This is a genomic window from Streptomyces sp. VTCC 41912 (assembly GCF_045799175.1).
GTDB classification, from domain to species: domain Bacteria; phylum Actinomycetota; class Actinomycetes; order Streptomycetales; family Streptomycetaceae; genus Streptomyces; species Streptomyces albulus_C.
Genome location: NZ_JBJMAB010000044.1, coordinates 1 through 55,661, shown reverse-complemented (window position 1 = coordinate 55,661; position 55,661 = coordinate 1). Strand labels below are relative to the sequence as shown.

Sequence of the window (55,661 nt, the reverse complement as noted above, 5' to 3'; positions counted from 1 at the left end):
TCCCGCGGGCCGCGGAACTGGCCCGGGCCCCGCTCGCCGGACTCGCCCCGTCCCCGTCGCGGGCCACCGCACTGCGGGCCCTCGCCGCGGCGCTCGCCGCCCGGGACGTCGTCCTGGACGCCGGCACCGACCGCGACCGGGCCGAACGCGCCCTGCGCGCACTGCCGGGCATCGGCCCGTGGACCGCCGGTTACGTGCGGATGCGGGCCCTGGGCGACCCCGACGTCCTCCTCGGCACACCGCCTTTGGGCACCACTCCGGCACTCTGGAGCCCCTGGCGCTCCTACGCCACCCACTACCTCCACGCGACCGACCCCGCCGGCGCCCCGGCCCGGCACTCGACCCAGGAAGAACGGATCGACGCATGACCCTGTACGCCACCCTCGACAGCCCCCTGGGCGAACTCCTGCTGGTGGGCGAGCGATCGGCCACCGCGCCCGGCGGCACCGCACTGGCCTCGCTCTCGGTCCCGGACCAGAAGCGCGGGGCGGTCGTCCAGGAGGGCTGGACCCACGACCCGGCCGCGTTCGCCGAGATCGCGAGCCAGCTCCGCGCGTACTTCGACGGCGCGACGGCACCGTTCACCGTCGAGTGCGTCCCTGGCGGCACCGAGTTCCAACAGCGCGTCTGGACGGCGCTGGAGGCCGTCCCGCGCGGCACGACCACCACCTACGGCGCGATCGCCACCGCCATCGGTGCCCCGCGCGGCGCCGTCCGCGCCATCGGGACGGCCATCGGCGCCAACCCGCTCCTGGTGGTCCGCCCCTGCCACCGCGTCATCGGCGCCGACGGCTCGCTCACCGGATACGCGGGCGGCCTGGCGCGCAAGCGGCTGCTGCTGGACCTGGAAGGCGCGGCAGCGGACGCCGCCTGAGACGGCGCGGCCCGGGCGCTCCGGACGGGGGTCGGAGCACCCGGGCCCGACCGTCACAGCATCGACCCGCCGGTCACGTCGATGCGCTGGCCGGTGATCCAACGGGAGTCGTCGGAGGCGAGGAAGGCTACGACGTCGGCGATGTCGGTGGGCCTGCCCAGCCGGTTGAACACCGAGATGGCGGCAAGTGCCGCGTGCGCTTCGGGAGTTGCCCGCATGGCGGCGTTCATGTCGGTTTCTATGAAACCGGGTGCCACGGTGTTCACCGTGATGCCGCGGTCACCGACGTCCTTGGCGAGGGTGCGGGTGAGGGTGTCGATCGCGCCCTTGGAGACCCCGTAGGCGATCGTCGAGGGGAAGGCCGTGCTCGTCACCGCGGACGAGACGTTCACGATCCGCCCGCCGTCCCGCATGCGCCGCAGACCGTGCTGGATCAGGAAGAACGGGGCCTTGGTGTTGACCGCGATGGTCCGGTCGAACTCCTCCGGTGTCACGGCGTCGATGTGGCCGGGCAGGCTGATCGCGGCGTTGTTGACGAGGACGTCCAGGCCCGGTTCCGCGCCGGCCGCGGACAGTTCGGCGTCGAAGGCGGCGAACAGCGCCTCAGCGTCGCCCGGGACGCCCAATTCGGCGGCGATCGAGAACGCCCGCCCGCCGGCCTCCTGGATGCTCTCGACGGTCTCCTTGGCCGCGATGTCATTGGTCCCGTAGTGGACGGCGACCAGCGCTCCGTCCTGGGCGAGGCGCTGCGCGATGCCCCGGCCGATGCCGCGGCTGGATCCCGTTACCAGCGCGGTCTTTCCGTAGAGGTCACCCATGGTGGTTGTCGGCCTTCCGTAGTGCTGAGCGCGGTTCGTTGTCACCGTGATCGGTGGATGCGCGGGCACGTCGGGCCGTCCGGCGGGTCAACCGGCATGGTGCGGCCGCCCGGGTCCGGCCCGACGCTCGCCCGCACACGGCACGAGCCCCTGCGGCTCGTGAAATCGGATGTGAGCCGTGCGGACTCAGAGGGGGGACCGGCACATGTCCAGTGCGGTCAGGGTCGAGACGAAGACCGGTTCGCCGTGTTGGGAGCCGGTGACTTCCACCGTGGTGGTGCCGGGAATCGCGCACGGGGTCCGGCGCGCTTCGATCAGGCAGGGGATGCCGTGCTCCGCATAGCGACGGAACTCCGTGCCGAAGGCATACGGGACGAACGACTCGGGCGCGATCAGTGCGCGGGCGGCCTGCTGCGCCGCATCGAGGAGTGACAGCCCGGGGATGTGATCGTTCTCGGGGTTGACGACCGTGGCGTGTCCGGGCGCGATCCGCAGCAGCCACGTGCCGAACCGGTCGGTGGGGGAGAGCAGCACGTCGTGCTCGGTGACGCTTCCGGTCAACTCCGGGGCCACCGAAGGGCCGGCCGGGCCCGTGGCGCGGCGGGCAGCGAGGCGTTGGCCCCGGAGTCGGCGGTAGACCGCGGGTGTAGTGACGTTCACGCTGGAGTGACCGGTGGCGACGATGCGCCCCCCGGCGCGGAGCGTCATGTCGAATCGGCTGCTGGCCAGTACGCCTGCCCGCACGCGGGTCCTCCGGCAGAGGACGTCGATGGTCAGTCGGGTCGGTGCGTCCCCAAGGACATGGTGTTGCGGGTCCGTCGTGTAGACGAGGTCGTCGAGGATGAAGTGATGGCCGAGCGGTACGCCGAACTCGGCGTGCGACAGCAGCAGACCTGCCTGGCGGATGGTTTCGCCGGCGAGCATGACGTGGTGCCGGCCGTGGCTCGGGACGAAGTACGGGTGATCATGGGGCCACCGGGCATCGACGGTGAAATGGTTCTCGTCGACCCGCCGCCACGACGCGATGAGGATGTCCTCGGCGTGCGGGCGGTGCACGAACGCACCGGGCACGGCGAGGTTTCCGCCGCGCTCCGAGCAGACCGCAGCGGGTCGACTCCGCGCGGGCTGCGTGTGACGTCGGGTCGTAGGCCGATCTGTGGCGCTGACCTGCAACGTGTCGCTCATGACCGCCCCTAGGCATCAATACAGAGGACTTCCGGACAACGGTTAAGATACGTACCATCCGGTTTTCTTTTCAATGCCGATGTCGAGGTGCGGAGCAGCTGTGAATCTGGAGGAGACTTAGGGCGTAGCGAATTGCTGAGAGGCTCAGGCCTTTGAGGGACGGGAGGCGTTCTGTGGCACGTCAGGACCGCGCGATCAGGACTCGGCGAGTGATCTTGGAAGCCGCTGCGTCGGTCTTCGACGAGTTCGGCTTCGACCGCGCGACCATCGCGGAGATCCTCACGCGCGCGGGCGTGACCAAGGGTGCCCTGTATTTCCACTTCCCCTCCAAAGAGGATCTTGCCCTCGCGGTGCTTCACGAACAGGTGCTGGACATCGCCGTACGGCCGCAGGCGATCAAACTGCAGGAGTTCGTGGACGCCGGGCAGATCCTGGCCTACCGGCTCCGCCACGACGCGATCCAGCGTGGTGCCGCCCGTCTCGCCATCGAGCAGAGCTCGAGCCACCTTGACCGCAAGCAGTCGATGTCGGCGTGGTCGTCCTTCGTCGAAGGGCTCCTGAAGGAAGCCAAGGCGCGGGGCGAGGTGATGGGCAGCGTCAACGTACGGGACGCCGCCGAGTTGTTCGTCGGCGCCTTCGCCGGGCTTCAGATGATGTCGAAAGCGTTCACCGACCAGAACGACCTGAGTCAACGGCTCACCGTCTTCTTCGAGCACACCCTTCCCACCATCGCCGTGCCCGCCATACTCGCCAAGCTCCGAGTCGATCCGGAGCGGGGGAAGCAGCTCGACGCGGAACTCCAGCGCCACGCCGTTCTGGAGGACGAAGAGCACCTTGGCGAGGCGGGGTCGAACCTGTTGGACGTGGCGCCGTGACGCAAGCGGTGGCCCGTCGCCCCGCAGCAGATCCAAGGGCGGAAGTTCCGCCGCTGGGCCGGAAAGTCCCTTCTGTCCCGGCGTGACGTCGAGCGGAACGCTCCATCCTTGACCCGTTTCTGATCCCCCCGGCCGGATGAATGTCAGTGGCGTGCGCTTCACTGGATCCAGTGTCAGTGACGAGGCCGGGGGAGAGCCGATGGCTGGGGCGGTGAGCGGAGGCGGGCGCGGATCGAGGGACGCACGGGCCGGTACGGCTCTGGAGTCGCGGGGGACGACCGGCCCTGCCGCGTACGGCAGTTGGCGCAGACCGGGGCGATGTCCGAGGGGCGTGAGGGAGATCACTGCCCAGGGTGCGAGACGGCCCGCTGGCCTGGAATAGCCCCTTGCGTTGAAACGTTCGTCATGCACGTATCAGGGGGTGTATTCCCCTGCCCGCGTAGCGCGCACCGCAGCGCACGGCGCACCCTTTCGCTTGCTCCTGCCGCCCTGGAGGCCGCCCGCATGACCCAGACGACGACCGACCAGCTTCCCGTGAGGACGGCGGACTCCGCCGCCGGACCGCCGCCCGCCCCGCTCCCCGCGAGCGGGCACCGCAGAGCGCGCGCCGGCCTCGTCCCTGTCCTCGCCTTCGCCGGCATCGTCGTCGCGGTGATGCAGACGCTGCTGGTGCCGGTCATCAAGGACCTGCCGACGCTGCTCGGCACCGCCTCCAGCAACGCCACCTGGGTCATGACGGCCACCCTCCTCGCCGGGGCCGTCGCCACCCCCATCATGGGGCGCCTCGGTGACCTCTACGGCAAGCGCCGGATGCTGCTGGCGAGCCTGGCCGTCATGGTCATCGGCTCCCTGATCTGCGGATTCACCAGCCAGTTGCTCATCATGATCGTCGGCCGGGCGCTCCAGGGCTTCGCGATGGGCGCGATACCCCTCGGCATCGGGCTGATGCGTGACGAACTGCCTCGGGAGCGGCTCGGCTCGGCCATGGCCCTGATGAGCTCCTCGATCGGCGTCGGCGGTGGTCTGGCGCTGCCCGTGGCGGCGTTGATCGCCCAACACGCCGACTGGCACACGCTGTTCTTCGCCGCCGCCGGGCTCGGCGTGCTGTCGATGCTGCTCACCCTCTTCGCCGTTCCGGAGACCTCGGTGCGGGCGCCCGGACGCTTCGACATCGCCGGCGCCGTCGGCCTGTCCGCCGGACTCGTCGCCCTCCTGCTGCCGATCACCAAGGGCAGTGACTGGGGTTGGGCATCGACGCGCACCCTCGTCCTGTTCGGGGTCGCCCTGGTGATCCTCGTCCTGTGGGGCGTGATGGAGCTGCGGATCGCCGATCCGCTGGTCGACCTGCGCACCAGCGCCCGGCGCGAGGTGCTGCTCACCAACCTCGCGTCCATCACCGTCGGAGTGGCGTTCTACGCGATCTCGCTGGTGCTGCCGCAACTGCTCCAACTGCCCAAGTCGACCGGTTACGGCCTCGGTCAGTCGATGGTGGTCGCCGGGCTGTGCGTGGCACCGCTGGGGCTGACGATGATGGTCGTGGCGCCGGTGTACGCCCGGATCGCGGCCCGCCGCGGCCCCAAGGTCTCGCTGTTGCTCGGCATGCTGATCATCGGCATCGGCTACGGCGGCGGGATCGGCCTGATGCAGGCCCCCTGGCAGACCGTGATCATCGCGGTGGTGGTCGGCGCGGGCATCGGCCTGGCGTACTCCTCGCTGCCGGCGCTGATCATCGGGGCCGTCGACCCGTCCGAGACCGGCGCGGCCAACGGCCTGAACACCCTGATGCGTTCGATCGGCACCTCCGTGTCCAGCGCCGTGATCGGCATGGTGCTGGCCCACATGTCCGAGCCGCTGGGGCCGGTGGCGGTGCCGACGATGGCCGGGTTCCGGGTCTCGTTCCTGATCGCCACGGCCGCGGTCGTGCTCGGCGTGGTGGTGGCGGCCTTCCTGCCGTCCCAGCGGAAGGCGACCGGCACGCGGGTGGCGCAGAGCGCGGAGGGCGCGCCGGCCGCCGGCCAGGAGTCGACGGCGGTCCGGCCGACGGCTCCTTCCCCGGGTGCGGTCGCGTCCGAGGAGCCGAGCGCGGCCGGGGCGCCGGTCGCGGAGCAGACCGAAGCGGCCGGGGAGATCGGTGCGGGCTTCCGCGGGCGGGTCGTCGATTCCGCGGGTGGGCCGGTCGCGGGCGCCACGGTCACGTTGATCGACCGGCACGGGCAGCAGGCCGGGGTCACCACGGCCGCGGCCGACGGCAGCTATGCACTGGCCGCCCCGACCGCCGGCACGTACGTCCTCACCGGCGCCGCCCCGGGCCACACCCCGCAGGCCGCCTCGGCCACGCACCTCGGCGAGGGCACGGTCGCCGAGGTGCGACTGGCCCTGGTGCCCACCGGCAGCCGGCTCCGCGGCACCCTGCGGGGCGGTCCGGACGGCGCGGCGCTGACCGGCGCCGGCGTGGTGGTCACCGACGGCCGGGGCGACGTGGTGACCTGCACGTCGACCGACGCCGACGGGCACTGGGAGGTGGGCCAGCTGCCGGACGGTGACTACACGCTCGTCCTCAGCGCCGCGGGGCACCAGCCGGAGGCCCGTGCGGTGCAGTTGACCGGCGGTGACGGGGCGGACTCCCCGAACCGGCCGGGCAGCCAGGACGTGCGGTTGCGGCCGACCGCCACGGTGCGCGGTACCGTCCGCGGGCCCGACGGACGGCCGTTGGCGGATGCCGCCGTGACGCTGCTGGAGGACGGCACGGTCACCGGCCACACCGTCACCGGCGCGGACGGCGCCTACGCCTTCGCAGACCTGAAGGGCCGTCAGTACACGCTGTCGGCGGCCGGGTATCCGCCGCACGCGGAGCCCATATCCCTGACCGGCGGCGCCGACGAGCGACTGGACCTCGACTTGGCCCAACCGGGTGCCGCCGGCGGGCGCTGACGCCCCACCGCGACGCCCCCACCGCGACGACCCTCCCCGTCGGCCCCGCCCGCCGCGGCCGACGGGGCGTCGTCCCGGACCGGCGGCCGGGGGAGCCTGCCTGTCATGGGCGGGGAGTCGTCAACTCCGCTTTTTCATACGCCAGTTGAGAGGTTGAAGACCCCGCCCGGGAGGGGGTGAGGGCCGGCCCTCGGCGGTGAGGCTCCGCCCGGCGGGCGTCGCCCCGCGGCAACCGTCGGCCCGCGCGCGTAATCCCCAGGCGGGCCTCCGCGCCTACGCCCGGGCCGCTGCCCCGCCACCTTCGCGCTCGACCCCTCCGCGCCGCCTCCGCCCCGGCCCCCGGTGTCGGCCCGCGCCACTCCCGCGCGCCCGGCCGTCATCGGGCGGAGCGGAGGAGTGCCACCGCAGGGGGCCGGTCCGGAAACGCCGTCAGGTGCGGACGGCGCGGCGCCAAGGTAGCGCGGCCGGGTGACCGGTGGCCCGTGGCCGGAAAGCGCCGTCGCCGTGCAACCCCGGCGTCAAGGAGAGCGTCTCGTCCACACCCTATGGTGGGATTTCGGTCGAGTGCGGACCCCCGGTCCGCCCCGAGCGCGCAGCGACTCCCTCGGCACCGGCGCTCGGGGATCGGCCCTGCGCACTTACCAGGGGCATGGGACCGCGAGGTGGGGCGCCTGGGAATTCATGGGTTTTCTGAGGCCCGTGAGCAGGAAGGCTGAAACGGCCGAACCTCGTAGTGCCGCGCCCGCAACCGCGCGGATTTCTGCGAGCCTGGGCGGCGCACCGGAGTTCCACCTGGTCACACCGGGCGCCGGAGCAGCGTCGAGCCGGGCGTGCGGCCTCGTTAGCGGGGTGTTAGTGCCTCGTTAGCGGACCAGCAGTGCCCGGGAGCACGCTGGAAGAGCAACGGACGGACCGTACGCACCCACTGATACGAGGGTACCCACCAACCCCAGACGAGGGGGACTCATGTCGCTCACCTTCAAGACCCTCGGCCGCGGCCGCCGTGTCGCCGCCGGATCGCTGATCGCCGTCACCGCGCTGACGCTCTCCGCCTGCCAGAACGGCACGGACGGCGCGTCGAAGTCCTCCTCGGCCGCGGCGCCCGCCACGTCCAGCGCGAACGGTGCGCCGTCGGCCGGTGGCAGTGCGCAGTCCGCCGGCAACGGCGCCCGGCCCTCCGGCGTGGCCAAGCCCACCGCCGGCTCCCCCGGGGTCCCCAACGCGAGCAAGGCCAACCCCTCGGGCATGACCGACCCGGACCGCTGCACCGCCGCGAACATGTCGCTGCACATGGGCCGCACCGACATCGGCGCGGGCAACATCCGGGTGCCGCTGGTCTTCACCAACAAGGGCAAGAAGGCGTGCTCGCTGCGCGGCTTCCCGGGCGTCTCGCTGATCCAGCGCGACGGTTCGTCGGTCGGCACGCCGGCCTCCCGCGAGGGCGGCGCCGGCGGCAGCGTGCGGCTGCAGCCCGGACAGAGCGCGCACGCGGTGCTGCACACGGTCAACGAGGGCGTCTCGGACATCCCGTGCTGGAAGAACTCGCAGATCGTGTTCGTCTACCCGCCCGGCTCCAAGGAGTCCATGACCACCGGCAGCAGCGGGCTGCGGGTGTGCGGCGGCACCTTCACCGTCACCACGGTGGAGGCGGGAGTGCCGTCCTGACGGCAGTCCCTCCCTGGGCCCGAGGGCCGTTCCGGTGCTGGTGCGTCACCGGAACGGCCCTCGTCGGCTCTCCTCGTCTCCCCGGCGGTGTTACCAAGGTGAACGGAAGCCGTGCCGAGTGCTTCCGCTGCCCACCTCCCCGAGGAGGCACATCGCCATGGATGCCGCACCTGCCACCGCGACCGCCCCGTCCGCCCGGAAGGACGAGGAAGAGTCCCCGATCCACATCCTCTGGATCAACGCCGGTCTGAGCTGCGACGGTGACTCGGTCGCGCTGACCGCCGCGACCCAACCGAGCATCGAAGAGATCGCCCTGAGCGTGCTGCCGGGTCTGCCGAAGATCCAGGTGCACTGGCCACTGATCGACTTCGAGTGCGGGCCCACCCAGGGCGCGGACACCTTCATCGAGTGGTTCTTCAAGGGCGAGCGGGGTGAGATCGACCCGTTCGTGCTGGTCGTCGAGGGGTCCATCCCCAACGAAGCCATCAAGCCGGAGGGTTACTGGTGCGGCTTCGGCGACAACCCGGAGACCGGGCAGCCGATCACCACCAGTGAGTGGATCGACCGGCTGGCCCCCAAGGCGCTCGCCGTCGTCGCCATCGGCACCTGCGCCACCTACGGCGGCATCCACGCCATGGCCGGCAACCCGACCGGCGCCATGGGTGTGCCCGACTACCTGGGCTGGGACTGGAAGTCCAAGGCCGGCATCCCGATCGTGTGCGTGCCGGGCTGCCCGATCAAGCCGGACAACTTCTCCGAGACCCTGGTCTACCTGCTCTACCAGGCGGCCGGCGCGGCCCCGATGATCCCGCTGGACGACCAGCTGCGCCCCACCTGGCTCTTCGGCGAGACCGTCCACGAGGGCTGCGACCGGGCCGGTTACTACGAACAGGGCCAGTTCGCCACGACCTACGACTCGCCCAAGTGTCTGGTGAAGATCGGTTGCTGGGGTCCCGTGGTCAAATGCAATGTGCCCAAGCGGGGCTGGATGGACGGCATCGGCGGCTGCCCCAACGTCGGCGGGGTCTGCATCGCCTGCACCATGCCCGGCTTCCCCGACAAGTTCATGCCGTTCATGGACGAGCCGCCCGGCGCCAAGCTCTCCAGCACCGCCAGTTCCGCCTACGGCAACGTCGTCCGCCGACTGCGCGGCATCACCGCCCGGACCGTGGACCACGAACCCAAGTGGCGGCACCGCGGCGAGCAGCTGACCACCGGCTACCGCCGGCCCTGGTGACCCCACCCCTACCCGACGCTCCGTCAGATCCCCACACCGGCACGCGAAGAAGGGCATGGCAGAGAAATGGCACCGAAGACCAAGACGGCCGGTGACGGCAGCGGTCTGACGGAGATGTCCTGGGACCCGATCACCCGGATCGTGGGCAGCCTGGGCATCCACACCAAAATCGACTTCAAGCAGAAGCGCGTCGCCGAGTGCTACAGCACCTCGTCGGTCTTCCGCGGCTACAGCGTCTTCATGCGCGGCAAGGACCCGCGCGACGCGCACTTCATCACCAGCCGCATCTGCGGCATCTGCGGCGACAACCACGCGACCTGTTCCGTCTACGCGCAGAACATGGCCTACGGCGTCAAGCCCCCGCACCTCGGCGAGTGGATCATCAACCTCGGCGAGTCCGCGGAGTACATGTTCGACCACAACATCTTCCAGGAGAACCTGGTCGGGGTCGACTACTGCGAGAAGATGGTGCGGGAGACCAATCCGGGCGTCTGGGAGCTGGCCCAGCGCACCGAGGCCCCGCACGCCGGCGAGCACGGCTACCGCACCATCGCCGACATCATGACCTCCCTCAACCCCATCGAGGGCGAGTTCTACCGCGAGGCGCTCCAGGTCAGCCGCTACACCCGGGAGATGTTCTGCCTGATGGAGGGGCGCCACGTGCACCCCTCCACGCTCTACCCGGGCGGCGTGGGCACGGTGGCCAGCGTCCAGCTCTTCACCGACTACCTCAGCCGGCTGATGCGCTACGTCGAGTTCATGAAGCGCGTGGTGCCGCTCCACGACGACCTCTTCGACTTCTTCTACGAGGCGTTGCCCGGCTACGAGGAGGTCGGCCGGCGGCGGGTGCTGCTCGGCTGTTGGGGTGCGCTCAACGACCCCGAGCACTGCGACTTCACCTACCGCAACATGACGGACTGGGGCCGGCGGATGTTCGTCACCCCGGGCATCATCGTGGACGGCAAGCTCGTCACCAACGACCTCACCGAGATCAACCTCGGCATCCGCATCCTGCTCGGCAGCTCCTACTACCAGGACTGGGAGGGCCAGGAGCAGTTCGTCACCCACGACCCGCTCGGCAACCCCGTCGACCCGCGCCACCCCTGGAACCAGCACACCATCCCCGCCCCGCAGAAGCGGGACTTCAACGACAAGTACAGCTGGGTGATGTCGCCGCGCTGGTTCGACGGCAAGGAGCACCTGGCGCTGGACACCGGCGGCGGCCCGATCGCCCGCCTGTGGTCCACCGCGCTCTCCGGGCTCGTCGACACCCCGTACGTCAAGGCCACCGGCAACAGCGTCGTCATCGACCTGCCGCGCAGCATGACCCGGCCCGAGACCCGCTTCGAGTGGAAGATCCCGAAGTGGAGCAACGCGCTGGAGCGCAACCGGGCCCGCACCTACTTCCAGGCGTACGCGGCGGCCATGGCGCTGCACTTCGCCGAGCAGGGGCTGGAGGAGGTGCGCGCCGGGCGCACCCAGACGTGGGAGAAGTTCGAGGTGCCCGACGAGTCCATCGGGTGCGGCTTCACCGAGGCGGTGCGCGGCGTCCTGTCGCACCACATGGTGATCCGCGACGGGAAGATCGCCAACTACCACCCGTACCCGCCGACGCCGTGGAACGCCAGCACCCGCGACTCCTACGGCACCCCCGGCCCCTACGAGGACGCCGTCCAGAACACCCCGATCTTCGAGGAGAACTCCCCGGAGAACTTCAAGGGCATCGACATCATGCGGGCGGTGCGCAGCTTCGACCCGTGCCTGCCCTGCGGCGTGCACATGTACGTCGGCGGCCGGACCGTCGAGACCATGCACGTTCCCACCGGGCTGAGCGGGCTGGCCGGATGACCGCGCCCGTCGCCGCCCCGGACGCCGAACTGACCGGCCGTCGGGTCGAGGAACTGCTGGACCGGCTCGCCGGGCAGGGCGACGCCGCGACGGTGCAGACCGCCGAGGAACTCGTCCGGGTCCTGATGGACTTCTACGGCGCGGGGCTGACCCGCGTCATGCAGTTGGTCGAGCGGCGCACCGGTGACGCCGGCCCGCGGGCCGCGCTGTTGGGCGACGCCCTCGTCAGCAGCCTGTTGGTGCTGCACGACCTGCACCCCGAGGACGCCGCCACCCGGATCGACCGGGCGCTGTCCAGCGCCCGGAGCCAGGACGCGGTCACCGTCGAGGAGTTCGTCCCGGAGACCGGGGCGCTGCGGTTGGTGGAGAGCGCCTCCGGCGGCTGCGGGTGCGGCGGCGGGGCCGACCGGTCCGCGGTCGAGGGCGCGCTGTCGTGCTTCGTGCCGGAGGTGACCTCGGTCGGGTGGGAGACCCGGGCCACCGTGCCGGAGCCGCCCCTGCTCCAGATCTCCCGCCGTCCGCCGACCGCCGCCCCGGCGACGTGAGCGCCCCGCGGACCGCCGCCGCCCACCGGGGCCTGCGGCGCTTCCGGGCCCCCGCGCCCCCGCTGCCCGAACGCTGCGAACTGTGCGGCACCGAACTCGGCGGCCGGCACCGCCACCTCGTCGACACCCGCAACCGCGGACTGGCCTGCGCCTGCCCGCACTGCGCGCTGCTCTTCGAGCGGCCCGGGGCCGGCGGCGGGCAATTCCGCACCGTGCCGGACCGCTTCCTGTCCGACCCCGCGCACCGCCTCGACGAAGCCGTCTGGGACCGGCTGCGGATCCCCGTCGGCGTCGCCTTCCTGCTGGACAACACCGCCCTGGGCCGGGTGGTGGCGCTCTACCCCAGCCCGGCCGGCGCCACCGAGAGCGAACTCGACCCGACCGCCTGGCAGGCCGTCCGCGACGCCACCCGCCTCGCCGACCTGCTCGCACCCGACGTCGAGGCCCTGCTGCTGCACCGCGACGACGACCGCACCGACTGCCATCTGATCCCGGTCGACCTCGCCTACGAACTCACCGGCCGGCTGCGCCTGCTGTGGCGCGGCTTCGACGGCGGCGCCGAGGCCCGCGCCGCCCTGGCGGACTTCTTCGCCGACATCACCCACCGGGCCCGCGAACCGCGCGAGGAGGCCCGGCGGCCGTGACCGAGCTGTCCTTCGACTGCACCGGCGTCCGCGCCGACCGCTACGCCGCCGCCCCGACGCTCCTCTTCCGGCTGCGGATCACCGCCGCCGACGGGGCGCGGGTGCACGCCCTGGCACTGCGCTGCCAGTTGCGCATCGAACCGGCCCGCCGCGACTACGACGACGAGGAGACCGCCGCGCTCGCCGACCTCTTCGGCGCCCGGTCCCGGTGGGGCAACACCCTCAAGCCCCTCCAGTTCGCCCAGGTCTCCCAGGTGGTCCCCGGCTTCACCGGCGAGACCGAGGTGGACCTGCCGGTCCCGTGCAGCTACGACCTGGAGGTCGCCGCCGGCCGCTACGTGCACGCCCTGCGCGACGGCGAGGTACCGCTGCTGCTGCTCTTCTCCGGCACCGTCTTCTCCGGCCCGGGCGGCTTCCAGGTCTCCCCGGTGCCCTGGCACAAGGAAGCCGAGTGCCGGCTGCCGACCGCCGTGTGGCGGGAGATGACCGACACCCACTTCCCCGGCTGCGGCTGGCTGCGGCTGCCGCGGGAGAGCCTGGACGCGCTGTTGGCGTTCCGGTCCCGGCACGCCCTGCCGTCCTGGGAGGCCACCGTCGCGGCGCTGCTGGCCGCCGCGGAGGGCAGCGGGCCGGGAACCCGGGGCTTCCCCAGCGCCGTCGTCCGCCCCGCCACCGAAAGGACCGCACCGTGACCACCTCCGCGCCCACGGACACCCCGGCGGACCGGTTCGCCGCCGCCCGGCAGGTCGCGGACGCCGTGCTCTTCGAGGGCTACGTCCTCTACCCCTACCGGGCGTCCGCCGCCAAGAACCGGCTGCGCTGGCAGTTCGGCGTCCTCGTGCCGCCGGGCTGGGGCGCCGACCGGGCCGAACCCTCCCACCAGCGCACCGAATGCCTCGTCGAACCCCGCGCCGGCGCCCGGCTCGCCGTCGAGCTGCGGTTCCTGCGCGCCCAGCGCCGCACCGTCCAACGGCGGTGCCCCGACGGGGAGTTCGAGGACGTCGCGGAACTGGAGCTGCCCGACCGGGTGCTGGTCCCCTGGGACGAGGGCACCGAGGAACGCTGCCCGCTCGACGTGGCGGTCGCCGACCTCGTCGGGGACGGCGTCACCGTCCCGCTGGTCTGGCCCCCGGGCGAGGACACCGAGCCGGTGCACGACGCGGACGGCCGGGTCGTCGGCCGGCTGGTGCGCCGCCGCGCGGAGATCAGCGCGGTGCTGCGGCTGACCGCGCAGGAGATCGCCGGCCCGTACGCGGTGCTGAAGCTGACCGCGACGGTGCGCAACACCAGCGGCTGGGTCCCGGACCCGGCGGCGGACGACCGGGACGCGGCGCTGCCCCGCTCCCTCGTCGCCGCGCACCTGTTCCTCGGCGTGACGGCCGGTCGGTTCCACTCCCAGACCGACCCGCCCGAATGGGCCCGCGGCGCGGTCGCCGACTGCCGCAACGAACACACCTGGCCGGTGCTGGCCGGTCCGCCCGGGAGCGCCGAGGTGATGCTGTCCGCCCCGATCATCCTGGAGGACCACCCGGCGATCGCCCCCGAGAGCCCCGGGGCGCTCTACGACGCCCTGGAGATCGACGAGATCCTCGCGCTGCGCACCGCGGCCCTGACCGACCAGGAGAAGCGCGAGGCCCGCGGCACCGACCCCCGGGCCGCCGAGGTGATCGACCTCGCCGACGGCATGCCGCCCGAGGTGCTGGAGCGCCTGCACGGTGCCGTCCGGGCGCTGCGCGAGGTCACCGGACCCGACCCGGCGCCGGAACCGGCCCGCCCCGACACGCCCTGGTGGGATCCGGGCGCCGACCGCGACGTGGACCCGCTCACCGACCGGATCACCCTCGACGGCCGCTCGGTCGGGGCCGGCAGCCGCGTCGTCCTGCGCCCCGGACGCCGCCGCACCGACGCCCAGGACCTCTTCCTGCACGGCCGCGCCGCGCAGGTCGAGGCGGTGCTGCACGACGTGGACGGCGGGGTGCACCTCGCGGTGACCGTCGACGGCGACCCGGGCGCCGACATCCGGCGCGAACAGGGCCGGTTCCTCTACTTCCAACCCGACGAACTCGCGCCCCTGGAGAACGAGTGAGCAGCGCCCCGCCCGCCACCCCGCCGTCCGGCCGCACGCTCGTCGCGGGTGTCGGCAACATCTTCCTCGGCGACGACGGCTTCGGCGTCGAGGCGGTCCGCGCGCTCGGGGCGCACGCCCTGCCCGACGGGGTGGAACTCGTCGACGCCGGCGTCCGCGGCGTACACCTCGCCTACCGGATGCTGGACGGCTACGCGACGGTGCTGCTGGTGGACGCCGCGGCGCGCGGCGGCGAGCCCGGCTCGCTCTACCTCCTCGACGCCACCGACCCCGCCGACGCCGCCCCCCGCCCCGGCAACACCCCGATCGACGCCCACCACATGACCCCGGACGCCGTCCTGGCGCTGCTCGACACGCTCAGCGCGGGCACCGGCGCGCGGCGCCCGGAACGCGTCCTGGTCGTCGGCTGCGAACCCGCCGACACCGACGAAGGGATCGGCCTGAGCGCGCCGGTCGCCGCCGCCGTCGACGAGGCCGTTCGCCTCGTGCTGCGGCTGGTCGGCGCCGACGCCGACGCATCGGAGCCGGCCGCCACCGCTGCCCCGGCCACCACGGAGAGGAACACCACACCATGTTGAAGCTCGCCCTCGGCGGCGTCCTGGCCGCCGCCCTCGCCCTCGCCCTGCGCAACCTGCCCGACGTCAGGCGCTACCTGCGGATGCGCGCCATGTGACGCGAGCCGGTCCCACGGGTGGCGGGTGCGGCTGCACCGAACGGTGTATGCCGCAGCGCCGCCCCGGCGAGGCACCCGGGACGCCCGGGTGCCGCACCGTCTAATGAGGCCAGCGGCAACCGGTCGGCACACCAGAGAGAGACGGGCCGATGCACGAGATGTCCATCGCGCTGGCGGTCATCGACCAGGTGGAGAGCGCGGTACGGCCCGCCGGCGCGACCGCGGTCAGCCGCGTCCGACTCCAGGTCGGCGAACTGGCCGGCGTGGTCCCCGACGCCCTGGCCTTCTCCTTCCAACTCGCCTGCGAGGGCACGGTCCTGGCCGGCGCCGAGCTGATCACCGAACCGGTCGCGGCCCGCGCCCGCTGCGCCTCCTGCGACCGGACCTGGCCGGCGGGCATGCCGCCGCGCCTGAGTTGCCCCGGGTGCGGCGGGGCGTCCGTGGAGCTGCTGTCCGGCCGCGAACTGCGGATCGCCGACGTCAGCTGGCTGGACGCCCCGGCACCCCCTCCGACGCACGAGGAGCGCTGATCCCATGTGCCGTGTCCTTGACCTGCAGCAGGCCGTGCTCGCCAAGAACGACGCCTGCGCCCACACCCTGCGCGAGGAGCTGGCGGCGCGCGGAACCGCGGTCGTCAACCTGCTCTCCAGTCCGGGCAGCGGCAAGACCGCCCTGCTGGAACGCGAACTGACCCTGGCCAGGGAACGCGGGGTGCCGGTCGCGGCGCTCACCGCCGACCTCGCCACCGAGAACGACGCGGTCCGCCTGGCCCGCTCCGGCGTCCCCGTCAAGCAGGTGCTCACCGACGGCCTGTGCCACCTGGAGGCCGAGATGCTCGGCGGGCACCTGGACGGTTGGCTGCCCACCGGCACCCGGCTGCTGTTCGTCGAGAACGTCGGGAACCTGGTCTGTCCCGCCTCCTACGACCTGGGGGAGACGCTGCGGGTGGTGCTCGCGTCGGTGACCGAGGGCGAGGACAAACCGCTCAAGTACCCCACTGCCTTCGGCCTGGCCCACCTGGTGCTGGTCACCAAGACCGACATCGCGGCGGCGGTGGAGTTCGACGAGGCGGCGTTCCGCGCCAACGTGGAGCGGGTCAACCCCGGTGCCGAGGTGGTCCGCACCTCGGTCCGCGGCGGCGAGGGCGTCGGAACGCTGCTGGACCGGGCGCTGGCCGCCCGGGACGACGGGCCGGCGCACATCCCGGTGATGACCCGCCAGTCGCACCACGTGCACGACGACCGCGAGGACCGGATCGGCGACCGCGGCACGGTGGGGTCGAGCCGCTCATGACCGTCGGGCAGCCCGGTGCACGCACCGCTCCACAGGGTCTCGCGCCCTCCCCCGAGGTGTCGACTCCGCTGCCGCAGGCCGGCGCCGGAAGCGCGGGGCGGGCGCCGATCGCCGGAGCGTTGCGCACCGTGCGCCCTGTCGAGGTCGACGCGGCCGCCGCCCGCCGTCGGATCACCGTGCGCGGCATCGTCCAGGGCGTCGGTTTCCGCCCGTTCGTCCACGGACTCGCCACCGAGCTGGGGTTGAGCGGACACGTCAGCAACACCGGCGAGGGCGTGGTCACCGAGGTCGAGGGACCACCGGGCGCGCTGCACCACTTCGGTACCCGACTACGGGCCGAGGCGCCGCCGTTGGCGGTCGTGGAGGCGGTGGACGGCGAGGACATCGCGGTCACCGGCGGCACCGGCTTCGCCATCCTCCCCTCCCACGCCCACGGCCCCGCCCGCACCCTGGTCGCGCCGGACGCCGCCACCTGCGACGCCTGCCTGGCGGAGCTGACCGACCCGGCCGACCGCCGCTACCGGCACCCCTTCGTCACCTGTACGCACTGCGGTCCCCGCTTCACCATCGTGCGGGCGCTGCCCTACGACCGCGCCCAGACCACCATGGCCGGCTTCCCCATGTGCCCGCGCTGCGCGGCCGAGTACGCCGATCCGGCCGACCGGCGGTTCCACGCCCAGCCCGTCGCCTGCCACGACTGCGGCCCGCGGCTGCACCTGCTCGCCGCCGACCGGGACGACCCCGGCGGTGCGCCGCGCCCGGTGCCAGGCGACCCGGTGGCGGGGGCCCGGCGGCTGCTCGCCGAGGGCGCGATCGTCGCCGTCAAGGGGCTCGGCGGCTACCACCTGGTGTGCGACGCGGGCAACGACCGCTCGGTGCGGGAACTGCGGCGTCGCAAGGCGCGCGGCGACAAACCGTTCGCGTTGATGGCCCGTCATGTCGACGACGCGGCACGGCTGGTGGAACTCGGGGCGGAGGAACGGGCGCTGCTCACCGGGCCGGTGCGGCCGATCGTGCTGGTGCGCCGGCGCGCCGGCGGGCCCGCGCCCGGGGCGCCCGCGGTCGCCGAGGCGGTCGCCCCCGGCTGCCCCGACCTCGGGCTGATGCTGCCCTACACCCCGCTGCACCACCTGCTGTTCGGCCTGCCGGGCGACCCGCCCGGACCCAGGTTGCTGGTGATGACCAGCGGCAACGTGGCCGGTGACCCGCTCGTCATCGACGACGCCGACGCGGTGGTGCGACTGGCGAACCTGGCGGACGCCTGGCTCGGCCACGACCGGGCGATCCAGGTCCCGTGCGACGACTCGGTGGTCCGGATCAGCGACGGCGAACCGCTGTACGTCCGGCGCTCGCGCGGCTGCGCACCGTACCCGGTGCCCCTCCCGGTGCCGGTGCGGCCGGCGCTGGCCACCGGCGGCGACCTCAAGACCGTGCTGTGCCTGGGGGAGGGGCGCCGGGCCTGGCTGTCCGCGCACATCGGCGACATGGACGACCTGGCCACCCAGCTGGCGTTCGAACGGGCCGGCGCGCATCTGGAGACCCTCACCGGGGTCCGGCCGCGGTTGTTCGCCACCGACCTGCACCCCGCCTACCGCACCGGCCAGTGGGCCCGCCGGCACACCGCCGGCCGGCCGCTGGTCCGGGTCCAGCACCACCACGCCCACATCGCCGCGGCCATGGCCGAACACGGGCTGGACGGCCGGCAGCCGGTGATCGGTGTCGCCTTCGACGGCACCGGCTACGGCGACGACGGCGCGATCTGGGGCGGCGAGATCCTGCTCGCCGACTACGCCGGATACCGTCGCTTCGCCCACCTCGACTACGTCCCGCAGCCCGGTGGCGACGCCGCGGTCCGTCGCCCCTACCGGATGGCCCTCGCCCACCTGCACGCCGCGGGCCTGCCCTGGACCGCGGAGCTGCCGCCGGTCGTCGCCTGCCCACCGGACGAACTGCGACTGCTGGAACGTCAGTTGGCGCGCGACATCAACTGCGCGCCGACGTCCAGCATGGGCCGGCTGTTCGACGCGGTCTCCTCGCTCGCCGGGATCTGCCACCACGCCGGCTACGAGGCCCAGGCCGCCGTCGCGCTGGAGGCCGCCGCCCGCAGCGCCGGCGACGACCGCGGCCCCGGCTACACCTTCGCGCTGCGCACCGGCGCCGCGGCCGGCGGGGGCGCCGCGCTGGTCGCCGTCCCCGGCCCGGTCCTCGCCGCGGTCGTCGAGGACGTGTCCGCCGGCACCGACCCGGCGCTGGTCGCGGCCCGCTTCCACACCGCGGTCGCCGCACTGGTCCGGCGCTGCTGCGGGCTGGCCCGGGAACGCACCGGCCTGTCGACCGTGGCACTGACCGGCGGGGTCTTCGGCAACGCGCCGCTGGCCGAGACCGCGGCCCGGATGCTGCGGCAGGACGGCTTCACCGTGCTGCGGCACCGGCTGGTCCCGCCCAACGACGGCGGGCTGGCGCTCGGCCAACTGCTGGTCGCGGCCCGCCGGCGCGGCGCCTGACCCCCACGAACCCGCATCCGCACCCGCACGACGAGGAGGAGCCATGTGCCTGGCGGTGCCCGGCAAGGTGATGGAGATCGAGGAACGGGACGGTACCCGGATGGCCACCGTCGACTTCGGCGGGGTGGTCAAGGAGGTATGCCTGGAATACGTGCCGGACCTCGCGGTCGGCGAGTACGCGATCGTCCACGTGGGCTTCGCGCTCCAGCGGCTCGACGAGGAGTCGGCCCGGCGGACCCTGGCCCTGTTCGAGGAACTCGGCCTGCTCCAGGAGGAGTTCGGCGATCCGTGGGAAGCGGCCGCCGGCCAGGACGGACCACAGGCGCAGGAGGCGCGGCAGTGAAGTACCTCGACGAGTTCCAGAACCCGGAGCTGGCCCGGCGACTGCTGGACGACATCCGGGCCACGGTGACCCGCCCGTGGGCGCTGATGGAGGTCTGCGGCGGCCAGACACACACCATCATCCGGCACGGCATCGACCAACTCCTGCCCGAAGAAGTCGAGTTGATCCACGGGCCGGGGTGCCCGGTGTGCGTCACGCCGTTGGCCGTCATCGACAAGGCGCTGGAGATCGCCGCCCGCCCCGACGTGATCTTCTGCTCGTTCGGCGACATGCTCCGGGTGCCGGGCACCGGCCGCGACCTGTTCCGGGTGCGCAGCGAGGGCGGCGACGTCCGCGTGGTCTACTCCCCGCTCGACGCCCTGAAGATCGCCCAGCAGAACCCCGAGCGCGAGGTGGTGTTCTTCGGCATCGGCTTCGAAACCACCGCTCCGCCCAACGCCATGACGGTCTATCAGGCCCGCAAGCTGGGCATCCGCAACTTCAGCATGCTGGTCTCGCACGTCCGGGTACCGCCCGCGATCGAGGCGATCATGACCTCGCCCAGCTGCCGGGTCCAGGCGTTCCTGGCCGCCGGACACGTGTGCAGCGTGATGGGCATGGACGAGTACCCGGAGTTGGCCGACCGCTTCCGGGTGCCGATCGTCGTCACCGGCTTCGAACCGCTGGACATCCTGGAGGGCATCCGCCGCACCGTCCGTCAACTGGAGCGCGGCGAGCACACCGTCGACAACGCCTATCCGCGGGCCGTCCGCGCCGACGGCAACCCGGCCGCCCGGGCCATGCTCGCCGACGTCTTCGAGGTCACCGACCGGTCCTGGCGCGGCATCGGCACCATCCCCGCCAGCGGCTGGCGGCTCTCCGAGCGCTACCGCGACTACGACGCCGAACACCGCTTCTCGGTCCAGGGCATCGCCACCCGCGAGCCCGCGGCCTGCCGCAGCGGCGAGGTCCTGCAAGGGCTGATCAAACCCCACGAGTGCGAGGCGTTCGGCACCACCTGTACCCCGCGCAACCCGCTCGGGGCCACCATGGTCTCCAGCGAGGGCGCCTGCGCCGCCTACTTCCTGTACCGCCGGCTCGGCAGCACGCCGACCCCCTTGGAGGCGACCCCCGTTGTCTGACACCACCCCCCAGGCCCCCACCGCCGCGCCCGGCCCGCGGGACCTGCCCACCGTCGACATCACCGGCTGGACCTGCCCGACGCCGCTGCGCGAGACGCCGCGCGTCGTCATGGGGCACGGCGGGGGCGGGGCGCTCTCCGCCGAGCTCGTCCAGCAGATCTTCGCGCCGGCGTTCGGCGGTGAACTCCTCGCCCAGCTCGGCGACTCCGCGGTGTTCGCGCTCGGCGGGCAGCGGCTGGCGTTCTCCACCGACTCCTACGTCGTGCGGCCGCTGTTCTTCCCCGGCGGCAGCATCGGTGACCTGGCGGTCAACGGCACGGTCAACGACCTCGCCATGAGCGGCGCCCGGGCCGCCTACCTCTCCTGCGGCTTCATCCTGGAGGAGGGCGTGGAGATGCCGGTGGTCGCCGGCGTCGCGGACGCGATGGGCGCCGCGGCCCGGGCCGCCGGCGTGGAGGTGGCCACCGGGGACACCAAGGTCGTCGAGGCCGGCCGCGGTGACGGGATCTACCTCAACACCGCCGGCATCGGGGTGGTCCCGGCCGGCGTGGACCTGCGTCCGCAGCGGGTGGTGCCCGGGGACGTGGTGATCGTCAGCGGGCCCATCGGCCTGCACGGCGTGGCCATCATGAGCGTCCGCGAGGGCCTGGAGTTCGGCGTCGAGATCGAGAGCGACTGCGCGGCGCTCGGCGGACTCGTCCAGACCATGCTCGCCGTCACCCCCGACCTGCACGTGCTGCGCGACCCCACCCGCGGCGGTCTGGCCGCCGCGCTCAACGAGATCGCCACCGCCTCCGCCACCGGCGTGGTCATCGACGAGCGCGCCGTGCCCGTCCCGCCGGCCGTCGCCAACGCCTGCGCGATCCTCGGCCTCGACCCGATGTACGTCGCCAACGAGGGCAAGTTGGTCGCGTTCGTCCCCCGCGAGCACGCCGACGCGGTGCTGGACGCGATGCGCGCCCACCCGCTGGGCTCCGGCGCCGCGGTGATCGGTGAGGCGGTCGCCGCCCACCCCGGCATGGTGGTGGCCCGCACGCCGCTCGGCGGCACGCGGGTGGTCGACCTGCCGCTGGGCGAGCAACTGCCGCGGATCTGCTGAACCGGATCTCCCGAGCCGGACCTGCCGGGCCCGGGCGGCGGTCGACGGACCGGGGCCGGCCCGCCCGCTGACCTCCGCGCGCACCGCCGCTACGGTGTGCGGACATGAGTCGGTCATCGATCGCGGTGCACCACGTGCGGGCGGCGCTGGGCGGGGCGCGGCGGCTCGGCATCGACCCCGCGCCGCTGCTCCAGGCCGCCGGGATCCCGCCGCTGCTGCTCGCCGACGACGGGGCCCGGATCACCGCGGACCAGTTCACCCGCCTGATCCGGGCCCTGCACCGGGCCACCGACGACGAGTTCCTGGGCCTCGGCCCGGTCCGCAGCCGTCGCGGCACCTTCGCCATGATGTGCCAGACCTGTCTGGACTGCCCGGACCTCGGCTCCGCCCTGGACCGGGCCACCCGCTTCTACGGGCTCTTCCCCGGCGGCCCCGACCTGGCCGTGCAGGCCGGTCCGGACGACGGGCTCGCCGTCTTCACCGTCCGCAGCGCGCTGCACCGGCACGACGAGGCGGCCTTCCTCGCCGCCTGCCTGCTGCTCATCTGGCACCGGCTCGCCGGCTGGTTGATCGGTCGCCGCATCCCGCTGCACTGGGTCGGGTTCGCCCATCCGGCGCCGGCCCACGCCGACGAGTACCCCGACCTGTTCGGCTGCCCGGTCCGCTTCGGGGCCCCGCACACCGCGGCCGGCTGGGACGCCCACTGGCTCACCGCACCGGTCGTCCGGGACCGGGCGGCGCTGGCCGCGCTGCTGCGCCGCGCCCCGGCCGACCTGTTGGCCCGCCGCGACTACGGCACGACCGTCGCCGAGCAGGTGCGCCGTACCCTCGCCCAGGCGCTGCGGTCCCCGGCGCCTACCCGGCTGCCGCAGGCCGGTGAGGTCGCGGCCCGGCTCGCGGTCAGCCCGGCGACGCTGCGGCGCCGGCTGCGCGCCGAGGGCACCTCGTACCAGCGGCTCAAGGACGCGGTGCGCCGGGACGCCGCGCTCACCGCACTGGCCGCCGGGCGGGAGCCGATCGCCGCGGTCGCCGCCCGGATCGGCTTCTCCGAGGACCCCGCCTTCCACCGTGCCTTCCGCCGCTGGACCGGCACCACCCCCGGCGCCTACCGGCTGGCCGGCGCCGGCCCACCCGGCGGCGAACCGTCCACCGCCCCCCGCGGCCAGCGAAGCTGAGCGTTCCGGCCAGCGCCCGGGCACCCGCAGGTCACTACGGTCGGCCCGACCACCCCGGCACACAGGTCAGTTGGGAGAGCCGCATGCACCTCCGCGCCACCGCACTGGGCACCGCCGCCGCGCTGGCCCTGTCGCTCGGCACCGCAGGTTCCGCCGTCGCGGACCCGCCGCGGGCCGCGGCCGACCGGCCCGGCGACGTCGTGACGTCCACCCCCACCGCGTTCCACCCGCTGCCCGGCCAGCCGACCCGGACTCGCGCCTGGCACCTCACGTACCGCTCGACCAGCGCCAAGGGCACGCCCAACACCGTCTCCGGCACCGTCATCGTGCCCGACGACGGCCGCACCGGGCCCCGCCCGCTGGTGACCTACGCGGTCGGCACGGTCGGCCTCGCCGACGCCTGCGCCCCCTCGGCCGGATTCCCCAAGGGCACCACCATGGAGGCGAACCTCATCCAGCAACTCACCGCCCGCGGCTGGGCGGTCGCGGTCACCGACTACGAGGGGCTGGGCACCCCCGGCGAGCACACCTACACCGTCGGGCGCGCCGAGGGGCAGGCCGTGCTGGACGCCGCCCGGGCCGCCGAGCGGCTGCCCGAGGCGGCCGCCGCCGGCGTCACCGCGGACTCCCCGGTCGGCATCATGGGCTACTCCCAGGGCGGGCAGGCCAGTAGCTGGGCCGCCGAACTCCACCGGAGCTACGCGCCCGAACTCCGCGTCGAGGGCACCGCGACCGGCGGCGTCCCGGCCGACCTGCGCGAGGTGGCGGCCGCCGACGACGGCGGCATCGGCGCCGGCCTGATCCTGATGGCCGCCATCGGCCAGAACGCGGCCTTCCCCGAACTGCACTTGGACACGTACCTCAACGACCGGGGCCGGCGCGCCGTCGCCTTCCTGCGCGAGCACTGCGTGGCGATCGACGTCGCCGCCGAACTCTTCCGGAAGGTCTCCGACGTCACCGTCACCAACCCGCTGGAACGACCGGACTGGCAGGCGCGCCTGCGGGAATCCACGCTCGGCACCCGGACGCCCGACGCGCCCGTGTACCTGTACCACGGAACCGCCGACGAGCTGATCCCGTACGCCGTCGGCGCCCGGCTGCGCGCCGAGTGGTGCGCCAGGGGCGCCCGCGTCCAGTGGACCTCGATCCCGCTCGGCGAGCACGTGCTCGGCGCGATCGTGGGGGCGGCTCCGGCCGCCGACTGGCTCGCCGACCGCTTCGCGGGACGGCCGGCGCCCGACAACTGCACGTGAGGTAACGGTAGTTGCCCGGGCGGCTCTGGGCGCGGTACGCCGTGGGGGCCCGCGTTCGTGACGTCGATCGGGATGCGCCACGGGCGCTCGCCGCGCGGTGCGGCCAGGTGGGGCGCCGCGTCAGCGGGGAAGGGCGCCGGGACGCGGGCGGCGGTCGGGGTGCTGTGAGCGGGCGTGCGCGGCCGGTTCGCGCCGCTGCACCGACTGATCCCCGGATTGGTATGGACATGCTCACATGTCCGCTCGTAGGGTGACCTGGTCTAGACCGCCGTCCTCGTCAGTCGCTACGCCTGACGGCTACCGACGGCACGTCAACACGCACCTCTCGTACGGAACTTCCCCCCACAGCGGCCCCCGGACCGTCCGCCGGAGCCCGGCGCCGCACGAAGGAGTCACCGCCATGAGAACTCGCCTCGCCGCCCTGTTGAGCGCCACCACCATGGCCGTGGGCCTCGCCCTCGTCGTACCGGCGTCGCCCGCGGCGGCCACGGCGGACTGCCCGTCCTGCACGGCCCCGGCCGGCGCCGCCACGCTGGCGGAGGGATTCGTGGTCAGCGAGGCCCAGTTCAACCAGATGTTCCCGAACCGGAACCCCTTCTACACCTACGCCGGCCTGACCGCCGCACTGAGCGCGTTCCCCGAGTTCGCGAACACCGGGAGCGACACGGTCAAGCGCCAGGAGGCCGCGGCCTTCCTGGCCAACGTCGGCCACGAGACCGGCGGTCTGGTCTACGTGGTGGAGCAGAACACCGGCAACTACCCGCACTACTGCGACGCCACCCAGCCGTACGGCTGTCCGGCCGGTCAGGCCGCCTACTACGGACGCGGGCCGATGCAGCTCAGCTGGAACTTCAACTACAAGGCCGCGGGCGACGCGTTGGGGATCGACCTGCTGAACAACCCCTACCTGGTGGAGCAGGATCCGGCCGTCGCCTGGAAGACCGCGCTGTGGTACTGGAACACCCAGAAGGGCCCGGGCACCATGACCGCGCACCAGGCCATGGTCAGCGGCGCCGGCTTCGGGGAGACCATCCGCAGCATCAACGGCTCCCTGGAGTGCAACGGCGGAAACCCCGCCCAGGTGCAGAACCGGATCGACAACTACAAGAACTTCGTGCAGATCCTCGGCACGACGCCGGGGGACAAGCTGAGTTGCTGACCGGGGGCCGTCGCCGGCGCGGACCCCGTGCCGGCGACGGCCGGGCCCCGGTCACTCAGTGGCCGAATCGGAAGTGGTGGTGCTTGGGAGGTTTGGTCGTGGTGCTGCCCGACGCCTCGGGCACTTCGTCGGCCGTGCCGCGGGCCGCGGTGGCCGCCCGGGCGTCGCGGACGACCGCGCGGCGCCGGTGTGCCCGCGCCATACCGGCCGTGATCATGGCCAGCGCGAGGCCCAGGATCAAGGTGAGCGCGATCCCGGCCAGGAAGATCGCGAGGCTGTTCATGGTGGTGATCCGGTTGCCGAACACCGCCACGGTGTATTCCGGTCCGCCGGAGAGGTTGTCGGCGATCAGCACGCCGATGAACGCCCCGGTCGCAGCAAGGAGAAGCAGTCCCAGTAGCAGCATGGTGGCCACCTTTCTGTGACGTCCACAACCTCCACTGTGGCACCGCACGGGCCCTGCCGTCTCGGTCGTCGAAGCCGGTACCGCGTGGTGGTCGGCCCGATCGCCACGCACCGCGCTGACCTGCAAAGTCGTCCCGGGCATCGCCTCGCTCTACGCCCCGGCGGGCTCCGGCGCGGCGTGCCGACCGTCCAGCAGCCCGACGAACGCGGCGGCGGCCGCGGCCGGGTCGGTACCCCGCCAGGCGACGACGTGATCCGGCCGGATCAGCAGTAGCTCCCCGGCGGACAGGAAGTCCACGTCGTGGCGGTGCACCGCGAGGCCGCTCGGACCCGGCGCGGCGACTGGCGTCCCCGTCCCGGTCAGCAGGGCCCAGCCGGGCCCGGCGAGGTCGATCGTCGACCGGGTGCGGTCCCGGTCGAGCCAGCGGTGCGGGATGCGGGTCCCGACCCGGCCGACCGGCTCGAAAGCGGTGACCGGTTCCGGGTCGTCGAGCCCCTCCGGACCGTGGACGAGGGCCCCCTCGGCGTACTGGAAACCGCCCGCGGCCAGCACGAACGGATGGGCGAGCGCGGGGTCGGGGGCGGTCGCCAGCGCGCGCAGGCCCTGGGTGCGGCGGCTGGACTGGTCGGCCGCGAACCAGCCGGCCGGCCGTCGCTCGGCGTCGTAACTGTCCAGGAGCGCCGGCGCCGCCCGGCCGCGCAGGACCGCGGCGAGTTTCCAGCCCAGGTTGTGGGCGTCGGCGATGCCGGTGTTGGCGCCGCTGGCGGCGAACGGCGGCATGACGTGCGCGGAGTCGCCGGCCAGATGGACCCGACCGCGGGAGTAGCGGTCGGCGACGAGCATTTCGGCACGCCACGGCAGGACGCTGCGGACGTCGAGGTCCGGGGCCGCGACGCCGAGGGCGGTGCGCAGCACGGCGGGCCAGTCCCGGTCGATGGCGTCGCCGGGCCCCATGAACACCCAGCGGCGGCGGCCGTCGACCGAGGCCAGCGCGCCGGGGGCGTCGGGGTGCTCGATCTGGCAGAGGTTGAACTCCCGGCCGTCGACGACCGCGCCGAGGTCCGCGTGGAAGTAGACGTTCACGTTCGGCTCGCCGATGGGGCCGTGGCCCGAGCGGCCGATGCCGAGCGCCTCGCGCACGGGGCTGCGGGCGCCGTCGGCGGCGACCACGTGGCGGGCCCGCAGCCGGGACCGCTCCCCGCTGCCGCGGTCGAGGAGTTCGGCGACGACCTCGTCCTCGTCCTGCGCGAAGGCGACGAGTTCGGTGTCGAAGCGCACCGTGGCCCCGGCCGCGACAGCGGCGTCGCGCAACACCGGCTCCAACGCGTCCTGGGCTATCAGGCAGGGCTCCTCCGGGCTGACGTCGACGACGGCGCCCCCCGCACCGGCAGGCCGCCACGGCGGCAGCAACTCCGCCTCGACCAGGGTCCACCCCGCGGCCATGCGGTCGTGGCCGGCGAGGTCCCGGGCCGCCCGGTGTACCAGGTCGGCCAGTCCGAGCTCGCGGAAGACCTCCATGCTGCGCACGTGGAAGCGGCGGGCCTTGGGCTGCGGAGAGGTGGTCGACCGCTTCTCCACCAGGGTCACCGCCACGCCGTGATGGCGCAGCACCAACGCCGAGGTGAGCCCCACCAGTCCGCCGCCCACCACGAGCACGTCCGTCGCGTGTGTACGTTGTCCACTCATGGTGGACAACGTACACCACGTTAGAGTGACCGGACCATGACTCCTTCTGAACGCCGGCCCGCACCCGGTGGGCTGGTGTGGTTCGACGAGCCCGCGCCACCGCGCGCCACCGAACAGCTCAGTCGCGCGCGCATCGTGGCCGCCGCGCTGGAACTCGCCGACGAGCAGCTGCCCGGCGAGATCACCATGCGGGCGCTCGCCGCGCGCCTGGGCGTGCGCAGCCCGATGGCCCTGTACCGCTACGTCGGCAGCAAGGACGGCCTGGTCGACCTCATGACCGACGAGGTATACGGCCAGATGACGGTGGAGCAGGGCCGGGGCTGGCGGGACGCGCTGCGCGGGCTCGGCCGCACCAGTTGGGCCGCGGTGCAGCGGCATCCGTGGTTCGCGCGCCTGGCCTTCAGCCGTCCCCCCATGGGGCCCAACGCCCTCCATCTCTACGACGCGGCGCTGGCCGAGCTCGAACCGCTCGGACTCGACGCGGCGACCCGCATGCGGTTCGTCTCGACGGTGCTCGGCCACGCCCTCGGCTCCGGGCTCGCCCTGTTGGAGGAACAGGCCATGCGGGCCCGGGTCGGCTTCCGCTCCGACAGCGACCTGGACACCGCCGCGGCCCCCTACCTCGCGCGCATCGCGGCCGAAGGCCGGCACCCCCACTTCAGCAGGTGGGCCGCCGACCCCCGACGCTTCGCCCCGGAAGAGCAGTCCTTCGAGCAGGTCCTGGAATGGCTCCTCGACGGACTGGCCACCCTCGTCCCGCCGGAGCCCCCGGCCTGACGCCCGCGCCCGACGGCGTCCGGCCGGCGGCACGCCGCGGTGGATCCGACGGTCGGGGCCGAGGTCCCGGTGCGCCCCGCCGATGGCCTCGGGCCCGCTCGCCTAGTGGGTGTCCCGCATCAGTCGGGAGCCGAACCAGTCCTTCTCGTCCCGCACGCCGGGCAGGACGAAGAAGTAGCCGCCGCCCTCCGGGGTGATGAAGCGGGCCAGCGGTTCGTGCCGCAGCCGGTGCTGGACGGTGGCGAACTGCCGCTGCACGTTCTGCTGGTAACCGCAGAAGACCAGCCCGAGGTCCATCCTGCCGCGCCGGTCGTAGCCCTGGTCGTAGTTGTAACTCCGGCGCAGGAAACGGGACTTGTCGGTGTGCCGGGTGCGGGGGTTGGCGAGCCGGATGTGCGCGTCGAGCGGGATGACCCGGCCCTCGGGGTCGTCGCGGTAGTCCGGCGGGTCGTCCTCCTTGACGCGTCCCAGGGGCGCGCCGCTGGCCTTGTGCCGGCCGAAGACCTTCTCCTGGCGGTCCACCGGCTCGTGGTCCCAGGACTCGGAATGGAACCGGATCAGCCGCAGCACCTGGTAGCTGCCGCCGTCGGCCCAGTCCGGTTCCCCGCACGGCGGCGTCACCCAGATCAGCCGGTCCATCTCGGCCCGCGAGGCGGTGTCGGGATTGACGATGCCGTCCTTGAAGCCGAGGAAGTTGCGCGGCGACCCCGAGGGCCGGGACGGGTTCATGAACGCGTCCATCCGCCACCGCGGCCGGATCATGCCGTGCGTGGCCCGGCCCAGGTCGCGCAGCACGTGCACGATCGCGTCCGGGTGCTCGGCGCAGACCTGGAGCGAGAGGTCGCCGTGGCAGCGCGCCGGGTCCAGCCGGTCGTTGGGGAACGCCGGCATCGCCTTGAGGTGCCGCGGCTTGTGCCCGGCCAGCCCGAACCGGTCGTCGAAGAGGGACGCGCCCAGGCCGACCGTGACGGTCAGCGAGTCCGGGGTCTGCGGTTCCGAGGCCGTCCGCTCGTCCTTCGGCTTCACCCCGGCGGTCAGCACCCGGCACCGCTCGGTGAGCGCCTTGAACAGCCGGGTCAGACCCGCCCGGTCCTGGACCAGCACGTCGAACGCGGCGAAGCCGGAGAACAACTGCTGCGGGGTGAGGATGCCGGCCTGGTGGCGCCCGTGGAACGGCACCCGGTCCGGGGGCAGCGTGCGGCCGTCCGAGGCCCGCTCCGGCGCGGGGCCGCCGGCCGCCGCGTCGCCCGCCGACCGGCCCGCCGGTACGGCCACCGCCGCCGGGCAGCCGCCCAGTCCGGCGCCGGCCGCCACCCCCGCGACCCCCGCCGCGTACTTCAGGAACCCCCGGCGCCCGTCGTCCTGTGCCTGGTCCCGGTCGTCGCCGGTCCGCTCACGTCTCATCGCCCAACCATCCCCACTGCGGTCTGCGCCGCCGGTGTGCGTGTCCGTATCCGAGCCGCGATCCTCGCCGCCGGCCCCGCGCGGTCCGGGAACAACACGGCCGGGCCCACCGAAATCACGCTTGGGGTGGCCGCCCGGCCGCCGAACGGCGCAGGCCGCCGCGCCGCCGCCGGCACCCGCTCCTAGCGTCGGGCGTGTGACCCGCCCGACCGAGGACCCCGCCGAACCGCCGCTGCGCATCGTCCGGGGCCGTGCCGAGCCCGAGGAACTGGCCGCGCTGATGGTCGTCGTGTACGGCCGGCTGGCCCAGGCCCGCGCGCTCGCCGACGGCCACCACGAGGAGCCACCCGACAGCGGGCTCACCGACCTCCAGTTGCGCAACCACCGGGCGCGCGCCTCCTGCTGGGCGGGGTGCTGGACCTGCGCGTGACCGCGTGACACGGATGCGGACGCGGGTGCGCCGGCGCGCAGGACGGGCACGCGGCAGGCCGGTCGGTGCGTCCGGTGCGCGCTATCCGACGGGATCCGGCCGCGCGCCCGCGCCGGGCACCCGGCGCGCCGCGAGGAGGGCAGCGGCCAGGAATCCGGTGGCGCCGGCGACCGCCGCGCCGTGCAGCCCCGGCACCAGTCCGCCGGTCGTCAGCGTGCCGAACACCGCCACGCCGAGGACGCTGCCCAGCTGGCGGGCGGCGTTGAACACCGCGGCCGCCGCGCCGCCGCGCTCACCGGGGACGGACTCCAGCACCGCCGCCGTGGCGGCCGGCATGGTCAGCGCGGTGCCGAAACCGGCCGCGGCCATCGGGGCGACCAGCACCGCGTAGGGGGTGCCGGGACCCGCGCACAGCCAGCCGGCCAGCCCCGCCGCCCCGATCACCAGGCCCGCGACCATCGGCGGCCGGGGCCCGGTCCGGGCCGTCAGGCGCCCGGCCCATGCGGAGCCGACCGCCACCAGGCCGACGGCCGGCAGCAGCGCGACACCGGTGCGCAGCGCGCTGTAGTGGTGGACCTGCTGGAAGTAGAGCGGGGCGAGGAACAACAGCCCGTAGAAGCCGGCGTTGAGCAGGACGCCGACGACCGCGGAGGCGGTGAAGGCCCGGCTGCGGAAGAGGACGAGCGGCAGCATCGGGGCGGGCGCGCGCCGCTCCAGCAGCACGAACGCGGCCAGGCCCAGGAGCGCGACGGCGAACGCGCCGAGGACGACGGCCCGTGGTCGGCCCGGGGCCCCGGCCTCGATGCAGCCGGCGGCCAGCGCGGCCACGCACACCGCCGCGGCGGTCTGGGCCGGGACGTCGAGGCCGCGGCGGGGCGGGGCGGTGGGGGAGCGCGGTATCTGACGTAGCGTCAAGAGAACGGCGACCAGGGCGGCGGGCAGGTTCACCAGGAACACCGCGCGCCAGCCGAACGAGGCGACCAGCACCCCGCCGAGCACCGGCCCGGCGCCGGCGGCCAGGCCGGCGACCGCGCCCCAGAGCCCGAACGCGCGGGCGCGGGCGGCCGGTTCCGGGTACGCGGCCCGCAGCAGCGTCAGCGACGCCGGCACCAGCAGCGCCGCGCCGACGCCCTGCACGAGCCGGGCGGCGACCAGAACCGGGATCGACGCCGCGAGCGCACACCCGGCCGAGGCCGCCGCGAACACCACCAGTCCCGTGAGGAACACCGGTCGTCCGCCGCGCCGGTCGGCCAGCCCGCCGCAGAAGAGCAGCAGCCCCGCGAAGACCAGGGTGTAGCCGTCCACTGTCCATTGCAGACCGGTCACTCCGGCGCCCAGCGCGCGCCCCAGGTCCGGCAGCGCCACGGTGACCACGGTGACGTCCAGGATCACCAGGAAGTACCCCAGGCACACCGCCACCAGGGGCAACGGCGAGGCGCGGCCGGTGCGCGCCGGGGCGGATACGGAGGCGTTGATCGTCGACATGCGGTCAGTGTCGGGTCCGGTCGTTGCGGTGCCGGTCAAAACGTCCTCGCCGCGGCTGGCACCGTGGCGCGGGGCGATGGCGGGCGCGCGGCGGCCGCGCAGGAGCGCGAGGACGTTTCGCTGGCCGGCGAACCGTGTGTGTCGTACGGTCGCGGCATGGACGCCCGGACGGAGCCCGAAACCCGCACCGAGACCGACGTGGCCGCGGTCGCCGCGGTGATCGGCGACCCCTCCCGCGCCAAGGTGCTGCTCGCCCTCGCCGGAGGCGGTGCGCTGCCCGCCAGCGCCCTGGCCGCCGAGGCCGGGGTGAGCAACTCCACCATCAGCGCCCACCTGGCCCGACTCCGCGAGGCCCGACTGCTCACCGTCGAACACGACGGCCGGTACCGCTACTACCGGCTCGCCACGCCCGACGTGGCCCGCGCCCTGGAGCAGCTCGCGCTGATCGCCCGGCCGCTGCCGGTGCGCTCCTTGAACGCCGACACGCGTGCCAAGGCCCTGCTGCGCGCGCGCCTCTGCTACGACCACCTGGCGGGCCGCCTCGGCGTCGCCCTGATGGACGCGCTGCTGGCCGGCGACCTCCTCCGCGCGGAGCGCACCGACCCCTCCCGGGTCTCCTACCTGCTGACCCCGTCCGGCCGCCGCGAACTGGACGCCCTCGGCGTGGACCTCGCGGGGTTGCCGCGCCGCCGCTCCGCGGTCCGCTACTGCGTCGACTGGGGCGAGCACCGCCACCACCTCGCCGGCGCGCTGGGCGGCGCGGTCACCGCCCGGCTGTTCGCCCTGGACTGGCTGCGCAACGGCCGCTACCGACGGGTCGTCCGGCTCACCGACGCTGGCCGCGACGGCCTGACAAGGAGCTTCGGCGTCGCCCCCGAGCGGCTCCGCTGACTCCTGGCCGGCATCCTTCACGTTGCTGCAACAAACGGCCTCCTGCTGGCGCGAACATGTCGAGTAGGGTCCTGACCAGCGCGGACGGTGAGTGGAGGGGCATTTTTGTGACGGAACGTCAGGTATCGGGTGGGGCCGCCCAGGGCGCCGGGCTCGAAGTGCGGGCGCAGGAGCGCCGGTTGCGGCGCGACCTGGGGTTCTGGGGGCTGACCGGGATCGGCTTCTCCAACATCGTCGGCTCCGGCTGGCTGTTCGCCGCGATGTACGCGGCACAGACCGCCGGCCCGGCCGCGTTGCTCTCCTGGATCGGTGCGGGCCTGCTGTGCGGGCTGGTCGCCCTGGTCATGATCGAACTGGGCGCCTCCCGACCCGAGGGCGGCGGCACCGTCCGGTGGCCGCTGTTCGCCAACGGACGGCTGGTCGGCACGCTCGTCGGCTGGTCGGTGCTGCTCTCCGTGGGCGGCACCGCCGCCGAGATCAGCGCCATCATGCAGTACACCGCGCACTACCTCCCCGGCCTCTACAACGGGCACACCCTCACCCTCGCCGGGCTGGCGCTGGCCTGCGGGCTGACCGTGCTGCTGACCGCGCTGAACTGGTTCGCGGTCCGGCTGTTCGCCCGGCTCAACACCCTGGTCTCGATCTTCAAGATCGCGGTGCCGATCGCCACCGTCCTCGCCCTGGTCGCCTCCGGCTGGCACTCCGGCCGGCTCACCGACCACGGCGGCTTCGCCCCGTACGGCTACGTCGCCTGCCTGACCGCGCTGGCCGGCGGCGGCATCGTCTACTCCGTCAACGGCTTCCAGGCGCCGTTGGACTTCTCCGGCGAGACCCGCAACCCGCGCCGCACCCTGCCGTGGGCCGTCCTGGCCGGCATCGGTCTCGCCCTGCTGATGTACCTGGCGCTCCAGGTCGCCTACCTGTTCACCGTCCCCGAGCACCTCCTCGGCGGCGGTTGGCAGGGCGTCTCCTTCGACTCGCCCTTCGGCCAACTGGCCCTGATCCTCAACCTGCACTGGCTCTCCACGCTGCTCTACGCCGACGCGGTGCTCTCGCCCGGCGGCTCGGCCTACGTCGGCGTGGCGATCGACGCCCGGCACACCTACGCGCTGGCCAAGAACGGCACCATCCCCCGCTACTTCATGAAGGTCGACGAGGGCTCCGGCATGCCGCGCCGGGCGCTGGTGATCAACCTCGTCGTGATCGTGCTGTTCCTGCTGCCGTTCGGCGGCTGGCAGGACATCGTCAGCGTCATGGGCGACATGTACCTGCTGATCTACGCGGCCTCCGCGGTCGCCGTGGCGGTCTTCCGCACCGAGGCCGGCGGCGGCACCGCCGGCTGGGTGCCGGGACTGCGCTGGATCGCCCCGCTGAGCTTCGTGGTGGCCAGCGAGTTCGTGTACTGGTCGGGCTGGCAGCACCTCCGGTTGGCGCTGCCGATGGTCCTGGCCGGCCTGCTGCTCTTCGTGGGCATGCGGCGGCCCGGCGCCCGCGCCACGGTCGACGACGGCGCCGGACCCCGGCGCCCGCTCGCGGCCGAACTCCGCACCGGCGCGTGGCTGGTGGTCTACCTCCTCGCCCTCACCGGACTGTCCTGGCTGGGCACCTTCAAGGGCTCCGGGCACCTGCCCGCCCCGTACGACTCGCTGACCGTCGCCGCCGTCGCGCTGGCGGTCTTCTTCTGGGCGGTGCGGTCCGGCGTCGGCCAGCTGACCGCCGCCCGACAGACCGCCGCCTGAGGTCCACGGACCGCCCGCGGCCGTCAAGCGGATGCCGCACCCCCGAAATATGATGGGGCCATGCTTCGGCGTCGTCCCCCGCGGTCGGCGAGCGCCGACGACCTGCTCAGCACGCTGGGGCGGCTGACCGCCCAGGCGCGGGAAGGCGCCGAGTTCCAACGGGCCAGGGTGGAGCTGGCCGAGGTCCTGCAGCGCGAGATGCTGCCGGGCGCCCTCCCGGAGCTGCCCGGTCTGCGCACCGCCGCCACCTACGCCCCCGCCCGGCACGGCCTCGCCGTCGGGGGCGACTGGTACGACGGGTTCGCGCTGCCGGACGGCTCGTTGGCCTTCTCCGTCGGCGACGTGCAGGGCCACGACGTCGAGGCCGCCGCGTTCATGGGACAGATCCGGATCGGGCTGCGGGCCGTCGCCGCCCACGCCGCCGACCCCGGCGAGGTGCTCAGCCGCGCCAACGACCTGCTCCTGTCCATCGACTGCGAACTCTTCGCGACCTGCACCTTCGTCCGCTTCGACCCGGCGACCTGGGAGCTGAGCAGCGCCCGGGCCGGGCACGTCCCCGGCGTCTGGGCGACCACCGACCGGCGCTGGGGCCTGGTCGAGGACCCCGGCGGCATCCCGCTGGGAGTGCTGCCCGGGCAGCACTACCCGGTCACCCGCCGGCGGCTCACCGCGGCGGGTGCGTTCGTGCTGTTCACCGACGGGGTGATCGAGGGGCCGAAGTTCCCCATCGAGGCCGGGCTGGCGCAGGTGGCCCGTCTGGTCCGGGGCAAGGCGGGGGCCGATCCCGCCGAGGTCGCCGGCGCGGTGATGTGCGTCGCCGAGCTGACCGGCCACACCGACGACGCCGCGGTGATCGTGCTGCGCCACGACGCGGCGCGGCACGGGGCCGGGTGAAGCGCGGACCGCGCGCGCGTGTCGCGTCCGGTGCCCGGCCACCGGCGTTGTCTGATGGCAGGTGTGGTGCGCACCGGGGAACTCCGTCGGCTTGCTCCGGCAGCCCTGGGGAACCTCGCGCTCGCCGCCGTCTACTACGGGGCCGCGAAGGTCGGCCTGCTGGAGCAGGTGGTGGTCGCGGGCGCCGTGGTCACCCCCCTGTGGCCGCCCACGGGCATCGCGTTGAGCTTCCTGCTCCTGCTGGGCCTGCGGATGTGGCCGGGCATCGCCGTCGGCACCCTCCTGGTCATCTCCACGCTCACCAGCCTGGACCTCGCGGGCATCGGCGTCGTGGCGGGCAACACCGCCGCACCGGTGTGCGCGTGTCTGATGCTGCGCCGGGTGGGCTTCCGCGTCGAACTGGACCGGCTGCGGGACGGGGTGGCGCTGGTGGCCCTCGGCGCCTTCGCCGCGATGCTGCTCAGCGCCACGCTGGGCAGCGGCACCCAGGTGCTCACCGGGGCGCTGCCCACCGGGGACTTCTGGCGCACGTGGGCCTCCTGGTGGGCCGGCGACGCGATGGGCGTCCTGGTGATCACCCCGCTGGTGCTCGCCTTCCGGACGTTCCGGCCGCCGCGCGACCTGCCGCTGTACCGGTGGGTCGAGGCGGCCGTACTGCTGGGGACCGTGGTGCTGGTGTCGCTGGTGATTACCCGGTCCCCGATGTCCCTGCTCTTCCTGGTCTTCCCGGTGATCGTGTGGGCGGCGCTGCGGTTCCAACTGATCGGCGCGGCGCCCTGCGTCCTGGTGATCTCGGTCTTCGCGATCAGCGCGGCGAGCGGCCGGTACGGCCCGTTCCACGGCCTGAGCCTGTTGGAGATCATGGTCAACCTCCAGGCCCTCAACGCCTCCGCGGCGCTCACCGCACTGCTGCTGTCGGCGATCGTCACCGAGCAGAACACCATCCGCCGGGGGATCGAGCAGGTGTGCTGGGAGCTCGCCGAGGTGGTGGACCGCCTGGCCCCGGGGGAGAGCCGCCGCTGGCCGCCGGAGCGCTGACCGGCCGCGCCGGTCAGTCGCCCAGCAGCTCCCCCAGGTCGTAGCCGACCGGCTCCTCCAACTGCGCGTAGGTGCAGCTCCCCGGCGTCCGGTCGGGCCGCCAGCGGCGGAACTGCGCGGTGTGCCGGAACCGGCTGCCCTCCATGTGGTCGTAGCCCACCTCGCACACCAGCTCCGGCCGCAGTGCCACCCACGACAGGTCCTTGCCCCCGCTCCAGCGGCTCGGTCCGCCCGGCATCCGGCGGGAGGCGTGCGCCGCCTCGTCCGCCCAGTCGCCCCAGGGGTGGCCGGCGGTCTCGTCGTCGGCCATCCGCAGCGGCGCCAGCTCCTCGACCAGGGCGCGCCGCCGGGCCATGGGGAACGACGCGCACACCCCGACGTGCTGGAGGTGCCCCGCGTCGTCGTGCAGTCCGAGCAGCAGCGAGCCGACCACCGGCCCGCTCTTGTGCAGGCGGTAGCCGGCGACCACGCAGTCGGCGGTGCGGGCGTGCTTGACCTTGTACAGCACGCGCTCGCCCGGCCGGTACGGCAGGTCCAGCGGCTTGGCGATCACCCCGTCCAGTCCGGCCCCCTCGAACTGGCCGAACCACCGCTGCGCCAGCTCCCGGTCGGTGGTGGCGGGCGCGGTGTGCACCGGGGTCCGGGCCGGACGCAGCGCCTCGACCAGGGCCTGGCGGCGGGCCGTCTGCGGTTCGGCCAGCAGCGACGCGGAATCCAGCGCCAGCAGGTCGAAGGCGATCAGCGAGGCGGGCGTGCGGGCGGCCAGCGTCCGCACCCGGGACGCGGCCGGGTGGATGCGCTCCAACAGCTCCTCGAAGTGCAGCCGGCCGTCGTGCGCGATCACGATCTCGCCGTCGAGCACGCAGCGCGGCGGCAGTTCGGTGCGGACCGCCGTCAGCAATTCGGGGAAGTAGCGGCTGAGCGACTTGGTGGTGCGGCTGGCGAGTTCGACCTCGTCGCCGTCCCGGAAGACGAGGACGCGGAAGCCGTCCCACTTGGCCTCGTACTGCATTCCGGCGGGGATCTTCGCCACCGGTTTGGCGAGCATGGGGGAGACCGGGGGCATCACGGGCAGGTCCATGGTCCCGATCCTGCGGGCCGGCGGGCGTTCCCGCCCGCCGGGACCGGCCCCTCCGCCGGCGGACCGTCCGACGCGCGGCGCCACCCGGCGGAACCTAGCGTGGAGGCATGGCCGGATCCCGAGCGGTGGAGTTGGACGTCGCGGGGCGCGCCGTGCGCGTCTCGAACCCGGACAAGACCTACTACCCCGAGCGGGGTTTCACCAAGTTGGACGTCGCCCAGTACTACCTGGCCGTCGCGGACGGCGTGCTGCGCGGCCTGCGCGACCGGCCGACCACCATGCAGCGCTTCCCGGACGGCGTCGAGGGCGAGTTCTTCTACCAGAAGCGGGCCCCCAAGGGGCTGCCGGACTGGCTGCCCACCGCCCGGATCGCCTTCCCCAGCGGCCGGTTCGCGGACGAGATCTGCCCCACCGAACCCGCCGCCGTCCTCTGGGCGGCCAACCTGGGCTGCCTGACCTTCCACCCCTGGCCGGTCCGCCGCGCGGACACCGAACACCCCGACGAACTCCGGATCGACCTGGACCCGCAGCTCGGCACCGACTTCGCCGACGCCGTCACCGTCGCGCACGAACTGCGCGCCCTGCTGGCCGAGCACGGGCTGCGCGGCTGGCCGAAGACCTCCGGCGGCCGCGGCGTGCACGTCTACGTGCCGATCCGCCCGCGTTGGACGTTCACCGAGGTCAGACGGGCGGCCATCGCGGTGGCCCGGGCGCTGGAGCGGCGGCTGCCACAGCTGGTGACCGCCGCCTGGTGGAAGGAGGAGCGCGGCGCGAAGGTGTTCGTCGACTACAACCAGATGGCCCGCGACCGCACCATCGCCTCGCCCTACTCGCTGCGCGCCCGCCCTCGGGCCACGGTCTCCACCCCGCTGCACTGGGAAGAGCTGGCCGACGTCGTGCCCGAGGACTTCGACCTGCGGACGGTGCCGCCCCGGTTCGCCGAACTCGGCGACGTGCACGCGGACATGGCGGACCACGCCTTCGGCCTGGAGCCCTTGCTGGAACTGGCCGACCGGCAGGCCGCGGACGAGGGTCTGGGCGACCTGCCGTACCCGCCGGACCACCCGAAGATGCCCGGTGAACCGGCCCGGGTCCAGCCGAGCCGGGCCCGCAAGCACTGACCGCACGCCCCCGGTGACCAGCGGATTCCGGCTGGCGGAGGGCCCGCCCGGGCGTCCCGCGGCCGCCTCGATCGGCCCAATTCCGGCGGCCGTTGGAGTGGCCGCGGGCCGCGCCTGCGAGGAACGCCGTGCCGCGAGGTACCCATCACGTTGTCCGATTTCCTGCCAATCAGGAGAAGCGCAATGCGTAAGTTCATAGGGCGTTCCCTGGCCGCCGCGGCGCTGGCCGCCGCGACCGTCGTTCCCGTTGCCGGTATGGCCGAGGCCGCCCCTCAGGGCCAGACCGTTGCGGTGAGCGGTGACCACGGTCGTGGCCACCACGGTCGCGACTTCCGTCACCGCCGGCACGACGAGTGCGGCTTCTTCGGCTTCGGTCGGTTCGGCAACGAGGGCCGTGAAGGCCATCACGGCCGGCAGGGCCACCATGGCCGAGAGGGCTGTGAAGGCCGCGATCTGGGGCTGCTGGGACGCATCCTCCACGGCCTGTTCGGCTGGTGGTTCTGACCGTTAGCAGCCCGGCGGGCCGCCGCAGTTGCGCACTGCGGCGGCCCGCCGTTGCTCGTCCGGCGCCGGTGTCCCGGGGCCGGCGGGGGAGGATCAGGCCGCGGCGACCGACTCCTCGGCGCGGCGGCGGAGTTCCTTCTTGTCCGGCTTGCCCGCGTCGGTCAGCGGCAGCGCGTCGACGAAGGTGATCCGGGCCGGTTCGTACATCGCGCCGCGGACCTCGCGGACCATCGCGCGCAGCTGCTCCGCGTCGACGTCGGCGCCGGGCGTGCGCACCACCGTCGCGTGCACCCGCTCCATCCGGTCGGCGTCGCGGACGCCGTAGACGGCGCTCTGGAGCACCTGCGGGTGCGAGTTCAGCAGGTCCTCCAGCTCGGTGGTGTACACGTGGCCGCCGACCACGACGATCATGTCCTTGAGCCGGTCGACGATGGTCAAGTAGCCCTCGTCGTCGAGGAACCCGACGTCGCCGGTGTGCAGCCAGCCGTCCCGCAGCACCTCGGCGGTGAGCTCCGGCTGCTTCCAGTAGCCCTGCATGATCATGGCGGAGCGGACGCAGACCTCGCCGTGCTCGCCGGGCGGCAGGTCCCGCCCGGACTCGTCACGGATCGCCACCTCGACGTCGGGCAGCACCTTGCCGGCCGAACGCAGCCGGTCGGGGCGGTCCGGGTCGTGGTCCTCGGGCAGCAGCACGCTGATGCCGCCGGCCTCGTTCTGGCCGTAGCCCTGCACGAGGACCGGGCCGAACGTCCGTACCGCGTCGGCCAGTCGGGCCGGTGACGCCTGGCAGCCGCCGTAGGTGACCATGCGCAGGCTGGAGGTGTCGGTCTGCGGCCGGTTGGGGTGGTCCATCAGCTGGTACAGCAGCGGCGGCAGCAGGAACAGGGCGGTGATCCGCTCGCGCTCGATGGCGGCGAGCACCTCCGCGGCGTCGAAGTCGTCGAGCAGGACGACGGCGCCGCCGGACTGGAGCATGGTGTCGGCCATGTACCCGGCCGCGTGGGCGAGGGTGGTGCAGACCAGCTGGCGGTGCTGCACGCCCTCGTGCTCCGGGAGCACGCCCTGGAACCAGCGCACCTGCTGGAAGGTGGTGCAGATGCCCTTGGGGTGGCCGGTGGTGCCGCCGGTGTGGCGGATGGTGCAGATGTCCTCGGGCCGGGCGTCGGAGGCGAACGGCTCGTCGCTCCGGCCGGCCGCGAGCTCCAGCAGGTCGGTGCCCAGCTTGGCCGGTCCGAGTACCAGGACGTCGTCGACGGGTGCCAACTCGACCAGTTCGGCGGCCCGTTCGGCCAGCCGCGGGTCCACGATCAGGGCGCGGGTCTCGACGTCGCGGACGATCGCGGCCTGGGAGTCGGCGGAGAGCTTGTTGTACAGGTGGTTCACCCGGGCGCCGACGAGGTTCGCGGCGTAGCGGGCGGCGACGGTCTCGGGGAGGTTGCCGCTCAGCAGGGTGACGGTGCTGCCGCGGGCGACGCCGCGGTCGCGCAGGGCGCGGGCCATCCGCAGCACGAGGCTGCGGAACTCGCCGCCGGTGACCCGACGGCCCTGGTGGACCAGGACCTCAAGGTCCGGGTCGCGGTTAAGTGCATCGAGGTTCTCCTCCACATACGTGCGGAACGGCTGGTCGGATATGGGCATCGGGGGCTTCCTCCTGACCCCGGCGGCGCATGGGGGTACGCCGGGGGTGCGACAATCTATTATTGGTTGCCTCCAGCAACTAATGTCAGGGTAGTCCCAAGAGATCGACATCTCCAAGTCGGGTGTCCCGGCGCGGGCGTTGTCCGGCCATTGCCGAGTGGATCAATATCGTCAACCGGGTCGCCCGGTCGGGTGAGGGCGGCTCATAATGCTCCCTCCGGTACGGCCACCGCCTGTGCTGGGCCTCGCTCTGCCTGCGGGTCCGTCCGGTGTCGAGGGATGATGGAGGGCAGCGGCAGCACGGCGAGAAACGGCCGTGCACGGAGCGCCACGGCTGTCGGTCAGGAGACCGGCGGAAGGAGTGCCTGGATGGGTGCGACCGACGCGTTCCCGGACAGTGCTGCCCAGGCCGGTGCCGGGCCGGCGCAGCCCGGCGGTCTGCTGGACGTGCTGGGCGTCGCCGCCGTCATGCTCGACGCCAAGGGCCGGATCGCGCTGTGGAGCCCCCAGGCCGAGGAACTCTTCGGCTGGACCGCCGAGGAGGCGCTCGGCCGGTCCGCCGCCCGGCTGCTGGTCCACCCCGAGCACGTCGAACTCGTCCTGCGCCTCTTCGCGCAGGTGATGTCCGGCGGCGAGAGCTGGGCCGGGGTCTTCCCCGTCCGCCACAAGGACGGCAGCACCCGACTGGTCGAATTCCGCAACATGCGGCTCCAGGACGAGCACGGCGCCACCTACGCGCTGGGCATCGCCACCGACCAGGCCGTACTGCGCGAGGTGGAGCGGGACCTGGCGCTGTCGGTGCGGCTGGTGGCCCAGTCGCCCATCGGGCTGGCGGTGCTCGACAGCGACCTGCGGTTCGTGATGGTCAACCCGGCACTGGAGCGGATCAACGACCTGCCGGCCGAGCAGCACCTCGGCCGGCACGTCCGGGAGGCCCTGTCGTTCCTGGAGACCGGCGTCATCGAGGAGCGGATGCGCGAGGTGCTGGCCACCGGCCGGCCACTGCTGGACCAGTTCTCGATCGGCCGCACCGCCGCCCACCCCGACGCCGACCAGGCATGGTCGGTGTCGTACTACCGGCTGGAGGACGCCAACGGGCGGGTACTGGGCCTGGCCACCTCGGTCGTGGACGTCACCGAGCAGCACCGGGCGGCGACCGAGGCGGCCCGGGCCCGCAGGCGCCTCGCGATCATCGCGGACGCCTCGGCGAGCGTCGGCACCACCTTGGACGTGGGCCAGACCGCCCAGGAACTGGCCGACGTCATCGTGCCCGAGCTCGCCGACCTGGCCGCCGTCGACGTCCTCGACGCCGTCCTGGACGGCCGTCGTCCGGCTGTGCCCGGCCGGGGCGGACCGGCCCGGTTCAGGGCCCTGGCGGTGGCCGCGGCCGGCGAGACGCCCGCGGTCCGGGCCGCCGACCCCACCGGGCAGCTCGCCGCCTACGAGACCGAGCGGCTGATCACCCGCTGCGTCACCGAGGCCCGTCCGGTGCTGGTCGCCGAGGTGGGCCCGGACGAGCGGCGGCACATCGCCGCCGACCCGCAGGGTGCCGAGCTGCTGCGGGAGGCCGGGCTGCACTCCTACCTGGCGGTGCCGCTGATCGCCCGCGGCGAGGTGCTGGGTGCGCTCTCGCTGTACCGCACGGACAATCCGGTGCCGTTCGACGAGGACGACGCGGTGCTCGCCGTGGAACTGGCCGCCCGGGCGGCGGTCTGCATCGACAACGCCCGCTCCTACCAGAGTGAGCGGCGCACCGCGCTCACCCTCCAGCGGCACCTGATGAACCACCGGCCGCCGCAGCCCACCACGATGGACATCGCCTACCGCTACCAGCCCGCGCAGGCGGCCAGTGAGGTGGGCGGCGACTGGTACGACGTCATCCCGGTCGCCGGCGACAAGACCGCCCTGGTCGTCGGCGACGTGATGGGCAGCGGCATCAACGCGGCCGCCACCATGGGCCAGTTGCGCACCACCACCCGCGCACTGGCCGACCTCGACCTCGCCCCCGCCGACGTGCTCCACCACCTCGACCACATCGCCGGTGGCCTCGACCCGGCCTTCGCGACCTGCCTCTACGCCGTGCACGACCCGCACCGCGAGGAGTGCCGGATCGCCGTCGCCGGCCACCTGCCGCCCGTCGTGGTGCGCCCCGGCCGGCCGCCGGAACTCCTCGACCTGCCCACCGGCGCCCCGCTCGGCGTCGGCGGGGTCGGTGACATCACCTTCGAGCAGACCACCGTGCCGTTGCGCGCCGGCGATCAGTTGGTGCTCTACACCGACGGGCTGATCGAGACCCGCGACCAGGCCATCGACGCCCGTCTGGACCGTCTCCTGGGGCTGCTCGCCGAGCCCGAGCGGCCGCTGGAGGACCTCTGCGACCGCCTCCTGGACGAGCTGCGGCACGGCAACGACCATGATGACGTGGCGCTGCTGATCGCCCGCGTCCGGGGCCCCGAGGGCTGACGCCCGCGGCCTGGCGGCCCGGTGGGGAAAAGTCGTCGGACCGTGCGGCCGAAGAATCCGCAGCCCGCCGCAGGCCCACGGAATCCGCGTGAACGGCGCCTGTGTGACGTGGATAACCATGTTTGGCGCTCTGACGGCTACGGATTCCGTTGCCATACGGCCTTAATGAACTCTTGACGTGAGTGTCTGACGGAGGTTGTATTCCGGTCACCGAAGCGGCCCCGCAGTGCCTCTGGTGCGACCGCCTTCCGGCACTCCCTCCGACAGTGCCACCCCCTTCCTGCCCTCCAGCACCGATGGGACCCGGATGACCGATATGCCCACCACGCCCGTTGTCACCGCCACCGCAGCGCCGGAAGCCCGGAGCGCGACACCGGCGGACAGCCCCAAACTCACCCGGTCGATCGGTGTGGTCGGCGGCACCCTGCTCACCCTGTCCTGCCTGACCCCGGCGTCCTCGCTCTTCGTGATCGTGCCGGACTCGTTCGCCACGCTCGGCACCGGCACGGCGCTGACCATCGCCATCGCCGCGGTGCTCTGCGTGGGAGTGGCCTTCACCTACTCCGAGTTGGGCACCCTCGTCCCCAGCTCGGGTGGCGAGTACGCGATGGTCGGCACCCTGATGGGCCGGCTCGCCGGTTGGCTGGTTTTCGTGCTCTCGCTGATCGTCGTCATGATCGTGCCGCCCATCATCGCGTTGGGCACCGCCGACTACCTGGCCCCGATCGTGCACCTGGACAAGCAGATGACGGCCGCCGCGGTGATGCTGCTGGCCACCGCCATGGGCCTGCTCGACCTGCGCGCCAACGCCTGGATCACCGGCATCTTCCTGGTCCTGGAAGTGGTGGCCGCCGCGGTCGTGGCCTTCCTCGGCTTCAGCCACACCCACCGCTCCGCCGCCACCCTCGTCCACCCGGTGATGGACGCCGGGCACGGCACCAGCACCGCGGTCACCGGCGGACTGATCGTCACCGGCCTCGCCACCGCGCTCTTCATCCTCCAGGGCTTCTCCACCGCGGTGTACCTCGCGGAGGAGATGGAGAACCCGCGGCGCAACGTCTCCCGCACCGTGCTGTGGACGCTGGGCATCGGCGCCGCCGTGGTCCTCGTCCCGGTCGTCGCCATCACCCTCGGCGCCCCCGACCTCAAGACGCTCGGCGCCGGCGACGTCGCCGGCATGGTGCAGGGCTGGAGCAACTCCGCCATCGGCACCTTCGTCAGCCTCTGCATCGCCCTGGCGATCATCAACGCGGCGATCGTGATGGTGATCCAGAACTCCCGGGTGGTCTTCTCCTCGGCCCGCGACGCCGCCTGGCCGGCCCCGGTCAACCGGATCTTCTCGCACGTCGGCAAGCGCTTCGGCTCACCCTGGGCGGCCACCCTCGCGGTCGGCGTCCCCGGTGCCGCGCTGTGCTTCGCCACCCTCGACACCCTCAACGAGGTCACCGGCGTGGCCGTCGCCGGGATGTACGTCTTCGTCGCCCTGGGCGCGTTGGTCTCCCGCCGCGGCGAGCACAAGAACCGGCTCGCCTGGCGGATGCCGCTGTGGCCGGTGATCCCGGTGCTGATCGTGCTGGTCCTGGCCTGGGTGCTGGCGCAGCAGAGCGCCAAGAGCCTGCTGATCACGGGCGGGTTGATCGTGGTGGCCACCGCCTACTGGGCGCTCTACCTCCGCCCGCGGCAGGACAGCCGCTGGGTGATCTCGGTCCCCGAGGACGAACTGGCCACGGCCACCGGTCCGGACCGCTCCTGAGCGGTCCGCGCCGCCCTCACCGGCCGTTCGACCGGGACAGGGCCAGCGCGTCCAACAGCAGACAGACGTGGTCGACGGCGTCCCGCCCGGCGGGGCCGTCGGCCACGTCCGCGTCGTCCAGCAGACCGGCGGTGGCCCGCAGCAGCGCACTCAGCCCGGCGGTCGCCGGCACCGCCGGCTCCGGTCCCGCGAGGGCGGTACGGATCTGCTCGCCGCTGAGCGGCAGACCCGTCTCCAGGCAGCGGAACAGCGCGACAGCGGCCCGGCGGTCCGCGTCGTTCGGCTGCCACGTGCCGCGCGCGTGGTGGTCGATGAGCACCGCCGCCTCGGCCCGGATCTCCTCTGCTGCAACATGCATCCCACGAACGTCTCATACGCGCCCGACGGCCCCCGGCCCGGCCCCGGGCGCCCACCGGCGGCCCCCGCGCCCCGACGGACTCCCGAGTAAGCGCCGCTGACCAGGGACGTTGCGCGAGGCTCGGACCGCGGCCGGCAGATCCACGGCCGGTCCGCAACCATTCCCGCCTGTGGGAAGAGTTACACGCGGCGGCTCGGGGAGTGCACGACCGTAGCCGGGAAACCCGGCGAAAGGTTTTACTGACGCTGTTGCGCCGCAGGATTTCGGGGTCCGCTGCGCTGCGCTGCACGCGGCTCGCCCACGGTATGCGGGAGGTGTAGAAAGAGGACATGGCCGGACGCTTCGGCCGCCCGCGTTCGGTTCTGAGGATGCGAACCCTCGCTGGTCAGGTCTTTCTCCTGCAAGTGGCGATCGTCGTCTTGCTCGTCGCCGCCGCCATCGCGGCCCTGGTGCTCCAGTCCAGGACCGACTCCGAACGGGAGGCCCGGCACCGTTCGGTCGCCGTGGCCCAAGCCTTCGCGAACGCGCCCGGCACCGCGGCCGCCCTGACGGGCCCCGACCCCAGCGCCGTGCTCCAGCCCCGCGCGGAGGCCGCCCGCAAGGGCTCCCAGGTCGACTTCCTCGTCGTCATGAACACCCAGGGCATCCGCTACACCCACCCGCTCCCCGACCGCATCGGCAAGAAGTTCGTCGGCGACATCGGGCCCGCGCTGGCCGGACGCGTCACCACCGAGAAGGTCAACGGCACCATCGGCCCGCTGGTCCAAGCGGTGGTGCCCGTGGTCGGCCACGACAGCAAGGTCGTCGGGCTGGTCTCCGCCGGCATCACCATCACCAAGGTGAGCGGCGTCGTCAACGACCAGTTCCCGCTGCTGTTCGGCTCCGCGGCCGGGGTGCTGCTGCTCACCACCGGCGGCACCGCCCTGGTCAGCCGCCGCCTGCGGCGCCAGACCCACGGGCTCGGCCCGGAAGAGATGACGCGGATGTACGAGCACCACGACGCGGTGCTGCACGCGGTCCGGGAAGGCGTGGTCATCGTCCGCGGCGACGGGCGGCTGGTGCTCGCCAACGACGAGGCCCGGCGCCTGCTCGACCTGCCGCCGGACGTCGAGGGCCGGCAGGTCGCCGCCATCGGCCTGGACCCGGCCACCGCGGTGCTGCTGGAGTCCGGCCGGGTGGTCACCGACGAGGTGCATCCGGTCGGGGAGCGGCTGCTCGCGGTCAACCAGCGCTCCACCGAACGCGCCGGCGGCCCGCCCGGCAGCGTCACCACGCTCCGCGACACCACCGAACTCCGGGCCCTGACCGGCCGCGCCGACCTCGCCCGCGGACGGCTGAAACTGCTCTACGACGCCGGCACCGAGATCGGCACCACCCTCGACGTGGTGCGCACCTGCGAGGAGCTGGCGCGGTTCGGCGCCGAGCGGTTCAGCGACCTCGTCACCGTCGACCTGGCGGTGTCGGTGCTGAACGGCGAGGAGCCCGAGCCGAACGGACCGGCCGTCGAGATGCGCCGCACGGCGGTCGGCGGCGAGGTGCCCGAGGGATCGCTCTACCCGGTGGGGGAGCCGATGCGGTTCGCCCCCAGCACCGTGCTCGGGAGCCGGCTGCCGGCCGGCGAGCCGGTCCTGGAGGCCGACCTGGCCGGGTTCTCCGGCTGGCAGCGGCAGGACCCCGAACGCGCCCGGCAGATCGTCGCACACGGCATCCACTCGATGATCGCGGTCCCGCTGCGGGCCCGCGGCGTGGTCCTCGGCGTGGTCCTCTTCTGGCGCTCGCACACCCCCGAGGCGTTCGACGAGGAGGACCGCTCCCTCGCCGAGGAACTGGTCGCCCGGGCCGCGGTCAGCATCGACAACGCCCGCCGCTTCACCCGCGAGCACACCATGGCCGTCACCCTCCAGCGCAGTCTGCTGCCGCGCGCCCTGCCCGACCAGAACGCCGTCGAGGCCGCCTTCCGCTACCTGCCGGCGCACGCCGGACTCGGCGGGCTGGGCGGCGTCGGCGGCGACTGGTTCGACATCATCCCGCTGCCCGGCACCCGGGTCGCCCTGGTCGTCGGCGACGTCGTCGGCCACGGCCTGCACGCCGCCGCCACCATGGGCCGGCTGCGCACCGCCGTCCACAACTTCGCCAACCTCGACGTCCCGCCCGACGAACTGCTGTGGCACCTCGACGAGCTGGTCACCCGCATCGACCAGGACGAGGGCGCCGAGGGCACCGGTGACGCCAAGGCCGGCGTCACCGGTGCCACCTGCCTCTACGCCATCTACGACCCGGTCACCGGCGACTGCACGATGGCCCGCGCCGGGCACGTCCAGCCGCTGGTGCTGCGGCCGGACGGCGGCGCGGAGTTCGTCGAGGTGCCCGGCGGACCGCCGCTCGGGCTCGGTGGGATGCCCTTCGACACCTGCCGGGTCCGGCTGCCCGAGGGCAGCCGCCTGGTGCTCTACACCGACGGGCTCGTCGAGCACCGCTCCCGGGCCATCGACGACGGCATGGCCCTGTTGGGCCGCACCCTCGGCGGCCACCCCGAGCAGACGCCGGAGGAGACCTGCGAGGCCGCGCTCGACGCGCTGCTGCCGGACCGCCCGACCGACGACATCGCCCTGCTCGTCGCCCGCACCCGTCGGCTGCCCGCCGGGCGGATCGCCGACTGGGAGGTCCCCGCCGACCCCTCCGCGGTGGCCCAGGTGCGCGCCGCCGCGGTCCGCAAGCTGATCGAATGGGGGCTGGCCGAGGAGGCGTTCACCACGGAGTTGATCCTCAGCGAGCTGGTCACCAACGCGATCCGGTACGCCGCCGGTCCGATCCGGGTCCGGCTGATCCACGACCGTTCGCTGATCTGCGAGGTCGCCGACCACAGCAGCACCTCGCCGCACCTGCGGCACGCCGCCAGCACCGACGAGGGCGGCCGCGGCCTCTTCCTGATCGCGCAGCTGGCCGAGCGGTGGGGCACCCGTTACACCGGCGACGGCAAGGTGATCTGGACGGAGCAGGCGCTGCCCGACCCGGTCCGGACCCCGGCGGCCCCCGACGACGCCGGCCCCTGATCGGGACAACTCCCGGCTGCTAGCCTCATGTTGCGCGAACCGCGCAACTCGGGGCAGTCGGGGGGAGCGGCGGCACGCGGCGAGGAGGGGCGCAGTCACGTGACCAGTGGGGAACGTCCGAGCACCCGCCACCGGCGGGAACGCATGCTGGAACTGCTCGGTGCCGGGGACGGCAGCGTGCACGACCTGGCGGCCGCCTTCGGGGTCTCGCTGTCCACCGTCCGCCGCGACCTCGCCGCGCTCGCCGGGGACGGCCGGATCACCCGCACCTACGGCGGTGCGGTCGACCACCGGGCCGCCGAGCGGTCCTGGCACGACAAGGCCCGGCAGCACCGCACCGAGAAGGGCGCCATCGCCCGGACCGCCGCCGCCCTGGTCCGCAGCGGCGACGTGGTCCTGCTGGACGCCGGCACCACGGTGGCGCGGCTGGCGCACGAACTGCGCGCCCGCACCGACATCACCGTCGTCACCAACGGCCTGTCCACCCTCGTCGAACTGGCCGACGCGGAGGTGGAGGTGGTGGTGCTCGGCGGTCGGCTGCGGCGGCCCAACGAGTCGCTGCTGGGCACCCGCACCGACCAGGCGCTCCGCGGGATCACCCCGGACCTGGCCTTCCTGGGCGTCGACGGCCTGGATCCGCGGCGCGGGGTGAACTGCCCGGACCCGGAGCAGGCCGCGCTGAAGGAGACCATGGCGCGGTGCGCCCGCGCCGCCTGGGTGCTCGCCGACGGCTCCAAGCTCGCCGGCGGCGGGGGCTTCCCCTACTGGGCGGCGGTGCCGCCCGGCACCGGGCTCATCTCGGGCGCCGCGGAGCCCGGTTGCGGGGCGCGCGACGGGGACGACGGGGGTGCCGCACGGCACTTGGCGGCGTTCGCCGCGGCCGGCTGGTCGGTGCTGCCGTGCGGTCGGCCGCCGGCGCCCGAGGACGGCCCCGGCCCGACGCCCGGCTCTTGACAGGCGTCCCGCCGCTCGCCACCCTGCCAGTGCGTGAATCGCGCAACTTCCTTGCGCGGTCCGGTCATTGTGGAGCCGGCGGGAGGGGGAGCCCATGGCCCAGGTGCTCGTCATCGGCGACGACCTCACCGGCAGCAACGCCACCGGCGCCCTGTACGCGCGACGCGGCCTGCGGGCCGTCACCGTCAGCGACCCCACCCACGTGGCCCGCTACGCCCACCGGGTGGACGTCCTCGTCGTCAACACCGCCTCCCGGCACTGGTCCCCGGCCCGCGCCTACGCCGCCGTCCGGGCCGCCGCCGCCACCGCCGGCGACGCGCGGCTGGTCGTCAAGCGGGTGGACACCACCCTGCGCGGCAATCCGGGCAGCGAACTCGACGCGGTGGCCGATGCGTTGGCGGCCCGCGCCCCCGCCGGCCGGCTGCGCGTCCTGGCCGTCCCCGCCTTCCCCGACGCCGGCCGGACCACCGTCGGCGGCCTGCACCTCGTCGACGGGGTGCCGCTGACCCGCACGGCGGTGGCCCGCGACCCGTTCGACCCGGTCCGGCACTCCCGGGTCACCGCCGTGCTGGGCGCCCAGAGCCGTCGCACCTCGGGCGAACTGCCGCTGGACGTGGTCGAGTGCGGCCCCGGTGCGGTGGCCGCCGCGCTCCGGGCGAGCCCGGCCGAGGTGGTGGTCTGCGACGCCACCGACAACGCCCACCTCGAAACGGTCGCCCGGGCCGCCGCGGCACTGGCGGCGCAGGACGGCATCCGCTGGCTGGCCCTGGACTCCGGCCCGTTCGGCGCCGCCCTCGCCACCGAACTCGGCATCCGGCCCGCCGTCGCCCCGGTCCGGGTACTCGCCGTCGTCGGCAGCGTCACCGACCGCACCCGCGACCAACTCGCCCGCACCGAGGCGGCACTCGGCGCCCGCTGGACCGAGCTCGACCCGGACCGCCCCGACGCCGAGCGGGCACTGGACGGGCTGCGCACCGCCGCGGCCGCGGGCGCCACCGTCCTGGGCGTCCGGGTCCGGCCCGCCGCGCCGTGGGCGGTGGCGGCGCCGTCCGGTGCGGACACCGCGGCGGGCATCCTGCGCTGCCTGGCCGACGTCGCCCGGCGCGCGGTGGACGAACTGCGCCCCGGTGGGCTGTACGCCTCGGGCGGCGACGTCGCCGCCGCGGTCACCGCGGCGCTGGGCGCCGACGGCTTCGCCATCGACAGCGAGGTGCTGCCGCTGGCCATCTCCGGACGCCTGGTCGGCGGTCCCCGTGACGGATTGCCCTTCGCCACGAAGGGCGGGCTGATCGGCGGGCCGGACGCGGCCCGCGACTGCCTGGAACACCTGCGCGCGGCCGCCACCCGCACCGCGCTCACCCCGGAAAGGTAACGGTGGACGATGACGGACACGACGGAGACAGCGGAGACAGCGGAGACAGCGGAGACGACGAGATCCGGGCGGCCGCCCGCCGGGCAACTCCCGCTGCTGGCCGTGACGTTGGGCGATCCGGCCGGCATCGGACCGGAGATCACCGCCCGCACCCTCGCCGACCCGGCGAGCGCGGCGCTCGGCCGCGGACTGGCCGTCGGCGACGCCGCCGTGCTGCGCCGCGCCGTGGAACTCTGCGGACTCGACGTCCGGGTGAACCCGGTGGGCGGGCCCGGCGAGGCGCGGTTCGCCCCCGGCACCATCGATGTCTGGGACCTCGACGTCGCCCCCGGTGACCTGCCCTGGGGGCGGGTGAACGCGGTCGCCGGCCGCTCGGCGGTGGCCGCGGTCGAGGCGGCCACCCGGGCCGCGCTGGCCGGCGAGGTCGACGCCGTCGTCACCTCGCCGATCAACAAGGAGGCGATCTGGGCGGCGGGTTCCCGGCACCTGGGGCACACCGAGATGCTCGGCGAGCTGACCGGGGCGGCCCGCGTGGACACCATGTTCGTGGTGCGCGGCCTGAAGATCTTCTTCACCACCCGGCACCTCGCGCTCCGCAAGGCCCTGGACCAGCTCACCGAGGACCGGGTCGCCGCGAGTATCCGCCACGCGGTCACCGCACTGCGGGTCTTCGGCCACGAGGCGCCACGGCTCGCGGTCGCCGCGGTCAACCCGCACGGCGGCGAGGGCGGCCACTTCGGCGACGAGGAGATCACCGTGCTGGGCCCCGCGGTGGCCGGTGCGGTGGCCGACGGACTGGACGTGACCGGACCGGTGCCCGCCGACGCGGTCTTCCACCAGGGGCTCGAAGGCCGCTTCGACGGCGTGCTCTCGCACTTCCACGACCAGGGCCACATCCCCGCCAAGACGGTCGACTTCGCCGGTACCGTCTCGGTCACCGTCGGCCTGCCGATCCTGCGGACCTCCGTCGACCACGGCACCGCCTTCGACCTCGCCGGCAGCGGGCGCGCCTCGCATGCCACCATGGCCGCCGCCTTCCGGGCCGCCGCCGACCTCAGCCGTTGCACGGACCGGATCCGCGCCGCCTACGGGACGGCAGTGGCCCGATGAACGACGCTAGTGGCCCGATGAACGACGCTCCGCGGACCGGCGGCGACCACCCGGCCGCCACCGCACCGGCCGCCACCGCACCGGCCGGCGTGGTGCCGGCCAAGCGCTGGGTCTACGTCATCCCGGTCGCAGCGATCATGTACATGCTGGCGTACCTGGACCGCAACAACGTCTCCGTCGTCCTGCCCTACATGCACGGCGACCTGGACCTCTCCAACGCCGACAAGGGCCTGGCCGGCGGCATCTTCTTCCTCGGCTACGTCTTCCTGCAGATCCCGGCGGCGGTCCTCGCCCAGCGCTGGAGCGCCCGCAAGACCGTGCTGATCCTGATGGTCGCCTGGGGCCTGTCAGCGGCGCTCTCCGGTCTGGTGCAGTCCCGCACCCAGTTCTACGCCGCGCGGTTCGTGCTGGGCTTCTTCGAGGGCGGCGTCTGGCCAGCCGTGCTGATCCTCCTCGCCTCGTGGTTCCCGCTCCGCGAGCGGGCCCGCGCCAACGCCCTGTGGATGGCCTGCCTGCCGCTGTCGTCGGTGCTGATGGCACCGCTCTCCGGCTGGATGCTCGACCACACGAGCTGGCGATGGGTGCTGGTGCTCCAAGGGGTGCCGCCCCTGTTGTGGGCGGCGGTCTGGTGGTTCGCGGTCGCCGACCGCCCCGCCGAGGCCCGCTGGATCTCCCGCGCGGAGGCCGGCCACCTGGCGCGGGAGATCGCCGCCGACGAGGCCGCCAAGCCCGCGGCCGGCGGCGGCTCCTACCTCGCCGCGGTCCGCCAGCGGTCCGTCCTGGTCCTCATCGGCGTCTACTTCTTCTGGATCACCGGCTTCTACGGCTTCAGCCTCTGGCTGCCGGCCGTCATCAAGGAACTCAGGCACGACGGTTCGGCCACCGAGGTCGGGCTGCTGACCGCGGTCCCGTTCACCGTCGCGCTGGTCGTGATGATCGCCAACGCGGCCTGGTCGGACCGCACCGGCCGGCGGCGGCAGGCGGTCGCCGTCCCCCTGGTCGTCGGCATCGTGGCCCTGCTGCTGGGGCAGGTGGTGGACGGGGCGTTGCCGCGCATGCTGCTGCTGTGTCTCACCGCCGCCGCGGTGTACGCGCCCTACGGCCCCTTCTGGGCCATCCCCGGCCAACTCCTGCGCTTCGAGGTGGTGGCCGTGGCGATGGGCCTGATCAACGCGCTGGGCAACCTCGGCGGTTTCGCCGGCCCCTATCTGGTGGGCTGGCTCACCGACGCCACCGGGAGCAGCCTGACCGGTTTCGCGGTGCTCGCCGGCTTCCTCGCGGTCGCCGTCGTCCTGGCGGCGCTCGGGCTGCGGCCAGGGCCCGCCCGGCCGGGTGACGGCTCTCCGGACATTCCGGTACCGGCCGCCAACGCCGTTCCGAGTAAAGGCAGTTGATGTCGGGCGACCGGTCCGTGTGCCGTCCGGCCACGCCTCACGCGATTGGCGGTAAGAAAGGTTTTAATCATATTCGTCAGGGTGATTCCTGAGAGGGTCGATTCAACCCCCTCGATTCCCCTGAGGAGCAGACATGCGCATCCGCGCCGCGATCGCAGCCAGCGCCCTGGCCGCCAGCATCGTCCTGGGCGGGGCGAGCACCGCATCGGCCGGTGGGAAGCACCACCACTACGGCAAGGGGTGGTACGCCGGCTACTCGTTCGACGCGGCCGTCATCAACGGCAACCCGATCTTCCACGACGGCGCCCACAAGGGCCGGTTCAAGCACGGCGGCTGGAAGTGAGCGGCGCGGGCGCTGCCTGACGTCACCGGACGCCGCGCCCGCGGATGCCGGTCGGGACCCACCGCCCTCGGGCGGCCCGGCCGGCATCCGCCGTTGTGCGGCGGCCATGGTGGTGCCGGCCCGCTCAGACGTCGGACGAGGGCTGGTGCGGGGGGATTTCGGGCAGGGCGTGAAGCGCCACGAGGCCGCGCACGAAGCCGTCCCGGTCCGCGGCCGGGAGGTGGGCGAGAAGCCGTTCCTCGCCGCGCTGGATGTCGGCCTGGACGGCGTCCCGCAGCCGTCGGCCCTCGGGGGTGAGCGAGACCAGCCGGACCCGACGGTCCCCGGGGTCGGGGCGGCGGTGGATCAGCCCGCGGGCCTCCAGGTCGTCCAGGACCGGAATGATCCGGGTCTTGTCGGCCCGGATGGCCTCGGCCAGGGCGGCCTGGGTGCGGATCGGGGTCTCGTCGAGGTGCAGCAGCACCGAGTAGGCCCACATCGCCAGCCCGTGCGCGTCGAGGACCGGCCGTTCGGCGTCCACCAGGGCGCGGCACAACGGGACCAGCATCGCGGCCAGGTCGGGACGGTCGGTGGGGCGCCCTCCGGGCGGGGTGTCGCGGGGTGCTGCGTGCTCGGCCATGCACAGGAAAATACCCCTTGACAGATCGTATGCTCAGGCAGATCGTAAGCACATGCATACGAACTTGGCCGGTGCGGACGACGCGCCGGCGCCGGCGGCCCTGGACCGACTACGACGACTCGACGCCCGCGCCGTACGGGACAGCGTGGCGCTGGTGAACCGCCTGGCCCCCGGCGACCTGGCCCGGCCCACGCCCTGCGCCGGCTGGGACCTGGCGGCCCTGCTCGCCCACCTCACGGCCCAGCACCACGGCTTCGCGGCGGCCGCCCTGGGACGCGGCAGGGACCTGACGCACTGGGCGGTCCGTCCGCTCGGCGACGACGCCGGGGTGGCGGCGATGCGCTACCGCCTCGCCGCCGAAGACGTCCTCGCGGCCTTCGCGACGGTGTCGGACCCCGAACGCCCCTTCGCCCTCCCGGAATTCACCACCGACCGCACCTTCCCCGCCGAACAGGCCGTCGGCTTCCACCTCATCGACTACGTCGTCCACAGCTGGGACCTCGCGCGCAGCCTGGACCTCCGGTACGACCCCGACCCCGAACTCCTCGCCGCGGCCCTCCCGATCGCCCGGGCCGTCCCGGACGGCGCGACCCGGCTCGCACCCGGCAGCTCGTTCCGCCCCGGGCTCCCGGCAGAGGCGGACGCCGGGGCACTGGACCGGATCCTGGCCATGCTGGGCCGCTCCCCGGAATGGCGGGCGCCGGCATGATGCGGACCTCGTGGATCGCCGGCCCGGACGACGCCCGGCCCGGACCCGCCCTCGTCAGCGTCACCGACCTGCGGCTGCACCGCCTCGCGGACCTACCCGGCGTGTACCGCGCGGCGCGCCGCCTGGCAGCCGACTGGCCCGACCTGGACGGCGCGCACGGCATGTGGCTCTGGGCCCGCCCCTGGCAACGCCGCTGCGGCGCGGTCGCGATCTGGCGCGACCACACCGCCCTGACCGGCTTCCTGGGCACCCCGGCGCACGTGTCCGTCATGCGGCGCTACCGCGGGCGCGGCACCGTCACCTCGTCCGCCTGGGAGGTGACGAACGGCGCGCCGGACGAGGTGTGGTCCCGTGCGGCGGTCGCTTTGCGGGCTCACTGACTTCGGCTGGTCAGGGTGACGTTGGGATGTCGAGGGCGAGGCCGGTGCCCGTTATGAAGCCGTCGAGGGTGTCGGGCTGGTACTGGAGGCGTTTGAGTCGGTTGCGGACGAGGGCTTCGAGTCGGTCCAGGGCCATGACGGCGAGGTTGGCCAGGCTACGTTTGACGTGGGCCCATACCCATTCGACGGGGTTCAGGTCGGGTGAGTAGGCGGGCAGCAGGAATACCGTCAGCCAGTCACGCTCGGCCACGAGGTCGTGCATCCTGCGGGAGACGTGGGTGTTCAGCCGGTCCCACACGAGCACGATCGGGGCCTTGACCAGCTGGTGGACTCCGTCGATCAGCGCGATGAAGTCTCGCTTGCCCATGCTGCGACGTGCGCTCTTGCCGGCGGGGTGGGTCCGTAGGCGGTGACACAGGCGGGTCCGGGAACCCGGCCGCATCGCGATCAGCCCGGCCACCGACAGTCGTCCCGAACGCCGGCCGCTGACGGTGACGACCGGAGTCACTCCGCGCCGGCCCCGTCGGTGATCTTCTTGACGGCCTTGGGATACTTCGCGCCGTAGAGCTTGGCGAACGTCTTGATCGCCTGTGCCGCGTGGTCGCGGTCGTCGGCGTTGTGGATGTCCTGGACGGCCTTCTTCGCGCCGGGCTGACCGCCTTCTCGTCGCGTTCGTAGGCCCGGCGCGTGGGGATCTGCCGCGACCAGCGGTGTCGCTTCAGCAGCCGCCA

The 55,661-nt window shown here is 73.6% G+C and carries 51 protein-coding genes (1 of these 51 running past the window's edge); 40 read left to right on the top strand and 11 right to left on the bottom strand.

Annotated features, from left to right (window positions below):
• Nucleotides 1-368 carry the final stretch of an AlkA N-terminal domain-containing protein gene (locus ACJ6WD_RS36155; RefSeq protein WP_407617354.1) on the top strand. 1,102 nt of this gene lie to the left of the window's left edge, so only the last 368 of its 1,470 coding nucleotides appear in the window; its start codon lies off the left edge, out of view; the stop codon is at nt 366-368.
• Nucleotides 365-874: a methylated-DNA--[protein]-cysteine S-methyltransferase gene (locus tag ACJ6WD_RS36150; RefSeq protein WP_376558192.1), complete on the top strand. Its 510-nt coding sequence runs from the start codon at nt 365-367 to the stop codon at nt 872-874. Before ACJ6WD_RS36155 ends, ACJ6WD_RS36150 begins: the two co-directional genes overlap by 4 nt.
• Nucleotides 875-927: 53 nt before the next feature.
• Here the strand turns inward: ACJ6WD_RS36150 and ACJ6WD_RS36145 are convergent, their stop codons facing one another.
• Both ACJ6WD_RS36145 and ACJ6WD_RS36140 read right to left on the bottom strand, forming a co-directional pair.
• Nucleotides 928-1,692: an SDR family oxidoreductase gene (locus ACJ6WD_RS36145; protein WP_376445711.1), complete on the bottom strand. Its 765-nt coding sequence runs from the start codon at nt 1,690-1,692 to the stop codon at nt 928-930.
• A 186-nt stretch (nt 1,693-1,878) separates the two neighbouring features.
• A complete protein-coding gene (locus ACJ6WD_RS36140) occupies nt 1,879-2,763 on the bottom strand; it encodes a ScbA/BarX family gamma-butyrolactone biosynthesis protein (RefSeq protein WP_407617353.1) in 885 nt (294 codons plus the stop codon).
• A 287-nt stretch (nt 2,764-3,050) separates the two neighbouring features.
• Between ACJ6WD_RS36140 and ACJ6WD_RS36135 the strand changes: the two genes are divergently transcribed.
• From ACJ6WD_RS36135 to ACJ6WD_RS36040, 20 genes are all read left to right on the top strand, one after another.
• Nucleotides 3,051-3,752: a ScbR family autoregulator-binding transcription factor gene (locus ACJ6WD_RS36135; RefSeq protein WP_376445705.1), complete on the top strand. Its 702-nt coding sequence runs from the start codon at nt 3,051-3,053 to the stop codon at nt 3,750-3,752.
• A 504-nt stretch (nt 3,753-4,256) separates the two neighbouring features.
• Complete coding sequence (locus tag ACJ6WD_RS36130) at nt 4,257-6,683, top strand: MFS transporter (protein WP_407617352.1); 2,427 nt, start codon at nt 4,257-4,259, stop codon at nt 6,681-6,683.
• Nucleotides 6,684-7,649: 966 nt separating this feature from the next.
• Entirely contained in the window at nt 7,650-8,348 is a 699-nt protein-coding gene (locus ACJ6WD_RS36125) for a DUF4232 domain-containing protein (RefSeq protein WP_233661025.1), read from the top strand.
• A gap of 157 nt (nt 8,349-8,505) precedes the next feature.
• On the top strand, nt 8,506-9,585 hold the full coding sequence (locus ACJ6WD_RS36120; RefSeq protein ID WP_016573947.1) for a cytochrome C3-like [NiFe] hydrogenase small subunit: 1,080 nt from the start codon (nt 8,506-8,508) through the stop codon (nt 9,583-9,585).
• Nucleotides 9,586-9,651: 66 nt separating this feature from the next.
• Nucleotides 9,652-11,433 carry a nickel-dependent hydrogenase large subunit gene (locus tag ACJ6WD_RS36115; protein ID WP_016573948.1) on the top strand — a complete coding sequence of 594 codons (1,782 nt, stop codon included), beginning with the start codon at nt 9,652-9,654 and terminating at the stop codon, nt 11,431-11,433.
• Complete coding sequence (locus ACJ6WD_RS36110; protein ID WP_331247940.1) at nt 11,430-11,978, top strand: hypothetical protein; 549 nt, start codon at nt 11,430-11,432, stop codon at nt 11,976-11,978. The genes ACJ6WD_RS36115 and ACJ6WD_RS36110 overlap by 4 nt, the downstream gene beginning before the upstream one ends.
• Nucleotides 11,975-12,622, top strand: coding sequence for a DUF5947 family protein (locus ACJ6WD_RS36105; protein WP_016573950.1), 648 nt, complete (start codon nt 11,975-11,977; stop codon nt 12,620-12,622). The genes ACJ6WD_RS36110 and ACJ6WD_RS36105 overlap by 4 nt, the downstream gene beginning before the upstream one ends.
• Entirely contained in the window at nt 12,619-13,314 is a 696-nt protein-coding gene (locus ACJ6WD_RS36100; protein WP_233661027.1) for a DUF6084 family protein, read from the top strand. The genes ACJ6WD_RS36105 and ACJ6WD_RS36100 overlap by 4 nt, the downstream gene beginning before the upstream one ends.
• Nucleotides 13,311-14,708, top strand: coding sequence for a hypothetical protein (locus tag ACJ6WD_RS36095; RefSeq protein ID WP_331247942.1), 1,398 nt, complete (start codon nt 13,311-13,313; stop codon nt 14,706-14,708). The genes ACJ6WD_RS36100 and ACJ6WD_RS36095 overlap by 4 nt, the downstream gene beginning before the upstream one ends.
• Complete coding sequence (locus ACJ6WD_RS36090; RefSeq protein ID WP_331247943.1) at nt 14,705-15,286, top strand: hydrogenase maturation protease; 582 nt, start codon at nt 14,705-14,707, stop codon at nt 15,284-15,286. The genes ACJ6WD_RS36095 and ACJ6WD_RS36090 overlap by 4 nt, the downstream gene beginning before the upstream one ends.
• Entirely contained in the window at nt 15,280-15,381 is a 102-nt protein-coding gene (locus ACJ6WD_RS36085) for a DUF6893 family small protein (RefSeq protein ID WP_020930701.1), read from the top strand. The genes ACJ6WD_RS36090 and ACJ6WD_RS36085 overlap by 7 nt, the downstream gene beginning before the upstream one ends.
• A gap of 149 nt (nt 15,382-15,530) precedes the next feature.
• Entirely contained in the window at nt 15,531-15,911 is a 381-nt protein-coding gene (locus ACJ6WD_RS36080) for a hydrogenase maturation nickel metallochaperone HypA (protein WP_016570318.1), read from the top strand.
• Nucleotides 15,912-15,915: 4 nt separating this feature from the next.
• The gene (gene hypB / locus ACJ6WD_RS36075) at nt 15,916-16,674 is read left to right on the top strand and encodes a hydrogenase nickel incorporation protein HypB (protein ID WP_233661030.1); all 759 of its coding nucleotides are present in this window, start codon (nt 15,916-15,918) and stop codon (nt 16,672-16,674) included.
• Nucleotides 16,671-19,178 carry a carbamoyltransferase HypF gene (hypF, locus tag ACJ6WD_RS36070; RefSeq protein ID WP_407617351.1) on the top strand — a complete coding sequence of 836 codons (2,508 nt, stop codon included), beginning with the start codon at nt 16,671-16,673 and terminating at the stop codon, nt 19,176-19,178. The genes hypB and hypF overlap by 4 nt, the downstream gene beginning before the upstream one ends.
• Before the next feature lie 43 nt (nt 19,179-19,221).
• Nucleotides 19,222-19,521 carry a HypC/HybG/HupF family hydrogenase formation chaperone gene (locus ACJ6WD_RS36065; protein WP_016570315.1) on the top strand — a complete coding sequence of 100 codons (300 nt, stop codon included), beginning with the start codon at nt 19,222-19,224 and terminating at the stop codon, nt 19,519-19,521.
• Nucleotides 19,518-20,642, top strand: a complete 1,125-nt coding sequence (hypD, locus tag ACJ6WD_RS36060; protein WP_407617350.1) for a hydrogenase formation protein HypD — start codon at nt 19,518-19,520, stop codon at nt 20,640-20,642. The genes ACJ6WD_RS36065 and hypD overlap by 4 nt, the downstream gene beginning before the upstream one ends.
• Nucleotides 20,635-21,741: a hydrogenase expression/formation protein HypE gene (hypE, locus tag ACJ6WD_RS36055; protein ID WP_331247945.1), complete on the top strand. Its 1,107-nt coding sequence runs from the start codon at nt 20,635-20,637 to the stop codon at nt 21,739-21,741. Before hypD ends, hypE begins: the two co-directional genes overlap by 8 nt.
• A gap of 104 nt (nt 21,742-21,845) precedes the next feature.
• The gene (locus tag ACJ6WD_RS36050) at nt 21,846-22,916 is read left to right on the top strand and encodes an AraC family transcriptional regulator ligand-binding domain-containing protein (RefSeq protein ID WP_407617349.1); all 1,071 of its coding nucleotides are present in this window, start codon (nt 21,846-21,848) and stop codon (nt 22,914-22,916) included.
• An 83-nt stretch (nt 22,917-22,999) separates the two neighbouring features.
• Complete coding sequence (locus tag ACJ6WD_RS36045; RefSeq protein ID WP_331247947.1) at nt 23,000-24,169, top strand: lipase family protein; 1,170 nt, start codon at nt 23,000-23,002, stop codon at nt 24,167-24,169.
• 400 nt (nt 24,170-24,569) lie between these two features.
• Complete coding sequence (locus ACJ6WD_RS36040; RefSeq protein ID WP_407617348.1) at nt 24,570-25,328, top strand: chitinase; 759 nt, start codon at nt 24,570-24,572, stop codon at nt 25,326-25,328.
• A gap of 55 nt (nt 25,329-25,383) precedes the next feature.
• Here ACJ6WD_RS36040 and ACJ6WD_RS36035 read toward each other — a convergent pair whose 3' ends face one another.
• Nucleotides 25,384-25,734, bottom strand: coding sequence for a hypothetical protein (locus tag ACJ6WD_RS36035; RefSeq protein ID WP_331247948.1), 351 nt, complete (start codon nt 25,732-25,734; stop codon nt 25,384-25,386).
• A 150-nt stretch (nt 25,735-25,884) separates the two neighbouring features.
• Nucleotides 25,885-27,420 (bottom strand): FAD-dependent monooxygenase, encoded by a 1,536-nt coding sequence (locus ACJ6WD_RS36030; RefSeq protein WP_407617347.1) that lies wholly within the window; start codon nt 27,418-27,420, stop codon nt 25,885-25,887.
• A 36-nt stretch (nt 27,421-27,456) separates the two neighbouring features.
• On the opposite strand from ACJ6WD_RS36030, the gene ACJ6WD_RS36025 reads away from it, so the two are divergent.
• Nucleotides 27,457-28,197 carry a TetR/AcrR family transcriptional regulator gene (locus ACJ6WD_RS36025; RefSeq protein WP_407617346.1) on the top strand — a complete coding sequence of 247 codons (741 nt, stop codon included), beginning with the start codon at nt 27,457-27,459 and terminating at the stop codon, nt 28,195-28,197.
• Between the two features lie 102 nt (nt 28,198-28,299).
• Here ACJ6WD_RS36025 and ACJ6WD_RS36020 read toward each other — a convergent pair whose 3' ends face one another.
• Nucleotides 28,300-29,601: a Dyp-type peroxidase gene (locus tag ACJ6WD_RS36020; protein ID WP_376447375.1), complete on the bottom strand. Its 1,302-nt coding sequence runs from the start codon at nt 29,599-29,601 to the stop codon at nt 28,300-28,302.
• 196 nt (nt 29,602-29,797) lie between these two features.
• Between ACJ6WD_RS36020 and ACJ6WD_RS36015 the strand changes: the two genes are divergently transcribed.
• Entirely contained in the window at nt 29,798-30,031 is a 234-nt protein-coding gene (locus ACJ6WD_RS36015) for an acyl-CoA carboxylase subunit epsilon (protein WP_233661039.1), read from the top strand.
• An 81-nt stretch (nt 30,032-30,112) separates the two neighbouring features.
• Here the strand turns inward: ACJ6WD_RS36015 and ACJ6WD_RS36010 are convergent, their stop codons facing one another.
• On the bottom strand, nt 30,113-31,516 hold the full coding sequence (locus tag ACJ6WD_RS36010; RefSeq protein WP_407617345.1) for an MFS transporter: 1,404 nt from the start codon (nt 31,514-31,516) through the stop codon (nt 30,113-30,115).
• 156 nt (nt 31,517-31,672) lie between these two features.
• Between ACJ6WD_RS36010 and ACJ6WD_RS36005 the strand changes: the two genes are divergently transcribed.
• The 4 genes from ACJ6WD_RS36005 to ACJ6WD_RS35990 all read left to right on the top strand — a co-directional run bounded on the left by ACJ6WD_RS36005 (nt 31,673) and on the right by ACJ6WD_RS35990 (nt 36,078).
• Complete coding sequence (locus ACJ6WD_RS36005) at nt 31,673-32,407, top strand: ArsR/SmtB family transcription factor (RefSeq protein WP_407617344.1); 735 nt, start codon at nt 31,673-31,675, stop codon at nt 32,405-32,407.
• Between the two features lie 179 nt (nt 32,408-32,586).
• Nucleotides 32,587-34,146 (top strand): APC family permease, encoded by a 1,560-nt coding sequence (locus tag ACJ6WD_RS36000; protein ID WP_407617357.1) that lies wholly within the window; start codon nt 32,587-32,589, stop codon nt 34,144-34,146.
• A 60-nt stretch (nt 34,147-34,206) separates the two neighbouring features.
• Nucleotides 34,207-35,040, top strand: coding sequence for a PP2C family protein-serine/threonine phosphatase (locus ACJ6WD_RS35995; RefSeq protein WP_233661040.1), 834 nt, complete (start codon nt 34,207-34,209; stop codon nt 35,038-35,040).
• 63 nt (nt 35,041-35,103) lie between these two features.
• Nucleotides 35,104-36,078, top strand: coding sequence for an MASE1 domain-containing protein (locus ACJ6WD_RS35990; protein ID WP_233661095.1), 975 nt, complete (start codon nt 35,104-35,106; stop codon nt 36,076-36,078).
• 13 nt (nt 36,079-36,091) lie between these two features.
• On the opposite strand, the gene ACJ6WD_RS35985 is transcribed toward ACJ6WD_RS35990, so the two are convergent.
• Entirely contained in the window at nt 36,092-37,159 is a 1,068-nt protein-coding gene (locus ACJ6WD_RS35985) for an ATP-dependent DNA ligase (RefSeq protein WP_376558921.1), read from the bottom strand.
• A 107-nt stretch (nt 37,160-37,266) separates the two neighbouring features.
• On the opposite strand from ACJ6WD_RS35985, the gene ligD reads away from it, so the two are divergent.
• Both ligD and ACJ6WD_RS35975 read left to right on the top strand, forming a co-directional pair.
• Nucleotides 37,267-38,280, top strand: coding sequence for a non-homologous end-joining DNA ligase (ligD, locus tag ACJ6WD_RS35980; RefSeq protein WP_407617343.1), 1,014 nt, complete (start codon nt 37,267-37,269; stop codon nt 38,278-38,280).
• Nucleotides 38,281-38,463: 183 nt separating this feature from the next.
• Nucleotides 38,464-38,784 carry a hypothetical protein gene (locus ACJ6WD_RS35975; RefSeq protein ID WP_016578713.1) on the top strand — a complete coding sequence of 107 codons (321 nt, stop codon included), beginning with the start codon at nt 38,464-38,466 and terminating at the stop codon, nt 38,782-38,784.
• 93 nt (nt 38,785-38,877) lie between these two features.
• Here the strand turns inward: ACJ6WD_RS35975 and ACJ6WD_RS35970 are convergent, their stop codons facing one another.
• Nucleotides 38,878-40,422, bottom strand: coding sequence for an AMP-binding protein (locus tag ACJ6WD_RS35970; RefSeq protein ID WP_233661043.1), 1,545 nt, complete (start codon nt 40,420-40,422; stop codon nt 38,878-38,880).
• Nucleotides 40,423-40,791: 369 nt separating this feature from the next.
• Here ACJ6WD_RS35970 and ACJ6WD_RS35965 point away from each other — a divergent pair, with 369 nt between their 5' ends.
• Complete coding sequence (locus ACJ6WD_RS35965) at nt 40,792-42,885, top strand: SpoIIE family protein phosphatase (RefSeq protein ID WP_407617342.1); 2,094 nt, start codon at nt 40,792-40,794, stop codon at nt 42,883-42,885.
• 307 nt (nt 42,886-43,192) lie between these two features.
• On the top strand, nt 43,193-44,638 hold the full coding sequence (locus tag ACJ6WD_RS35960) for an APC family permease (RefSeq protein WP_407617341.1): 1,446 nt from the start codon (nt 43,193-43,195) through the stop codon (nt 44,636-44,638).
• Nucleotides 44,639-44,654: 16 nt separating this feature from the next.
• Here the strand turns inward: ACJ6WD_RS35960 and ACJ6WD_RS35955 are convergent, their stop codons facing one another.
• Nucleotides 44,655-44,996: a hypothetical protein gene (locus ACJ6WD_RS35955; RefSeq protein WP_233661045.1), complete on the bottom strand. Its 342-nt coding sequence runs from the start codon at nt 44,994-44,996 to the stop codon at nt 44,655-44,657.
• A 329-nt stretch (nt 44,997-45,325) separates the two neighbouring features.
• Here ACJ6WD_RS35955 and ACJ6WD_RS35950 point away from each other — a divergent pair, with 329 nt between their 5' ends.
• From ACJ6WD_RS35950 to ACJ6WD_RS35925, 6 genes are all read left to right on the top strand, one after another.
• Nucleotides 45,326-48,049, top strand: coding sequence for a SpoIIE family protein phosphatase (locus tag ACJ6WD_RS35950; RefSeq protein WP_233661046.1), 2,724 nt, complete (start codon nt 45,326-45,328; stop codon nt 48,047-48,049).
• A gap of 99 nt (nt 48,050-48,148) precedes the next feature.
• A complete protein-coding gene (locus ACJ6WD_RS35945) occupies nt 48,149-49,003 on the top strand; it encodes a DeoR/GlpR family DNA-binding transcription regulator (protein ID WP_233661047.1) in 855 nt (284 codons plus the stop codon).
• Between the two features lie 94 nt (nt 49,004-49,097).
• The gene (locus ACJ6WD_RS35940; protein ID WP_233661048.1) at nt 49,098-50,375 is read left to right on the top strand and encodes a four-carbon acid sugar kinase family protein; all 1,278 of its coding nucleotides are present in this window, start codon (nt 49,098-49,100) and stop codon (nt 50,373-50,375) included.
• Nucleotides 50,376-50,384: 9 nt separating this feature from the next.
• Nucleotides 50,385-51,485 (top strand): 4-hydroxythreonine-4-phosphate dehydrogenase PdxA, encoded by a 1,101-nt coding sequence (gene pdxA, locus ACJ6WD_RS35935; protein WP_407617340.1) that lies wholly within the window; start codon nt 50,385-50,387, stop codon nt 51,483-51,485.
• A complete protein-coding gene (locus tag ACJ6WD_RS35930) occupies nt 51,482-52,879 on the top strand; it encodes an MFS transporter (protein WP_407617339.1) in 1,398 nt (465 codons plus the stop codon). Before pdxA ends, ACJ6WD_RS35930 begins: the two co-directional genes overlap by 4 nt.
• Nucleotides 52,880-53,012: 133 nt before the next feature.
• On the top strand, nt 53,013-53,222 hold the full coding sequence (locus ACJ6WD_RS35925; protein WP_016578117.1) for a hypothetical protein: 210 nt from the start codon (nt 53,013-53,015) through the stop codon (nt 53,220-53,222).
• A 124-nt stretch (nt 53,223-53,346) separates the two neighbouring features.
• On the opposite strand, the gene ACJ6WD_RS35920 is transcribed toward ACJ6WD_RS35925, so the two are convergent.
• Nucleotides 53,347-53,841, bottom strand: a complete 495-nt coding sequence (locus ACJ6WD_RS35920; protein WP_016578118.1) for a MarR family winged helix-turn-helix transcriptional regulator — start codon at nt 53,839-53,841, stop codon at nt 53,347-53,349.
• 52 nt (nt 53,842-53,893) lie between these two features.
• Between ACJ6WD_RS35920 and ACJ6WD_RS35915 the strand changes: the two genes are divergently transcribed.
• Both ACJ6WD_RS35915 and ACJ6WD_RS35910 read left to right on the top strand, forming a co-directional pair.
• Nucleotides 53,894-54,550, top strand: coding sequence for a TIGR03086 family metal-binding protein (locus ACJ6WD_RS35915; protein ID WP_407617338.1), 657 nt, complete (start codon nt 53,894-53,896; stop codon nt 54,548-54,550).
• Nucleotides 54,547-54,930 (top strand): hypothetical protein, encoded by a 384-nt coding sequence (locus tag ACJ6WD_RS35910; RefSeq protein WP_376557544.1) that lies wholly within the window; start codon nt 54,547-54,549, stop codon nt 54,928-54,930. The genes ACJ6WD_RS35915 and ACJ6WD_RS35910 overlap by 4 nt, the downstream gene beginning before the upstream one ends.
• Nucleotides 54,931-54,940: 10 nt before the next feature.
• Here ACJ6WD_RS35910 and ACJ6WD_RS35905 read toward each other — a convergent pair whose 3' ends face one another.
• Nucleotides 54,941-55,372 (bottom strand): transposase, encoded by a 432-nt coding sequence (locus tag ACJ6WD_RS35905; RefSeq protein ID WP_407617356.1) that lies wholly within the window; start codon nt 55,370-55,372, stop codon nt 54,941-54,943.
• Nucleotides 55,373-55,661 lie beyond the last annotated feature (289 nt).

Excerpts from the sequence above, each read along its gene's own strand:
- ACJ6WD_RS35975 (WP_016578713.1), top strand. The coding sequence starts at position 38,464 with ATGCGTAAGTTCATAGGGCGTTCCCTGGCCGCCGCGGCGCTGGCCGCC.
- hypB (WP_233661030.1), top strand. The coding sequence starts at position 15,916 with ATGTGCCGTGTCCTTGACCTGCAGCAGGCCGTGCTCGCCAAGAACGAC.
- ACJ6WD_RS35910 (WP_376557544.1), top strand. The coding sequence starts at position 54,547 with ATGATGCGGACCTCGTGGATCGCCGGCCCGGACGACGCCCGGCCCGGA.
- ACJ6WD_RS36005 (WP_407617344.1), top strand. The coding sequence starts at position 31,673 with ATGGACGCCCGGACGGAGCCCGAAACCCGCACCGAGACCGACGTGGCC.
- ACJ6WD_RS35920 (WP_016578118.1), bottom strand. The coding sequence starts at position 53,841 with ATGGCCGAGCACGCAGCACCCCGCGACACCCCGCCCGGAGGGCGCCCC.
- ACJ6WD_RS36120 (WP_016573947.1), top strand. The coding sequence starts at position 8,506 with ATGGATGCCGCACCTGCCACCGCGACCGCCCCGTCCGCCCGGAAGGAC.
- ACJ6WD_RS36125 (WP_233661025.1), top strand. The coding sequence starts at position 7,650 with ATGTCGCTCACCTTCAAGACCCTCGGCCGCGGCCGCCGTGTCGCCGCC.
- ACJ6WD_RS36045 (WP_331247947.1), top strand. The coding sequence starts at position 23,000 with ATGCACCTCCGCGCCACCGCACTGGGCACCGCCGCCGCGCTGGCCCTG.
- ACJ6WD_RS36040 (WP_407617348.1), top strand. The coding sequence starts at position 24,570 with ATGAGAACTCGCCTCGCCGCCCTGTTGAGCGCCACCACCATGGCCGTG.
- ACJ6WD_RS36130 (WP_407617352.1), top strand. The coding sequence starts at position 4,257 with ATGACCCAGACGACGACCGACCAGCTTCCCGTGAGGACGGCGGACTCC.
- ACJ6WD_RS36145 (WP_376445711.1), bottom strand. The coding sequence starts at position 1,692 with ATGGGTGACCTCTACGGAAAGACCGCGCTGGTAACGGGATCCAGCCGC.
- ACJ6WD_RS35915 (WP_407617338.1), top strand. The coding sequence starts at position 53,894 with ATGCATACGAACTTGGCCGGTGCGGACGACGCGCCGGCGCCGGCGGCC.
- ACJ6WD_RS36085 (WP_020930701.1), top strand. The coding sequence starts at position 15,280 with ATGTTGAAGCTCGCCCTCGGCGGCGTCCTGGCCGCCGCCCTCGCCCTC.
- ACJ6WD_RS36065 (WP_016570315.1), top strand. The coding sequence starts at position 19,222 with ATGTGCCTGGCGGTGCCCGGCAAGGTGATGGAGATCGAGGAACGGGAC.
- ACJ6WD_RS36010 (WP_407617345.1), bottom strand. The coding sequence starts at position 31,516 with ATGTCGACGATCAACGCCTCCGTATCCGCCCCGGCGCGCACCGGCCGC.
- ACJ6WD_RS36110 (WP_331247940.1), top strand. The coding sequence starts at position 11,430 with ATGACCGCGCCCGTCGCCGCCCCGGACGCCGAACTGACCGGCCGTCGG.
- ACJ6WD_RS35995 (WP_233661040.1), top strand. The coding sequence starts at position 34,207 with ATGCTTCGGCGTCGTCCCCCGCGGTCGGCGAGCGCCGACGACCTGCTC.
- ACJ6WD_RS35985 (WP_376558921.1), bottom strand. The coding sequence starts at position 37,159 with ATGGACCTGCCCGTGATGCCCCCGGTCTCCCCCATGCTCGCCAAACCG.
- ACJ6WD_RS35960 (WP_407617341.1), top strand. The coding sequence starts at position 43,193 with ATGACCGATATGCCCACCACGCCCGTTGTCACCGCCACCGCAGCGCCG.
- ACJ6WD_RS35930 (WP_407617339.1), top strand. The coding sequence starts at position 51,482 with ATGAACGACGCTAGTGGCCCGATGAACGACGCTCCGCGGACCGGCGGC.
- pdxA (WP_407617340.1), top strand. The coding sequence starts at position 50,385 with ATGACGGACACGACGGAGACAGCGGAGACAGCGGAGACAGCGGAGACG.
- ACJ6WD_RS35950 (WP_233661046.1), top strand. The coding sequence starts at position 45,326 with ATGGCCGGACGCTTCGGCCGCCCGCGTTCGGTTCTGAGGATGCGAACC.
- ACJ6WD_RS35925 (WP_016578117.1), top strand. The coding sequence starts at position 53,013 with ATGCGCATCCGCGCCGCGATCGCAGCCAGCGCCCTGGCCGCCAGCATC.
- ligD (WP_407617343.1), top strand. The coding sequence starts at position 37,267 with ATGGCCGGATCCCGAGCGGTGGAGTTGGACGTCGCGGGGCGCGCCGTG.
- ACJ6WD_RS36115 (WP_016573948.1), top strand. The coding sequence starts at position 9,652 with ATGGCACCGAAGACCAAGACGGCCGGTGACGGCAGCGGTCTGACGGAG.
- ACJ6WD_RS35965 (WP_407617342.1), top strand. The coding sequence starts at position 40,792 with ATGGGTGCGACCGACGCGTTCCCGGACAGTGCTGCCCAGGCCGGTGCC.
- ACJ6WD_RS36020 (WP_376447375.1), bottom strand. The coding sequence starts at position 29,601 with ATGAGACGTGAGCGGACCGGCGACGACCGGGACCAGGCACAGGACGAC.
- ACJ6WD_RS36150 (WP_376558192.1), top strand. The coding sequence starts at position 365 with ATGACCCTGTACGCCACCCTCGACAGCCCCCTGGGCGAACTCCTGCTG.
- ACJ6WD_RS36050 (WP_407617349.1), top strand. The coding sequence starts at position 21,846 with ATGAGTCGGTCATCGATCGCGGTGCACCACGTGCGGGCGGCGCTGGGC.
- ACJ6WD_RS36025 (WP_407617346.1), top strand. The coding sequence starts at position 27,457 with ATGACTCCTTCTGAACGCCGGCCCGCACCCGGTGGGCTGGTGTGGTTC.
- ACJ6WD_RS35955 (WP_233661045.1), bottom strand. The coding sequence starts at position 44,996 with ATGCATGTTGCAGCAGAGGAGATCCGGGCCGAGGCGGCGGTGCTCATC.
- ACJ6WD_RS36035 (WP_331247948.1), bottom strand. The coding sequence starts at position 25,734 with ATGCTGCTACTGGGACTGCTTCTCCTTGCTGCGACCGGGGCGTTCATC.
- ACJ6WD_RS35970 (WP_233661043.1), bottom strand. The coding sequence starts at position 40,422 with ATGCCCATATCCGACCAGCCGTTCCGCACGTATGTGGAGGAGAACCTC.
- ACJ6WD_RS36080 (WP_016570318.1), top strand. The coding sequence starts at position 15,531 with ATGCACGAGATGTCCATCGCGCTGGCGGTCATCGACCAGGTGGAGAGC.
- hypF (WP_407617351.1), top strand. The coding sequence starts at position 16,671 with ATGACCGTCGGGCAGCCCGGTGCACGCACCGCTCCACAGGGTCTCGCG.
- ACJ6WD_RS35905 (WP_407617356.1), bottom strand. The coding sequence starts at position 55,372 with ATGCGGCCGGGTTCCCGGACCCGCCTGTGTCACCGCCTACGGACCCAC.
- ACJ6WD_RS35940 (WP_233661048.1), top strand. The coding sequence starts at position 49,098 with ATGGCCCAGGTGCTCGTCATCGGCGACGACCTCACCGGCAGCAACGCC.
- ACJ6WD_RS36030 (WP_407617347.1), bottom strand. The coding sequence starts at position 27,420 with ATGAGTGGACAACGTACACACGCGACGGACGTGCTCGTGGTGGGCGGC.